Here is a 53079-nt window from a genome sequence, read left to right on the forward strand (position 1 = left end):
CGTCGTGCTGCCGGCGACCGGCATCACCTGGCAGAACCGCGGCGCCAGCTTCTCGCTCGATCCGCGCGCGCTCAATCCGCTCGAGCCCGGCCGCAAACCGTTCCATACGCTGAACCCGGCGCTCGCCCGCTTCGACGATGGCCGCATCATGAGCTACGGCACGATGGGCGGCGAGGGCCAGCCGCAGACGCAGGCCGCCCTGATGAGCCGGCATGCGCTGTTCGGCATGGATCTGGGCGAAGCGATCGACGCGCCGCGCTGGCTGCTCGGCCGCACCTGGGGCTCGGACCACACCAATCTGCGCGTGGAAAACCGGTTCGATCCCGACCTTCTGATCGCGCTGGAACGGGCCGGCCACGAAGTCGCCGTGCTGGACGAGGCCTATTCCGACACGATGGGTCATGCCGGCGCGCTGGTGCGGCGCAAGGATGGCCGGATCTTCGGCGCCAGCGATCCGCGTTCCGACGGCGCCGCCATCGCCGCCTGAGGGCCCCGGCGCGCTCTTTTTTGGCAAATACCTGAGAATGGCGCTATGAATCGCCTGCAAAGCGACGCCGCGATGGCGTCGCCCCGATATCCCATCCAGGAGTCGATAGACGCCCATGCTTCTCGCCAGCGATCCGGTCCATGCGTTCGTCGACTATCCCGCCGTTGAAGTACCGTCCTCCCCGACCGGGCCGCTCGTCGGCCTGACCATGGCGATCAAGGACCTCTATGACGTCGCCGGTTATCCGACCGGCGTCGGCCACCCGCTGAAGCGCGCCGAGAGTGGCGACAAAACGGTGACCGCGCCCGCCGTGCAGTTCCTGCTCGATGCCGGCGCCCGTTTCGTCGGCAAGGTCCATACCGACGAGTTCGCCTATTCGATGAATGGCGAGAACCACCATTACGGCACGCCGATCAACGTCCGCGCGCCCGGCCGCATTCCGGGCGGCTCGTCCTCCGGCTCGGCCACCGCCGTCTCCGGCGGCCTGGTCGATTTCGCGCTTGGCAGCGACACCGGCGGCTCGGTGCGCGCGCCGGCTTCCTATAACGGCCTGCTCGGCATCCGCCCGACGCATGGACGGATCGACATTTCCCGCGTCGCGCCGCTGGCCGAGACCTTCGACACGGTCGGCTGGTTCGCCCGCGATGCCGACACCTTCTCCCGCGTCGGCGCCGTGCTGCTGGGCGAGGACGAGAGCGACACGCCGCTGACCCGCTTCCTCGTCGGCGACGACATCCACGCCCTGCTGCTCGGCGAACTGGAAGAGGCCGCTGTCCGTTCGGCGACGCCGCGCATCGCCGCGCATCTGGAGCCGGCCGGCGCCGTCATCGTCGCGCCGGATGGGCTCGCCGCCTGGCGCATGATCTTCCGCACCATGCAGGCCTATGAAGCCTGGCAGGCGAATGGCGAATGGATCGAGAGCCGCCAGCCGAGCTTCGGCCCCGGCGTGCGCGAGCGCTTCGAATGGGCGAGCCACGTCACCCGCGAGGAATATGACGCCGCCGCCCTGCGCCGCGCCCAGGTCCGCGCGCGCGTGCGCGGCCTGCTCGGCGAAGACACCGTCCTCGCCATCCCGACCACGCCCGGCATCGCGCCGCGCATCGGCCTGGGCGGCGACGAGCTCGAATCCTATCGCAACCGCGCGCTTTCCATGCTCTGCACGGCCGGCCTCGCCGGCCTGCCGCAGATCAGCCTGCCGCTCGCCGACCATGAGGGATGCCCGCTCGGCGTCTCGCTGATCGCGCCGGCCGGACGCGACCGCGCCTTGATCGATCTCGCCGCCCGGATCATGGCAGGCTAGTCCGCTTCGCCGGCTCACGCCGCCTCGCGCGGGCCGGCTCCCCCTTCGCTCGAAATACCCTAGGCGGCATCATGGATACGCTCACCCGGATGAAGACCTTCGTCGAGGTCGTCGAGGCCGGCGGCTTTTCGGCCGCCGCGCGCAAGATGGGCCGCTCGAAGGCGCTGATCTCCAAATATGTCCGCGAACTCGAGGACGAGTTGGGCGCCCGCCTGCTCAACCGCACCACGCGCACCCTGTCGCTGACCGAGGTCGGCCAGGGCTATGCCCGTGACGCCACCGAGATCCTGCAGCGGATCGAGGACCTGCAATCCTCGGTCGGTGACGCCCATGCCGCGCCGCGCGGCCGCCTCAAGGTCTCGGCCCCGCGTACCTTCGGCGATGGCGAGCTCGGCCGCGCGATCATGGAGTTCGTGGTCAGCGAGCCGGAGATCTCGCTCGAGCTTCATCTGGAGGATCGCTTCGTCGATCTCGTCGACGAAGGCTTCGACGTCGCCATCCGCATCTCGACCCTGACCGACTCGAGCCTGATCGCCCGCCGCCTCGCCTCGTTCCGCATATCCGCCGTCGCAAGCCCCGCCGTGCTGGAACAGTATGGCCTGCCGGAGCGCCCGGAAGACCTTTCCGGCAAGCCTTGTGTGATCGATTCCAACGTCGCCTACCGCACCAACTGGCCGTTCCTGATCGATGGCGAGCGGGTGACCGTGCCGGTCAAGGGCCGCGTCGAGGTCGACAGCCCCAACGCCGCCCGCCTCGCGGCGCTGGCCGGCCTCGGCTTCGCCATCGTCCCGCATCTGGTGGTCAAGGACGACATCGAGGCCGGCCGGCTGCGCGTCGTGCTGGAGGCTTACGAGCCGGCCAGCGCCGCCATCCACGCCGTCTATCCGCACCGCCGCCATCTCTCCGGCAAGGTGCGCAGCTTCATCGACTTCCTGGTGAAGTGGTTCGACAAGAACGGCCCGCATGGCGGGAATTGCTAGGCGCGCTTCCGCCGCCGGCCGGGATCAAGAAACTGTGATGGCGGGGCCGTCGGCGGCACGCCCCCGCCGCCGGCTCGACACGATCTGGCCGCACTTGTCTGGCCCTTTCAGGCCGTTCGCCTTTCCGCAGAGACCCATCGCATGCTTCGATCCCTGATCGTCTTCGCCTTCGCCGCGCTCTTCGCGACCGCAGCCCAGGCGCATCCGCATGTCTTCGTCGATGCGAAGGAGGAGATCCTGTTCGACGCCGACGGCAAGATGTCGGCGATCCGCCATATCTGGCAGTTCGACCAGGCCTTCACCGCCTTCGCTATCCAGGGCCTCGATGCCAATGGCGACGGCAAGCTGTCGGACGATGAATTGCAGCCGCTCGCCAAGGTGAACGTCGAGTCGCTGAAGGACTACCACTACTTCACCCGGCTGAAGGTCAATGGCCGCCGCGCTCCGGTCGAGGCGCCTTCGGAATACTGGCTCGACTTCCACGACAGCCGGCTGACGCTGTTCTACACGCTGCCGCTGAAGACGCCGACCGCCGTCGGCGAGACCACGACGCTGGAAGTGTTCGACCCCGAATATTTCGTCGCCTTCAACTTCGTGAAGCATCACGCCATCACGCTCACCAACGCGCCGGCCAATTGCAAGGCGCATTACGCGCCGCCGCACGAGCTCGACGCCGACATCATGGCCAAGCTTGCCGCGATCCCGGCCGACCAGCGCGACCTGCCCGATGAACTCGCCGACGCGGCCTCGAGCCTCGCGGCCCAGATCACGATCCGCTGTTCATGAAGCCATCCCGCGCCTTTCGCTGGATCGGCGCCGTCGCCGCCAGCGCGATGCCGACTTTCGCCCTCGCCGCGCCGAGCCCGTTCGGCATCGCCACGCCCGATGGCGGCGGCACGGTCGCCTGGGCCGGCCCACTCGCCCCGCTGTTCCAGTGGATCGCGCGCCAGCAATCCGTGTTCTACCGCGACCTGACCGACGCGCTCGCCAACCTGTCGCAGAGCGGTCACGCGGCGCTCATCCTGGTCGCGCTGTCCTTCGCCTATGGCGTGTTCCACGCCGTCGGCCCCGGCCATGGCAAGGCGGTGATCGCCTCCTATCTGCTGGCCACCGGCGACCGGCTGAAGCGCGGCATCGTCATCTCCTTTGCCTCCGCCCTGGTGCAGGCGCTGACCGCCATCCTCGTTGTTTCCGTCGGCACGCTGATTCTCAACGTGACCGCGATGACCATGACGCGGGCGACCGACGCGCTGGAAATCGCCAGCTACGCGCTGATCGCGCTCTGCGGCATCTGGCTGCTCTGGATGAAACTGTCGGGACGCGGCCAGGAGTCCAATCCGAATGCGCCGGTCGTCGAGCATGATCCCGCGACCTGCAATCATCCCCATCACCGGCTCGGCCGCAATTTCGCCTTCGCGCCTCGGGTCGCTCCCGCCGGCCTTGCCAATGCGGGTTTTTCGGCCACCGGGCTCGCCAACAGTCGCGTCCCGCCCGGGGCGACCGGCCTCGCCTGCGATTGCGGCCATTCGCACGCGCCAGACCCGTCCCAGCTCGACCGCCCGCTGACCGTCGGTCGGGCCTGGACGGCGATCCTCGCCGTCGGAATCCGCCCCTGCTCGGGCGCCATCATCGTGCTGGTCTTCGCCGTGTCGCAAAAGCTCTATTGGGCCGGCATCCTGTCGGTGCTGCTGATGGCGCTCGGCACCGGCCTGACGGTCTCGGCGCTGGCAACGATGGCGGTAAAGGCCAAGGACCTGGCGCTGCGCTTCTCCGGCGGCGAGACGCGGACGCAACTGCGCGTCGTCAACGGCCTGCAGATCGCCGTCGCCAGCGGCATCCTGCTGTTCGGCCTGCTGATGCTCGGCGGCGCCCTGGCGGCGGGGTAGTTTCGCTTCCTTCACCTCTACCTGAGGGAGAGGTGAAGGAAGGGCCTTCTCCCTACTCCGCCGCCGCCAGGCGACCGCGCGAGGCCAGGCGCGCCCGCATCGCCTCGCCGAAGGCGCGGAACAGGCGGGCGGAGGGCGCGTCGGTCGCCACCCAATATTCCGGATGCCATTGGACGCCGACGGCGAAGCCCGGCGCGTCGCGAACGCTGACCGCCTCGATCGTGCCGTCCGCCGCCACCGCCTCGACGACCAGCCCTTCCGCCAACTCGCCGATCGCCTGCCGATGCAGCGAGTTCACCTCGATTTCGTCGCGCTCGACGATGCGTGCGAAACAGCCATCGGCCACGATCCGGACCGGGTGGCGGATCGCGAAGCGCTCGGCCTGAACCTCGGAGACCGGCGCACGGTGATCGTCACGGCCGGGAAGATCCTGCACTTCGGAGATCAGCGTGCCCCCCAGCGCGACGTTCAGTTCCTGCTGGCCGCGGCAGATGGCGAGCAAGGGCACGCCATGCCGGATCGCGGCGCGGATCAGCGGCAGCGTGGTGGAATCGCGGGCCGCGTCATAGGGCTCTGTACGGGGATCGGCGCTTTCGCCATAGAGCGAGGGATGGACATTGGAGCGGCTGCCGGTGACCAGCACACCGTCGACGCGCGCCAGCAGCGCCTCGATGTCGAGCGCGTCGCCGAGCGACGGCACGATCACCGGAATACCACCGGCACCGGTCAGGACCGCCTTCACATAGGTCTCCGAGGCGGCGTGCCAGCGATAGCCCTCGAACTCGCGCACATCGGCCGCAACGGCCACGAGAGGCGAGGCATTCTTTGGTTCCATCATGATACAGATCGCTTGCTGGGAGGCATTTCGCCCCTTTTACACCGGAAGATGACAAAAATAGCCGTCTTTTCGCCAACTCTGCCGGTTAAGGACCCAGCCCCCCGATAGAGGCATTCCCCCGGATGCCGGCTGCCTGGGCCGAGACGGCCGCCGAGAGGCTGGCGTCGCGACCGCATTGGCTGCCCCGAACCAACCAGGAGGTACGGATATGTCTCCGAACCGACCGGACCGACGCTCCTTCCTGCGCAACGCCGTCCTTGCGCCCGGCGTGGCCGTGGCAGGCGGTGCCGCCCCGGCGCTCGCCGCCCCTGCCATTGCATCGGTTCCCCCCGCCATATCCTGGCAGCTGCAATCGAGCTTTCCCGCCTCGCTCGAAACCATTCATGGCACTACCGAGGCGATGGCCCGCTCGATCGCGGCGCTGACCGGCGGCCGGTTCCGCATCGAGATCGCGGCGGCCGGCGACTATGCGCCAAGCCCCGAAACGCTAGACGCCGTGCGAAACGGGACGATCCAGGCCCACCAGACCTGCTCCTACTACTACATGGACCTCGACCCTGCCTTCGCGATAGGCACCGCCTTGCCCTTCGGCCTCAATGCCCGGATGCAGAACGCATGGATCACCGATGGCGGCGGCCAGCAACTGCTCGACGCCTTCTATGCCCAACACGACCTGGTCTCCTTCGTCGTGGGCAACACCGGCGCGCAGATGGGCGGCTGGTACCGCAGGGAAATCCGCAGCCTGCCGGAGATCGCCGGCCTGAAGATGCGGATCGCCGGCCTCGGCGGCACCGTACTCGCCCGACTTGGCGTGGAGCCGCAGCAGCTCGCGCCCGAGGCGATCTACTCCGCCCTCGCGGACGGCACGATCGACGCGGCCGAGTGGGGCGGACCGCATGAGGACGAGAAGTTCGGCTTCTACAAGGTCGCGCCCTATTACTACTATCCCGGCTGGTGGGAGGGCGGGCCGTCCATCCATCTCCTGGTGAACCGCCCCGCCTTCGAAGCGCTGCCGGAGAGCTACAGGGTGGCGCTTCGAACCGCCGCCGCGCAGGCCTCGCACGACATGCTCGCCCGCTTCGACGTGCGCAACAATACCGCCATCCGCAATCTGATCGACAAGGGCGTGCAATTGCGTCCCTTCCCGAGCGACCTGCTGGAGGCCGCCTACAAGGCGGCGTTCGAGCTCTATGGCGAACTGTCGGCCGATCACCCGAGCTTCAAGGCGATCTACGAGCCCTGGAAGATCTTCCGCGACCAGATCTACCAGACGTTCCGGGTTGCCGAGAATTCGTTCGACACCTTCGGCTTCGCGCAGCAAGCCAAGGGGCTCTGATCCGAAGGCGCCAACGCAAGTCCTTCACCCTGCCCTCTCCCGCAAACGGACCGGGCTGGGGTGAGGGGCCCTTTCTCAGGCCACGCCGATCCGCAGCAGGTCGTGCATGTGCAGCACGCCGACGGGCCGGTCGCCCTCGACCACGAACAGCACGGTGATCTTGGCGGCGTTCAGCCGGTCGATCGCCGCGCCCACCAGCATGTCCGGCTGGATCGTCTTCGGCGAGCGGGTCATCACCTGGTCGACGCTGCGCGCCAGCAGGTCCGGCCCGATATGGCGGCGCAGGTCGCCATCGGTGATCATGCCGATCAGCGCGCCGTCGCCATCGATCACGCCGAGGCAGCCGAGCCCCTTGGCGGTCATCGTGACGATCGCCTCCGTCATCGGCGCGCCGGAATGAGCCACCGGCATCGACGCGCCCTTATGCATCACGTCGCGGACGAAATGCAGGCTGGCGCCGAGCTTGCCGCCGGGATGGAACAGGCGGAAATCCTGCGCCGTGAAGCCGCGCGTCTCGAGCAGGGCGATGGCGAGCGCATCGCCCAGCGCCAGTTGCATCACCGCCGAGGTCGTCGGCGCGAGTCCATGCGGACAGGCCTCTTCCGCGCGCGGCAGCAGCAGGACGTGGCTCGCCTGGCGGCCCAGCGTGCTGTCGGCATTGGAGGTGACGGCGATCAGCGGCGTGCGGAAGCGGCTCGCATATTCGACCACGGCGCGCAGTTCCGCCGTCTCGCCCGACCAGGACAGCGCCAGAATGATGTCGTCGCGGCCAACCATGCCGAGGTCGCCATGGCTCGCCTCGGCGGCATGGACGAAGAAGGCCGGCGTGCCGGTGGAAGCCAGCGTCGCCGCGATCTTGACGCCGACATGGCCGCTCTTGCCGACGCCGGTGACGACGACGCGGCCCCCATGGGCGCGGATCATGTCGACGACGTCGGCGAAGGGCGCGGCCAGCGGCCCGGCGAAGGCGGCGGCCAGGGCATCGAGGCCGGCGCGCTCGCTTTCCAGCGTCCTGAGCGCCGAGGCGACCGACGGACCCGCCATATCCACGCTCGCCAGTTGTTCGCCTGTCTTGCCCGCCACCGGCATCGTTCACTCCGCATCCGTTTTCTGGCGGGCTTTTAGCATGCCCCGCCGGCCCGCGCCGCCGGAAAACGCTGTGCGGCGGCGAGGCGGCGACAACCTTCTCTTAACCAAGGCCGTTTACGGTTCGGAAACCATAGTGTCCGGCTCGCCGGTCGCTACCCGTTTTCGTCAGAAGGCCACGGCAAGCGGCAATGCAGATTCCAGTCCGGCTCATCCTGTCGGCGGCGCTCTTCACGGCGCTCGCATCGACGACGGTTGCCCGGGCCCAGGACGCGGCCCTGCCGGCCGATCTGCTCGACGACACCGACGCCTTCGGCAGCCTGCGCGGCAGCGACGGACAGGCCGCCGTCGACCTCACCCTGCCCACCGAGACGCCCGGCACGGGCAATAACGAGCCGCCGCCGACCGGCCGCGCCGTGCGCACCGAGCGCATCGCGCCCATCATCGCCGAGGAGGACGAGCCGGCCCGGCCGCGCAACCGCACCGCCGATGCGCTCGATGCCTCCAGCTACGATCCGCTTGGCATCCGCATGGGCAGCTTCACCGTGCTGCCCTCGATCGAACTGCGCGGCGGCTATACCTCGAACGCGGCGGGCTCCGCGACGGGGGGACCGTCCGGGCTGCTGACCCTGGTGCCGGACCTGATCGTCAAGTCGGACTGGAGCCGGCACGCGCTCGACTTCAAGTTCCACGGCACCTACGACTATTTCACCGACACCTCCGTCGCGCCGAAGCCGACCGTGGATGCCGAGGCCAATGCCCGCATCGACCTGCCGCGCGACTGGGCGCTGCGGCTGCGGGCCGCCTATAATTACGAGACGCAGTCGCTTTCCAACCTCGATTATCCGGCTGGCGTCGACAATCCGCCGGGGATCAACACCTATGCGGCCGGGGTGACGCTGGATGGCACGCTCGGCCGCACGGTCCTGCAGTTGCGCAGCAACATCGCCTATTCCGGCTATGAAGACGGCAAGGCCGGCGACGTCACCATCCCGCAGGGCTATCGCGACAACACGCTGGCGAGCGCCGCCGCCCGCGTCGGCTACGAGGTGACGCCGGTCCTCACGCCCTTCGTCGAGGCCGAGGTCTCCGACCGCAGCTTCCGCCAGAAGATCGATCCGAACGGCTTCAGCCGCGCCAGCCAGGGCGTGACGCTGCGCGGCGGCATCGCCTATTCTGCCGATCCGGTGCTCCGGGGCGAACTCGCCATCGGCTGGCATCGCGAGCGCTATGACGACAACGCGTTCAAGCCGCTCAACGCCATGACCATCGACGGCAATGTGCTGTGGGCGCCGACGGAGCTGACCAATTTCACGCTCCGTGCCGCGACCTATGTCGATCCGACGACGGATTCGAGCTCGGCCGGCTCGATTGTGTACGATGTCGGACTGAAGGCCCAGCATGCGCTGCGCCGCAACCTGACGCTCGAGGCCGACCTCGGCTACCAATACCAGGACTACCAGGGCATCAACGCCGCCGACATCACCTATGAAGCCGGCTTCGGGGTGACGTGGAAAATCAATCGCGCCGCCTGGCTTGTCGGGCGTTTCTCGCAGGAATACTACAAGAGTGCCCAGCCGGGCGGAGACTATCCGACCACCACCGTCACGGTCGGCCTGCGCCTGCAGCGTTGAGTTTCTGGCGATTTCGTTTGCCGTGTCATCAACCCGACACGTTGACCCGTTATGGGGAACCGCATGGCCTTCAATCACCGCAAAACGATCACCTTCCGCCTCGCCCAGACAGCGCGTGCCGCGCGTGGGCGTTCAGGTAGTCATCTCGCGCGGATCGGGCTCCATCCCGGCCAGGACAGCGTTCTGAAGACGCTTTCCGAGCAGGATGGCCTCTCGATGAGCCAGCTGGCGCAATCGCTGGCCGTGCAGCCGCCCACCGTCACCAAGATGGTGAGCCGCCTCGCCGCCCAGGGTTACGTGGAGCGCAAGGCCTCCAAGGGCGACGGTCGCCAGGCGCATGTCTATCTGACGCAGCAGGGCCGCGACGCCATCGTCGACATCGACAAGGGCTGGAAGCGGCTGGAAAAGGAAGCGCTCGCCGGTCTCGACGACAAGGACGTCAAGCGCCTGCGCAAGCTGCTGCGCCAGATCGAGCGCAACCTCTCGGCCATCCCCGAGGACGGCGAGGACGACGCAATCGACGAGCCGGAAGCCGAGCCGGAGACGGAATCAAAGCCGGACGCGACCGATATCGCGCCGGAGAACGCCGAAACGGTGGCTTGAGCCCGGCGGCGCAATCTGCTTGATTGGGCAAGGCCCGATCGCCGATAGCGCCTGCCCTTTCCCGGGCATCCTCCCCCGACCGACTTCCCGGAGCCCGGATGTCTTCCCCGTTGCCGACCGCCGATGCGGAGGCCACGCTGCGCTTGCGCGGCATCGCCATGTATTCCCTCGCCATGTTTCTGTTCGCCGGCACCGATGCCTGCGCCAAATATGCGGGCCAGTTCGTGCCGGTGATGGAGGTGGTCTGGCTGCGCTTCGTCGTCCAGATCGTGCTTGCGGTGCTGGTGTTCCAGCCATGGCGCGCCATCGCGCTCTACAAGACGCGCCGGCCGGGGATGCAGTTCCTGCGCGGCATGTTCCTGGCCGGCTCGACGGTCTTCAATTTCCTCGCCGTCCATGAACTTCAGCTCGACCAGACCATGTCGATCGGTTTCTCGGCGCCCTTCATCACGGCGGCGCTCGCGGGTCCGCTGCTCGGAGAATGGGCAGGGCCACGCCGCTGGGCGGCGATCCTGGTCGGCTTCGTGGGGGTGCTGGTGATCACCATGCCAGGCTTCGGATCGCTGAAGCCGGCGATGTTCCTGTCGCTCGCCGCCGCCTCGTCGAACGCGTTCTACATCCTCTCGACCCGGTTGCTCACCCGGACCGACAGCAGCGCCGGGCTGCTGCTCTATTCGGGCCTGATTCCCGCCCTGGTGCTGTCGCCCGTCGCCGTTCCCATGATCGTTGCGCCGCCGACGCTGCTGGTCGGGGTCTGCATGTTCCTGACCGGGGCCCTGGCCTTCGCCGGCCACTGGTGCCTGGTCCATGCCCACAAGCAGACCGCCGTGCCCGTGCTCGCGCCCTTCATGTACACGGGCCTGATCTGGATGATCCTGCTCGGTTATCTCGTCTTCAACGACGTACCGGCGCCGCGCACCCTCGTCGGCGCCAGCATCATCATCGCCAGCGGTCTCTACCTACTCTACCGCGAGCGGGTAAAGGCGCCGAAGCGGCAGGAGCCGGTCGACGTGCTCGACGGCTGAACGCCGCTTCTTGCCCGGCGCGGCAGAAAGGCCGCAGCCGCCCGCCCGAAAACGCGCTAAGACAGCGAACCGCATCGCCCGAACATCGCCTTTCCGCGCCCTTCCCGCGCGCGGCTGCAGACCGTCCTCTCCCCGGATACCCCATGGCCCTTCCCGCCAACCGACAGGCGCGCTTCTTCGTCGCCCTCGCCATCATGGTCGCGCTGCTGAACAGCACCGCCGCGTCGCCGCTCTATACGAGCTACCGGGTAATGTGGTCGCTGGACGCGTTCACCGTCGCCTTCATCTTCGCCATCTACGCCTTCGGCACGCTCGCCGCGCTGGTCGTGCTGGGACGGCTCTCCGATCGCCTGCCCGACCGGCGGCTGCTGATCATCGTCTCGCTCGGCATCGTGATCGCCGGCGCGCTGATCTTCGCCTCGGCCGGCAATCTGGCCACCCTGCTGATCGGAAGACTGCTGGCCGGCGCCGGCACTGGCGGCCTGACCGGGATCGCCAACGCCGCCCTGATCGAGCTCGACCCCAAGGCGGACGCGCGCGCCAATGCCGTGCTCGCCACGGCCGTCTTCACCGGCGGCTGCGCGCTTGGGCCGGTCATCAGCTCGGCCGCGCTCCATTTCGACGCCTGGCCGCTTCATCTGCCCTTCATCCTGATCGCCGCCCTGGCACTGATCGCCATCCTGGGCCTCGTCACCGCCTCCTGGCAGCCGGCGTCGCGCATCGTCGAGACGCGGCAGAGGGTCGCCGCGAACGTCGTCCCGACCGGCCGCTACGCCGCCTTTACAGTGGCGGCGGGGGCGCTGATCATCGCCTGGGCCGTCGGCTCGACCTTCGCCGGGCTCGGCGTCACCTTCGTGCATGAACTGCTGAAGGTGAACAGCCAGGCGGCATCCGGCGTCATCGTCGCCGCCTTCCAGCTCGTCGCCGGCATCAGCCAGCTCGCCAGCCAGCGGCTCGATTCCAACAAGGCCATGGTGCTCGGCACGACTCTGATCGCGCTGGCAATCCTCGCCTGCGCCTTCGCCATCTGGACCACGTCGCCGCTGCTGTTCGTGCTCGGCACGCTGGGCAGCGGCATCGGTTATGGCGCGGCCTTTGTCGGCGCCGCCGGCGTGGTCAACCGAATCGCCCCGCCCGACCGGCGGGCCACCTGGGTCTCGACCTTCTACATCACCGGCTATCTCGCCAACGCGCTGCCGGTGCTGGCGCTGGGCTTCCTCGGCGACCGCCTCGGCCTGTTCGGCGCCTTCCTGTGCCTCACGGTCTTCACCGTCGTCGGGACGATCGTGGTCAACAGCACCGCCCGCATCGTGCTGCGGCCGTCGCGGCGCGGACGCGCCTAGGGCCTTTCACCGTTACCCTGAAGCGGTGAAAGGCTCTAACTCCTTGTGAGATCGCGTTTTCTTCACGCGAACCGGTACTCACTTCGCTCGAAAACGCTCTAGCCGGTCAGTCGAGCTCCTGCACGCCGCCGCCCGAGACCGTCAGCACCTGGCCGCTGATCCACGCCGCCGCCGGCGAGCAGAGGAACAGCGCCGCATTGGCGATATCGGAGGGCTCGCCGAGCCGCCCGAGCGGCGTGTGCTTCAGCATCGCCGCCTCGATCTCCGGCGTCAGCACGCTCTTCAACGCATCAGTCTTGATCGCCCCCGGGGCGATGGCATTGACGCGGATGTTCTTCGGGCCGAGGTCGAAGGCGGCGTTGCGGGTCAGATGGTTGACCGCCGCCTTGGACGAACCGTAGGAGGCCATGCGCTGGTTCTTGTTCTCGCCCGACATGGACGAGATGTTGAGCACCGCGCCGCCGCCGGCCTGCTCCATATGCGGCGCGGCCAGCTGCATCAGGCGGAACAGCGCAAAGACGTTCAGCTCATACGCCCAGCGAAAATCCTTCATCGGCATGTCGAACGGCTTGGGTCCGCCGCCGCCGGCATTGTTGACGAGGATCGTCAGTTTGCCGAATTGCGACACCGCCTGCTCGACGGCGCGCGCCAGATGCGCCTCGGCGGTGACGTTGCATTCGATGCCGATCGCCCGGCCGCCCTTCGCGACAATCGCGTCGGCTACCTCGATCGCGCCTTCCGGCCTCAGGTCGGTGACCACGACCGCGGCGCCGGCTTCGGCGAAGGTCATCGCGATGGCACGGCCGATGCCCGCCGCGGCCCCCGTGACGATGGCGACATCCGCATCGAGATTGAGGAGCTGGCTGATCGTCATGACGGCACCCGACATTGATCCAGGGAACGCCCTTCACTCTGTCACGATCGACCAGCGCCGTCATCCGGCCGGCCGGTTCAGATCCCGGCATACCATTCGTAGCCGCGATCTTCCCAGAAACCGCCCTGGCCGCCATCGATCGCGGAGAAATCGGCCACCGCCTCGATGCGCATGACGTATTTCGCCATCTTGTAGCCGAGCTGGCGCTCGACCCGCAGCCGCAGCGGCGCGCCATGCGCGACCGGCAGGGTCCCGCCGTTCATCTCGTAGGCCAGGATGGTCTGGGCGTGCTCGGCATCCGGCAAGCCGAGGCTCTCGTAGTATTTGGCGCCGCCGGCCAGGGTCTGCTCCAGCGTGTCGGCGCAATAGAAGACGATGTAGCGCGCTTCCGGCTTCAGCCCGACCTGGTCGAGCAGCGCCTTCAGCGGCACGCCCTTCCACTTGCCGATGCAGCTCCAGCCCTCGACGCAGTCATGCCGGGTGATCTGGGTGCGCGACGGCATGGCGCGCAGATCCGCCAGCGACCATTCCATCGGCCGCTCGACCAGCCCGCCGACCTTCAGGCGCCAATCCTGGAAGCCATTGGCTGACAGCGCGAGATAGTCCTCGTCCTGCGGGTCGATGCTGCCATTCGGCTTGAAGTCGGGCGAGATGTCCGCCTCGCTATATTCGCGCGCCATGTCGTTGGGGCCGAGGATGGCGCGCTGGGTCGTGCGGGTCAGGCTTTCCGCCCGGAACAGCATGCGGCGGAACCAGTCGGCGCTGGAAAGCTGGTCGCAGCCGGCGAGCACCAGCGTCCCGCCAAGCACGAAGGCGCGCTTGAGGAAACCGCGGCGGTCGAAGCCCTTATCAACGCGCATCGGATTTCTCCTCGGGCTGGATGACGTAATTGCCGGTGATCATCGAGCGCAGATTGTTGAAGACGCCCGAGATCAGCACCATGGCGAGGTGGACGAGGATGAACAGCACCACCAGCGTGGCGCAGACGAAGTGGATCGTGCGCGCCGTCTGCCGGCCTCCGAGGATATCGACGAGCCAGGGAAAGGCTGCGTCGATGCCGGGCGACATGGCGAGGCCGGCCAGGACCAGCAGCGGCAGCACGACCAGCGCGATGCCGAAATAGGCGAGCTTCTGCAACACGTTGTAGTGACGCGCCTCGTCCCCTCTCGGGAATTTCAGCCGCATGTGCTCCCAGATCGACGCGCCGATATGGCGGAGCTGGTCGCGGTTTGGCACCAGTTCGCGCAGATGGCCGGACGCCAGGCTCCAGGCCAGGTAGACGAGGCCATTGGCGACGAACAGCCAGGCGAAGAAGAAGTGCCAGCGTCGTCCGGTGGCGAGATCCTGGAAGCTCGGCAGCGTCGCCCAGCTCGGGAAACCGCGCTCGACGGAGGCGCCATTTTCGCGCGACACGCCCAGCACGCCGGTGGTGGTGAAGTCATGGCCGAGGATGGTGGTGACGCCGACGGGGTTGTCGTCGGTATCGGGCGCCTGCCGCATCGCCAGCACCGGGCTGTCGAAATGCGAGCGCTGGCCCAGATAGAGGGCCGGATGGGCGTTGAAGATCTGCATCCCGCTCATCAGCAGCACGGTGATGCAGAGCACGTTGATCCAGTGGGTGACCCGGACCACGAGACGGTGGCGATAGATCAGCTGGCGTCGTGGGACGCCTTCTTCCGAGATCGCAGACATGGCCGGACTCCGCCGGCCCGGCACGCGGTCGAAACGGCCGCCCCTTTTCCGGGCCCAACCATTCTACGCTCTTTTCGCCCGCGAAGTTTCGCGAAGCATTCGCGGGTGTAGCCCCCGCCAAGTAATTCGCCCGGGAGGTCATTCCCAAAACACGACCATCATCCTGAGGTGCCCGGCGAAGCCGGGCCTCGAAGGAGGATCCAGGGAACGCCCGATTTAGATCGCGGGGCGGATTTTGCCTGAGTTCGTCTGCAAGCCGCAATGCCCCGCTGGAGCCTCCTTCGAGGCTTCGCTCGCGCGAAGCACCTCAGGATGATGGCGGAGCCGGTCGATGGGCCTGGAATACCCAGATGTTTGGCGAGCTGCCCCGCGGCCTAAAGCATCAAGGCAGGCGGAGACGGTGGGCTGCCTTCCGGCAGCCCGCGCCTTCACGAAGGAAAAAGGAGCCGATCACCCCTTCAGTTTCGTGCCGTTCTGCGCGGCGATGAAGTCGGCCAGCATCGGCACGAACTTCTCGGCCTGGCCGGAGGCGGCCATGGCGGCGAAATTGTTCTTCACCGCATCGCCCAGCGTGTTCACCGCGCCGGCCGAATCCGCCATCGACGCGAGATAGCGCAGATCCTTGTAGGCGTTGGAGATGGTGAAGGGATGGGCGTTCTCGTTGCCGTCGATGACGTAGTTCATGAAGGTGTCGTAGAAGCCGCAATGCATGCGGCCCTTGCTGATCACCGAATGGAACGTGTCCGGGGTGATGCCGACCTTCTGGCCGACGGCCAGCGCCTCGGAATAAAGCGCGGCATAGCCGAGCGAGAGGAAGTTGTTGATCAGCTTCATCTTGTGGCCGGCGCCGACCGGGCCGACATGCACGATCGTCGCCGCCCAGCAGGCGATCAGCGGCTGGATCGAGGCGAACACCTCGTCGCTGGCGCCGACCAGCGCCTGCAGCTTGCCGGCGGCGGCCCCGGCCGGCGTGCCGCCCAGCGGCGCATCGACCAGCGTCACGCCCTGCGCTTCCATGCGGCCCGAGAGGCGCAGCGTCGAGGTCGGCTCGGCGGTCGAGCAATCGATGACGATCAGCCCCTTGCGCGCGCCGGCCAGGATGCCGTCCTTGCCTTCGATAACCTGCTCGACATCGCGCGAGCCGGTCACGCAGAGAAAGATCACGTCGGCGCCGCGCGCCATGTCGGCAGGGGTCGCCACCTCATGCGCGCCGAGCGCCAGCAGTCGCTCGACCGCCTCGCGACGACGATTGGCCATGACCAGAAGCGGGTTGCCCTTGGTGACCAGGTTGGTCGCCATCCCCTCGCCCATGAATCCAAGCCCGATAAAGCCGACGGTGCGATTTGTCATGACGACAACCCCTCCCTGGGTGTTTGCATTTGATTTCATTCGCAGATTAGAGTGCGAAACCGGTTCAGGACAAGGCAAACCACCGCCAGTCCCGCGAGGAAACACCACCCGATCGGATCATTGGCACAGATGAGCCGGGATCGATCGCCGAAATCATGTTACCGATCACACGAATCCGGTGCCGGCGCTGCGCCAACCGGGTTCGCGCACAGCCAGCCGCAAGGAGCCCTCATGTCTCGGCCCGAACTTCTCATGCCCGGGCGCATGCAACAGAACGTCAACGATGCCCTCGACGCCAAGTTCACCGTGCATCGCCTCTATGACGCCAAGGACCCGGCCGCCCTGCTCGCCGAAGTCGCGCCCCGCATCCAGGCGGTCGCCGTGGGCGGCGCCGTCGACGCCGCGCTGATCGACAGGCTGCCGGCGCTCGAGATCGTGGCGAGCTTCGGCGTCGGCTATGACCTGGTCGATGCGAAGCACGCGGCCACCAAGGGCGTCATCGTCACCAACACGCCGGACGTGCTGACCGAGGAAGTCGCCGACACCGCGCTCGGCCTGCTGCTGATGACGGTGCGCGAGTTGTCCGCCTCGGAGCGCTATCTGCGCGCCGGCAAGTGGCCGACCGCCAATTACCCGCTCAGCGGCTCGCTGCGCGACCGCACGGTCGGCATTGTCGGCCTCGGCCGCATCGGCAAGGCCATCGCCCACCGCCTCGAAGCCTTCGGCGTCCCGGTCGTCTATCACAACCGCCGCCCGGCCGAGGACGTCTCCTACAAGTACTACGCCGATCTGACCGAGATGGCCGGGGCCGTCGACACGCTGCTGAGCGTCCTGCCCGGCGGCGCCTCGACCGAGAAGGTCATCAACCGCGCGGTGCTCGACGCGCTGGGCCCTCGCGGCGTGCTGATCAATATCGGCCGCGGCACCGTCGTCGACGAGGCGGAGCTGATCAAGGCGCTGCAGGAAAAGCGGATCGCCGCCGCCGGCCTCGACGTGTTCGAGAAGGAGCCGCAGGTTCCTGCCGAGTTGATCGCGCTCGAAAACGCCGTGCTGCTGCCGCATGTCGGCTCGGCCTCGGTCTTCACGCGCGACGCCATGGGCCAACGCGTCATCGACAACCTGACCGCCTGGCTCGACGGCAAGCCGCCGCTCAGCCCCGTCTCCGAGACGCCGTTCACCGGCTGGAAGAAGTAAGGCGCGGGCCTTTTGGAAGCCCCTCTCCCTCAGGGAGAGGGGCATCTTGCCTTGAGATATGGACTCGCAGGCCCCCTCCCCGAAAGCGCTCCGCGCTTTCGACCCTCCCTCAAGGGGAGGGTTCAGCCGCGGAGGATGCGTGGGGCGCCCGAGATCTTTGGCAGCCGGCAATCCCTCGATTGCCGGCTTTTTCTTTTCTGGAACCCTCCCCTTGAGGGAGGGTCAAAACCGGCAGAGCCGGTTTTGGGGAGGGGTCGCATCCCCGCCGCTTGCGCCAGACCATGGGAAGATTCAGCTTCTCAAAGCGAGAACCCGCCATCCGAAAGATAGACCTGGCCGGTCGTGTAGCGCGACTCGTCGGACGCCAGGTAGATCGCCAGCGAGGCGATTTCCTCGGCGGTGCCGAGGCGGCCCATCGGCTGGCGGTCGATGAACTGCTGGCGGATCTCCTCCACCGTCTTGCCCTGCTTTTCCGCCTGCTCGGCGATGCGACCGTCGAGCGAGGGCGACTGGATCGTGCCGGGCGCAATCGAGTTCACGCGGATGCCCTGGCGGATATAGTCGGCGGCGACCGCCTTGGTCAGGCCGACGACGGCGGCCTTCGAAGCACCATAGGCGTAGCGGTTCGGGATGCCGCGCACGGAGCTTGCGCCGGACGAGATGTTGATGATCGAGCCCTCGCCCTTCGCCAGCATGCCCGGCAGGAAGGCGCGAATGGTGCGGTGCATCGCCTTGGCGTTGATGTCGAAGGAGAGATCCCAGTCCTCGTCCGATGTGGTCAGAGCCGTGCCGTGATGCACGAAGCCGGCGCAGTTGAACAGGATGTCGACCGGCCCGACCTCTTTCGCCAGCGCATCGACCGCCTCGGTCGAGCGCACGTCGAGCGCATGCACCTCGGCGACACCGCCGGCCTTCAGATCCGCCATCCCCTCCGGCTTCAGGTCCGTGGCGATGACATAGGCGCCCTCCGCCGCGAAGGCGAGCGCCGTGGCGTGGCCAATGCCAGCTCCGGCCGCCGTCAGAAAGGCGCGCTTGCCCGTGAGACGTCCCGTCATGAAATTCCTCCCGTTTTCTTGTCGATTGTCTTGAACATGTGAACGATCGTGCGATCCTCGAGCACCTCCCGCCCTTCGATCGCGTATCCGTGCCGCTGGTACCAGGCGATGTTCTCGACGAGCTTTTCGCCGGTATAGAGTCGCAGCTTCCAGCGCCTGAGCTCGCGCGCCCGCGTCTCGGCGAATTCCAGCAGGCGGTTGCCGACGCCCTGACCCTGCGCCACTGGCGAGACCGCGATGCTCCAGACCAGCAGGTCCTTCGGCCGCTTCTCCAGCACCAGAAGCCCCCGAGGCGCCGTCACCCCGTCCAGCAGCCAGAATTCATGCGTGTCGAACAGGCGGGCATAGTCGGCGAGCAGCGGCAGTGGCTGGACGCCCAGCCGTTCGCGGTTGCGGGCATAGGCAGCCCTCTGCAGCGCCTCGATGGCGAGACGGTCGTCCGGGCCGCCGCGACGCGGCGGCCGGTTCACGGCGCGGTCTCCGCCCCGCCGGTATCGAGGCTCGCTCTCTGCCGCCCCTCGGCGTCGAAATTGGCAGGGTCGAGCCAGGCCTCGAAGCCCTGCTTCACGCGCGGCCATTCGCTGTCGAGCATCGAGAACCAGGCCGTGTCGCGGTTGCGGCCCTTGACGATCATGTGCTGGCGGAACGTGCCCTCATAGCGGAAACCATAGCGCCGGGCGGCGCGCTGCGACGGCGCGTTGAGATCGTTGCACTTCCACTCGTAGCGGCGATAGCCGAGATCGTCGAAGACATAGCGCGCCAGCAGATACATCGCCTCGGTGGCGCCGATCGTGCGCTGGAGACGCGGCGAATAGAGGATGTTGCCGACCTCGACGACCCGGTCGTTCGGCACGATCCGCATCAGCGCGGCATGGCCAACGGCGCGGCCCGACTTCCGGTCCAGGATGGCGAACAGCAGCGGATCGTCCTTGTTCGCCGCTTCCGCATAGTGCGCGGAAAAGCTCTCGAAATCGGTAAAGGGGCCCTGCCAGAGATAAGGCCAGAGCCCGTCATTCTCCGGCCCGCTCGAGGCATCGTATAGGTCGCGGCCATGGGTGGCGAGATCGAACGGCACGAGGTCGACGAAGCGACCTTCAAGCCGGACGCGGCCGGGTCTTTGCCCCGGCGGGATATCAAGCTCGATGCCCACGGGCAGCGTTGCAGTCGATGTCACGATTGGATCGCTCTGGCAAAGGGCGCGAAGGCGCGGTTCAGATCGGCGCCGGGCTCGGCCTGCGCCAGTTCGGTCAGGGTCCCGGCCCCCGCCACTTCGCGCGCCAGCCGCAGGAACCCGCCATAGGCGGCGCGGGCAAGCCCGGTCGCGAGCGAGATCCGCCGCGCGCCCTGGGCGGCGATCCCGGCGATCGATTGCGCCGGATCGAGCGCGATCACGTTGACCGGCTTGCCGCCGGCTGCCGAAAGCACGGCGGCGGTCGCGGCGGCGTCGAGCTTGCCCGGCACGAACAACACATCGGCACCGGCTTCCGCGAAGGCGGCAATGCGGCGGCAGGCCTCGTTCAGCGAATCGGGATAGCCGATCAGCAGCGCCTCGCTGCGCGCGGTCAACAGCACGTCCTGCCGCGACGCGTCGATGGCGGCGCGCGCCGCGCGGATGCGCTCGACCGCATGGTCGAAGCCATAGAGCGAACGGTCGGATGCCATGTCCTCGACGGAGAGACCGGCGACGCCGGTGTCGACGCAGAGGCTGACATTGGTGGCGACGCCTTCCGCGTCATCGGCGAAGGCATTGCCGAAATCGGCGTTCACGGGAAGATCGGTGGCCTCGACGATCTCCACCACATGCGCCAGCATCACATCGCGCGAAACCGCGCCGTCCGGCAGGCCGCGGCTGAAGGCGAAGCCGCCCGAAGTGGTGGCGAGCGCCTTGAAATCCAGCCCGGCCAGCAGACGCGCGCTGCCGATGTCCCAGGGGTTGGGAAGGACGAAACAACCCGACTCGTGCAGCCTGCGAAAGGCGGCGCGCCGCGCCGATATCGATGTCATCTTTGCCCCTCACCTTCCGACGCGTCGATCCTAGAGCGTTTTCGAGCGAAGTGGAAAGCGGTTTGCGCGGAGAAAGCGCGCTCCTGCAACGCCTTAGGCCTGGAGACCCGGCGTTGGGGGATATGGCTCAGCGCGACGTCTCGGGCGCCGCGATCCCGCGCCGCGCCATTTCCTCGAGCACGAGGCGGGGAATCGGCCGGCAGCCACAATGGGCGGTGTGGGCCAGATGCCATTCGACGCGCTGGTCGATCGTCGGGTTTTCCGGCATCGGATTGGCGTCGTGCCACGCCCGGTTCAGCTTGCTCATCGTTCCCCCCCTTGCGTCAGAAACGCGTCTCGACGTCCCAATCATCGCCCAGTTCCTCGCGGATGGCGGCGGCGATCGCATGGCCCTCGGCGCGCCAGACGATCTCGGCCTCCGGCGAGGCGAAGCGCGTCGCCGGAGGATTGGCCGGATCGAAGACAGCGTCGAACGCGTCGCCCCAGGCCTCGATCCGGTCGAGCAGATCGTCGGAGAGGTCCAGATCGTCCGGTTCGATGGCGAAGGCGGGCTTGTTGTCCGGCACGAGCCAGAAGTGCTCGGCGATGCCTTCCGGCGAAATCCTGAGTTGCGGCAAAGCAGCCTCCGCTTGCATGGGGAAGCGCTATTTAAGCGAAGATCGACCGGGATGGAATTGGGCCGGCTGGGCTGTTGCACAAATTGGGCCAAACGCCGTCGTCGCCCCTGCGAAGGCCTAGGCCCAGAACCACCGGCGGTGAAAGCGTCGCGGGAGTTGCAACATCGCCAGCGAAGTCCAATCAAGCCCCTCACCCCACCCTCTCCCGCAAGCGGGCGAGGGCTTTCCGCCAGCGCGCGCCCTCGACGCGGAGACGCTTGGAAAGGCTGGAACCGCCCCCTCTCCCGCCCGCGGGAGAGGGCTGGGGTGAGGGTCCCTTACTCCGCCGTCGCCCGGCGGCGGGGCGACTCTGCGCGGAAGTCCTTCACCTCTCCCTGAGGGAGAGGTCGACGGCCGCAGGCCGGCGGGTGAGGGTTTACGGCCTCACCGCAACTAGCTCTCCTGACTGGCGATCGATCCGGATGGTTCCCTAAACCCTGACCCGGAGCTTCGCTTCAACCTCCCCAGAGGGAGAGGTGAGGGACGCACCCGAAAACAACATGACCGGCCACGGGGCCGGTCATGAGCATCTATCGAAGCGATCCGGAAAGCCTTGGGCTTCCCAAGAAGGCTTAGTGGTTGTCGCGCGGGATACCGTAGGTCTGGTGAACCTTCTGGTACTTGACGGCGGGCTTCAGGACCATGCCATCGGCAAGCTGGTCGGTCATCGCGCGCTGGATTTCCTGCCACGGCGTCTGGCTCGGCGGCACATGGAAGCCGCCCTGGGCGTTGAGCGCCGCACGGCGTTCGGCCAGTTCCTCATCCGAGATCAGGATGTTGGCCGAACCCTTGTTGAGGTCGATGCGGACGCGGTCGTTCATCTTGAGCAGCGCCAGACCGCCGCCGGCGGCGGCTTCCGGCGAGGCGTTCAGGATCGACGGCGAACCCGACGTGCCGGACTGGCGACCGTCGCCGACGCAGGGCAGCGAGAGGATGCCGCGCTTGATGAGCGCTGCCGGCGGCTGCATGTTCACGACCTCGGCTGCACCCGGATAGCCGATCGGGCCGGTGCCGCGGATGAACAGGATGCAGTGCTCGTCGATCTCCAGCGCCGGATCGTCGAGGCGGTGGTGGTAGTCCTCCGGCCCCTCGAACACGATCGCGCGGCCTTCGAAAGCGTCGGGATCGCTCGGGTTCGACAGGTAGCGATCGCGGAATTCCTTCGAGATCACGCTGGTCTTCATGATGGCGCTGTCGAACAGATTGCCGCGCAGCACGATAAAGCCGGCATCGTGCACCAGCGCCGTGTCGAAGGTGCGGATGACGTCGGGCAGCTCGATCTCGGCCTTGCGGCAGTTGTCGCCCATCGTCTTGCCGTTGACGGTCATCGCATTCTCATGGATGAGGCCGTGCTTCATCAGCTCGGAGACGACGGCGGGGACGCCGCCGGCATGCTGGAAGTCTTCGCCGAGATACTTGCCGGCCGGCTGCAGGTTGACAAGCAGCGGCACCTTGTGGCCGACGGTCTGCCAGTCATCGACCGAGACCTCGACGCCGATATGGCGGGCGATGGCGTTGATGTGGATCGGCGCATTGGTCGAGCCACCGATCGCCGAATTGACGACGATGGCGTTCTCGATCGCTTCGCGGGTGATGATGTCGGAAGGCTTCAGGTCTTCCCAGACCATCTCGACGGCGCGCTTGCCGGTCTCATAGGCGATCTGCTGGCGCTCGCGATACGGCGCCGGAATGGCGGCCGAACCCGGGAGCTGCATGCCGAGCGCCTCGGCCAGCGAGTTCATCGTCGAGGCCGTGCCCATCGTGTTGCAATAGCCGGTCGAGGGCGCGGACGAGGCGACGATCTCCATGAACTCTTCATAGTTGATCTCGCCGGCGGCGAGCCGCTCGCGCTGCTTCCAGACGACGGTGCCCGAGCCGGTGCGCTCGCCCTTGTACCAGCCGTTCAGCATCGGGCCGACCGAAAGCGCGATCGCCGGGATGTTGACGGTGGCGGCAGCCATCAGGCAGGCCGGGGTGGTCTTGTCGCAGCCGATCGTCAGCACGACGCCGTCCAGCGGGTAGCCGTAGAGCAGCTCGACCAGGCCGAGATAGGCGAGGTTGCGGTCGAGTGCCGCACCCGGGCGCTTGCCGGTTTCCTGGATCGGATGGACGGGGAATTCCATGACGAGGCCGCCCGCCTCGCGCACGCCTTCGCGAACGCGCTCGGCCAGCACCAGGTGGTGGCGGTTGCACGGCGACAGGTCCGAACCGGTCTGGGCGATGCCGATGATCGGCTTGCCGGACTGCAGTTCCTTGCGCGTCAGGCCATAGTTCAGATAGCGCTCCATGTAGAGCGCGGTCATGCCGGGATTATCCGGATTATCGAACCAGGACTGCGAACGAAGCTTGAGCGGCGTGTTGGATGACATGGTAAGAGGCTCCCGGAAAATCGAGTTTGATTTTGGCGTGAGGATGCGCTGAAACATCATACGAAATCAAGGATCGTCTGATCCCGGCGCGCAACAAAATCAGCCGCCGCAAGGACATACCCAGGGAGGCTACATATGTTCCAGACAGTCGCCAATTTCGATCGCATCGGCGAGGAGAACGCCTTCGCGGTGCTCGCCCGCGCCACCGATCTCGCCCGCCAGGGCCGCGACATCATCAATCTCGGCATCGGCCAGCCCGACTTCAAAACGCCAGAGCATATCGTCGAGGCGGCGGTGAAGGCGCTGCGCGACGGCGAGCACGGCTATACGCCGGCGACCGGCATCCTCCCCTTGCGCGAGGCCGTCGCCGCCGATGTGTCGAAGCGCACCGGCGCGCCGGTCTCGCCCGACAATGTCGTGGTGGTGCCGGGCGGCAAGGTGACGATGTTCGCGGCGATCCTGATGTTCGGCGAACCCGGCGCCGATATCCTCTATCCCGATCCCGGCTTCCCGATCTACCGCTCGATGATCGAGTTCACCGGCGCCAATCCGGTCGCCGTGCCGATCCGCGAGGAGAACGGCTTCGCCTTCTCGGCCGAGGAGACGCTGGCGCTGATCACGCCGCAGACCCGCCTGATCATCCTGAATTCGCCCGCCAACCCGACCGGCGGCGTCACGCCGAAGTCCGAGATCGACAAGCTCGTCGCCGGCCTCGCCAAGTGGCCCAATGTCGCCATCCTGTCGGACGAGATCTACGGCCAGATGATCTATGACGGGCTGGAGCACACCTCGCTGCTCTCCTATCCCGAGATCCGCGACCGCGTCATCCTGCTCGACGGCTGGTCCAAGACCTATGCCATGACCGGCTGGCGCATGGGCTATTCGGTCTGGCCGTCGGCGCTGGTCGACAAGGTGCGCAAGCTCGCCGTGAATTGCTGGTCCTGCGTCAACGCGCCGGCGCAGTTCGCCGGCCTCGCCGCGCTGACCGGCCCCCAGGACGCAGTGCATGCAATGGTCGCGGAGTTTGACCGTCGCCGCGCCGTCGTGGTCGAGGAGATGAACAAGATCTCGGGCATCACCTGCGCCACGCCGAAGGGCGCGTTCTACGCGTTCCCGAACATCAAGGCGACCGGCTGGAAGGCCAAGCCGCTGGCCTCCGCGCTGCTGGAGCAGGCCGGTGTCGCCACGATCGGCGGCCCGGATTTCGGCATCCATGGCGAAGGCTATATCCGCCTCTCCTACGCCAATTCGACGGAGAATATCCGCAAGGCGATCGCCCGCATCGACGAATTCCTGCAGGCGAACATCAAGGCCGCATAAGCGGGCGGGGGATGGGGCGACAGGCCCCTTCCCTTCACCTCTCCCTGAGGGAGGGGTGAAGCTAGACGCCCTCTCCCGCATGCCATGCGGGAGAGGGTCTTTATGAGGCTCCGACCCTTACGCCGCAGCGCCGGCGACGGCCTGTTCGATCGAGGCCTTGAGGCCGGCATCGAGGCCCAGACGGGCGGCGAGCATGTCGAGATAGCCACGCTCGGCCGGATGGTCGGGATCGATCGCCAGCAGCGACGCGGCGTAGAGCTGGATCGCATGCTCCGGACCGGTCGCCGAATCGACCACCTTGTTGATGTCGAGCGGGCCGTTCATCTCGCGATCCAGAAAGTCGCGCTCCTCCGCCGTCAGCCCGCCCTCACTGAGCTTGCCAAGGATCTTCTGCCGCTCTTGCGCGTCGATCGTGCCATCCGCCTTGGCGGCGGCGATCATCGCGCTGACGATCGAGAGCGCCACCGCATCCGCGCCGCCTGGCGCATTGGCCGGATGGAAAGCCGAATCCGCCGGCGGCAGGGCGGCCGGGGTGCCGACCGGCGGCGTCGAGGCGGTCGTGCCGGGATTGTTGATCTTGTATTGCTGGAACGCCTTGTAGGCGAGCGTGCCGATCGCGGCGAGGCCGCCCAGGGTCAGCGCGTCGGCCTTGAGCTTGGGGCCCTTGCCGCCGAACAGCACCGCGGCGAGGCCGCCGGCCGCCGCCGTCGAAAGACCGGGATTCTGCTTGGCATATTCCGTGACCTTGCCGACCACGTCGCCGAGACCGCCGCGCGACCCGCCGGGGGCCGAGCCGCCGCCATTGCCGCCCATGATACCGCCGAGCAGGTCGCCGAGACCACCAGCGCCGGCTCCACCGGCCGCGCCACCGCCCGCGCCGCCGAGCATGCCGCCCAGAAGGTCACCGAGGCCGCCGGACCCCGCGCCGGGCGAGGCCGGCTGTCCGCCCCCGCTGCCGAGCGAACCGCTCATCCGGCTGAGATCACCGAGGCCGCCCTGTCCCTGGCCGCCGCCTTGCCCGGTCGTCGCGCCGAGTAGCTGGTCGAGAATGCTCTTGCCGTCGATCATCTCACTCTTCCCTATCCAAAAAGCCGCGCCAATGCGCTTCGAGGGAAGTAGTGAGCACCGGTTGCCACGACAAGGCAAGATCCCGCCTCGGCGGGCAAAATCATCGTCATGAAATCGATCGCGGAAAAGGAAAGGCCGCCCCTGCTCTGCGCAGACGCGGCCTTGCGAACCTATTGTGATTGCCGCGAAACAATCTTCTTTGCCGGCGAAGACTTCGGAGCGCCCTCCACGCAAGCGACAGAGGGAAGCGCCGGATCGCGAACTCAGGCGGCGCGCAGTTCGAAGGCTTCGCGCGCCAGGGTGGTGATACCAGCCCAGTCGCCCGCCGCGATCGCGCTTGCCGGTGCGACCCACGAGCCGCCGACGCACATGACGTTGGGCAGCGACAAATAGCTCAGCGCATTCTTCAGGCTGACGCCGCCGGTGGGGCAGAATATCAGGCCCGGCAGCGGCGACGACAGCGCCTTCAGGTAGGGCGCGCCGCCGGCCTGCTCGGCCGGGAAGAACTTGGCCGCGCCATAGCCTTCCTCCAGCAGGAACATCGCCTCGCCGGCCGTGGCGACGCCCGGCAGCAGCGGCACCGGCGAACCGGCCGCATGCGCGATCAGCTTCGGGCTGGCGCCGGGGCTGACGAGGAAGGTCGATCCGGCCGCGACGGCCTCGTCGAACTGCTTCGGGTTGAGGATCGTGCCGGCGCCGACATTGGCGCCTTCGACCTCGGCCTTGATCGCGCGGATGCAATCGAGGGCGGCCGGCGTGCGCAGCGTCACTTCGAGCGCCGTCAGGCCGCCGGCGACCAGCGCCCGCGCGAGCGGTACGGCGGTCTTGACGTCATCAATGATCAGCACCGGAACAACCGGCGCGGCTTTCACGATCGGGAGGAGAGCGGTGAGGTTCTGGGTCATGAGTGTGTTTCTAGCCAATGGGTCGGCGGAGCGGAAGAGCCATCGCGCGCTTTCCCATTCGGACACCGAAGAAAAGGCCCTCCCGCAAATTCCCGCATAAAATCCGCACCACCTTGTCGAAACCGCGCTTCCTCGTTCGTCAAGGCTTCATCGGCGGCGGAAAGCAGGCATCGCGCCCGCCCGCGACGCTCTGGAGGGATTCGCAGCATGAGCAGGTTCAACCGCTGGCTCGTCGTCTTCGCAGGCGCGCTGATGGGCTGTGTCGCCATCGGCACGATGTTCTCGCTCGCCGTCTTTCTCGATCCGATGTCGCTCGACACCGGCTGGTCACGGGCCGGCATTTCCAGCGCCATGACGCTTAACTTCCTGGTCATGGGCGTCGCCGGCATTGCATGGGGCACGGCCAGCGATCGCTTCGGACCCGGCATCGTCGTGCTGGCGGGCTCGCTGCTGCTCGGACTGGCGCTGGTGCTGGCCAGCCGGGCGACCTCGCTGCTCGCCTTCCAGCTGACCTACGGCATTCTCGTGGGCCTCGCCGCCAGCGCCTTCTTCGCGCCCGTCACCGCGGCGGTGACCGGCTGGTTCACCACCCATCGCAGCCTCGCCGTCTCGCTGGTCTCGGCCGGCATGGGCATGGCGCCGATGACGATCTCGCCCTTCGCGCGCTGGCTGATCACCGCCTATGACTGGCGCTTCGCCATGCTCGCCATCGGCATCGGCACCTGGGTGGTGCTGCTGCCCGCGACGCTGCTGTTGCGGCGGCCTCCGGCAGCGCTGGCCCTGGCCCAGGCCGGCGCGCCGGCCGGCGAACCCGGCGGCATGCAGATGCGCGACGTGCTGCGCTCGCCGCAGTTCTGGATCCTCGGGCTCACCTTCTTCGCCTGCTGCGCCGCCCATTCCGGCCCGATCTTCCACATGGTGAGCTATGCCATCGTCTGCGGCGTCTCGCCGATGGCCGCCGTCAGCATCTACAGCGTCGAGGGGCTGGCCGGGCTCGGCGGACGCATCCTGCTCGGCGTCGGCGCCGACCGGCTCGGCGTCAAGCCAGTTCTGGTGGCGGGCTTGCTGGTGCAGGCGATCGTCATCGCCGCCTACAGTGTCGTCGGCCAACTGGAGCAGTTCTACCTGCTCGCGATGATCTTCGGCGCGGCCTATGGCGGCGTGATGCCGCTCTATGCCGTGCTGGCGCATGATTATTTCGGCCAGAAGAACCTTGGCGCGGTGCTCGGGGCCGCGACGCTGCTGTCGAGCGTCGGCATGGCGCTCGGGCCCTGGATCGGCGGCTGGATCTTCGACACCTTCCAGAATTATGCGTGGCTGTTCATCGGCTCGTCGATCGTAGGCCTGGGCGCGGTGGCGATCGCCCTCGCCTTCCCGCCACTGCCACGCCGTCAGGTTCAGCCGGCCTGAAGCCCCTCGCCGCACCCCCTGTCGGTTGAATCCATCCCGGCCCATGCTTGAAAAGGCGGTGGCAGCGGAAAGACCGAGGTACCCTGGGGGGCGAGGCCACGGGAGGACCCGGTTTCCAACGCTCGTTCGATCGAGGCAGGACAGCCGCTCTGCCGCCCGCAAAACTCGATCGGCCAAGGACTGGACGGGCTTGCACAGCGCGGGTCGTTGCAGGCCCTTACAACTTTGGTCGTCGTCTCCCATATCTGCGCTGCCCCCTGGGGGTGGCGCGCTTGCCGCAAAGGCGCTATCGAAGGCGCCAATTTCCGTCCCGGAATTCGCTGCCGTTTTCCGCCAGAATAAAGACACCCGCCATGACAGAGCCGAAGACCGTCTATCCCGCCGCCGAGCCGTCGCCGTCCTTTCCGAAGATCGAGGAAGCGATCGGCGCCTGGTGGAAGGAGAACACGATTTTCGAACGCTCGATCGAGCAGCGCCGCGAACAGGGTGCGACGGAATTCGTCTTCTATGACGGCCCCCCCTTCGCCAACGGCCTTCCCCATTACGGCCATCTCGTCACCGGCTTCGTGAAGGACCTGGTGCCGCGCTATCAGACGATGCGCGGCAAGGTCGTCGATCGTCGTTTCGGCTGGGATTGCCATGGCCTGCCGGCCGAGTTGCAGTCGGAAAAGGAACTCGGCGTCTCCGGACGTCTGGAGATCCTGAAATACGGCATGGCTCGCTTCAACGAGCATTGCCGCACCTCGGTGCAGCAGTTCACGTCGGACTGGGAATATTACGTCACCCGTTCGGCGCGCTGGGTCGATTTCAAGAACGATTACAAGACGATGGATCTCTCCTTCATGGAGAGCACCATGTGGGCGTTCAAGCAGCTGCACGACAAGGGCCTGATCTATGAAGGCTATCGCGTCGTACCCTACAGCTGGGCCGCGCAGACGCCGCTGTCGAACTTCGAGACCCGGCTCGACAATTCCTACCGCATGCGCCAGGACCCGGCGCTGACGGTCGGCTTCCTGCTCGATCCGGTCGCCGGCGAGAGCGTGCCGACGCGCCTGCTCGCCTGGACGACCACGCCCTGGACCCTGCCGTCCAACATGGCGCTCGCGATCAAGGCCGATGCCGACTACGCCGTGCTGGAAAAGGATGGCCAGCGCGTCATCCTCGGCGCGCCGCTGGTTGCCAACTACGCCCATGAGCTGGCCGATTACACCGAAGTCGGGACCGTTTCCGGCGCCGATCTCGTCGGGCGCAGCTATCAGCCGCTGTTCCCCTTCTTCGCCGGCGAGCGCGAAGCGGGCGCCTTCCGCGTGCATGCCGCCGCCTTCATCGAGATGACCGACGGCACCGGCGTCGTCCACATCGCTCCCGCCTTCGGCGAGGACGACATGGCGCTGTCGCAGTCGAACGGCATCCCAGTCGTCGATCCGGTCGACTTCGCCGGCAATTTCACCGAGCTGACGCCGCCCTACCAGGGGATGAACGTCTTCGAGGCGAACAAGGACATCATCCGCGACGTCAAGGCCCAGGGCGCGGTCCTGCGCCACGAGACCTACGACCACAACTATCCGCATTGCTGGCGCACCGACCAGCCGCTTATCTACAAGGCGCTGCGCTCCTGGTATGTGAAGGTCTCGGCCTTCAAGGACCGCATGGTCGAGCTCAACCAGGGCATCGACTGGGTGCCGGGCCACATCAAGGACGGCCTGTTCGGCAAGTGGCTGGAGAATGCGCGCGACTGGAACATCGGCCGCAACCGCTTCTGGGGTTCGCCGATCCCGGTCTGGAAGTCGGACGATCCGAATTATCCGCGCCTCGACGTCTATGGTTCGATCGACGAGATCGAGCGTGATTTCGGCGTGCGTCCGCATGACCTGCATCGCCCCTATATCGACGATCTGACCCGCCCGAACCCGGACGATCCGACCGGCAAGTCGGTGATGCGCCGTGTCGAGGACGTGCTGGATTGCTGGTTCGAATCCGGTTCGATGCCGTTCGCGCAGGTGCATTACCCATTCGAAAACAAGGACTGGTTCGAGAGCCACTTCCCGGGCGATTTCATCGTGGAATATGTCGCGCAGACGCGCGGCTGGTTCTACACGCTGATGGTGATGTCGACGGCCCTGTTCGACAAGGCGCCGTTCCGCTCGGTGATCTGCCATGGCGTCGTGCTCGACGAGAACAAGCAGAAGCTGTCAAAGCGGCTGAAGAACTATCCGGACCCGATCGAGGTGTTCAACACCTACGGCGCCGACGCGCTGCGCTGGTATCTGGTGTCGTCTCCGCTGCTTTCCGGCGGCGATCTCGCCATGCCGAAGGACGGCCGCACGATCGCCGAGACCGTGCGCCAGGTCCTCCTGCCGATCTGGAACGCCTATTCGTTCTTCACGCTCTACGCCAATATCGACGGCATCAAGGGCCGGATGGTCACGACCGCCGAGGCCGAGCTCGACAGCTATATGCTGGCGAAAACTGCGGATCTGATCCGCGGCATCGACGCGGCGATGGAGAAGCTCGATCTCGCCGGCGCCACCAGCGCGTTCCCGCCCTTTATCGAGGCGCTCAACAACTGGTTCATCCGCCGGTCACGCGAGCGCTTCTGGAAGGGTGAGAAGGATGCCGACAAGCAGGCGGCCTACGACACGCTCTACACCGTGCTGGTCACGATGACGCGTGCGCTGGCGCCGTTCCTGCCGTTCCTGACCGAGCACATCCACCGCGCGCTGGTCAACGGCGAGAGCGTGCACCTCGCCGATTGGCCGGATGCTGCGGCGTTCGACTATGACGCGGCTCTGGTCGAGCGGATGGATCTGGCGCGCGCCGTGGCTTCCGCCGCGGCCTCGATCCGCACCGTCAAGAACCTGCGCACGCGCCAGCCACTCACCACGCTGACCGTCGCCCACCCGACGGACGTCGACCAGTTGATCAAGGTCCAGGACCTGCTCAAGGACGAGGCGAACGTCAAGAACGTCGTATTCTCGACGACTCCGTCGGATTATGGTCATCCGATCCTGACGCCGAACCTGCCGGTTGTCGGCAAGCGGCTGGGCGCGGCGCTGCGCAATGTCATTGCGGCCGCGAAGGCCGGCGAGTGGAAGCTCGGCGCCGACGAGGCTGTCGAGGTTGGCGGCGTGGTGCTGGCCAAGGGCGAGTACTTCCTCAAGTTCCAGGCCAATGACGGCGTCGATGCGGCGCCGTTCGACGGCTCGGCCGGCGTTGTCGTGCTCGATACGCATGTCGACGAGGCGCTGGAGCGCGAGGGCATCGCACGCGACTTCATCCGCCTGGTGCAGGTGGCGCGCAAGGAAGCCGGCTTCCAGATCGCCGACCGCATCCATATCGAGGTGAAGATCGCCAATGGCCTCGGCGACGTGCTCGTCGACCATGCCGAGACGATCCGGGCCGAAACGCTGGCCGAGACGCTGCGCCCGACCGACGACCAGCCGGAAGGCTTCGTCTCGGAGACGAGCCTTCTGGAGCAGCCGATCGCGATCGGCGTCCGCGTCGCTCGCTAAGCTGCGGATCTAACGAATGTTATCGCCCGGCCGACCTCGGCCGGGCGAAGTCTTTTCCGGCCCTTTGCCGCATGATTGGGGATTGCCATGACGCCCTTGTCCATTCTCGAACTCGTACGCGTGACGGAAGAGACGGATGCGAGGGGCGCGCTCGACAATGCCCGCGACCTCGCCGCCCATGCGGAGCGCTGGGGCTATAACCGCATCTGGGTGGCCGAGCATCACAACATGGCGGGCATCGCCAGTGCGGCGACCTCGATCGTACTCGCCCATATCGCGGCCGGCACCCAGACGATCCGCGTCGGCGCCGGCGGCATCATGCTGCCGAACCATGCGCCCTACATCATCGCCGAGCAGTTCGGCACGCTGGCGCGGCTGTTTCCCGGCCGCATCGATCTAGGCCTCGGCCGGGCGCCCGGCACCGACCAGATGACGCTGCGCGCGCTGCGCCGCTCGCCTGGCAATGCCGAGAATTTTCCCCAGGACGTGTTGGAATTGCAGGCGTTTCTGGCGCCGGCCGGACCGGACCAGCGCATTGTCGCCGTGCCGGCGGCGGGCACCGAGGTGCCGCTCTGGATCCTCGGATCGAGCAATTTCGGCGCGATGCTGGCCGCCGAACTCGGCCTTCCCTATGCCTTCGCCTCGCATTTCGCGCCCGACCTGCTGCTGCCGGCGCTGGAGATCTACAAGAGCCGCTTCAAGCCGTCGGAACAGCTCGACCGGCCCTATGCGATGGTCGGCGTCAATGTGATCGCGGCCGAGACGGATGCCGAGGCGACCCGGCTGGCGACGACGCAGCAGATGTCGTTCGCGGATATCTTCAAGGGTGCGCGCGGGCTTTCCAAGCCGCCGATCGACGACATCGAGACCTATTGGGGGCCGATGGAACGGGCGCAGGCGAAGCAGATGCTGGCCCGCTCGATCGTCGGATCGCCGGCGACGGTCCGCGCCGGCCTCGACGCGCTGGTCAAGGAGACGGGCGCCGACGAACTGATCCTGGTTTCGGATGTCTACGAGCATTCGGCGCGGCTGCGCTCGGTCGAACTGATCGCCGAGAGCTGGGGGATCGGCGCCCGTTAACAGCGCCGATCCTGTTAGCGATCCGGTAACGATGCGTTACCGCACCGTCTGCATCAGCGGGTAGGAGCGGCGCACCGTCTCGGCGATCACGGCGGCGACGCCGGCCTTGATCAGGTCGCCCGGCACGAAGATCATCGAGCCCTTGGTCGCGTCCCAGAGCGACAGCTTGGCCACCATGGCGAGCCACGGGATGCCGATCAGGTAGACGACCACCACGCCGCCGATCACGGAGAACACGAAAAACCAGATCGCGTTCATCCGGCGCCAGTTCACCTCGGTCAGCCAGCCGGTGACGAAGGCGGCGATCGGCCAGGACAGGATGAAGCCGGCCGTCGGGCCGAAGAACACCGACAGGCCGCCATTGCCGCCGGCGAGCAGCGGCAGGCCGAGCGCGACCAACAACACGAACAGCAGGATGGCGAGGCCGCCGCGCTTGGCGCCAATCAAGCTGCCCGCCAGCATGACGCCGAGCGTCTGCGCCGTGATCGGCACCGGCAGGAAACCGATCTGGATCGCCGGCACCAGATTGATCGCCGCCATCAGGGCCGCGAACAGCGCGATATAGACGATGTCGCGGGTCGATACGTCCTTGGTCATCGGATTGGGTCCCCTATCCCGATTGAATGGCTTTTATCTCTCATAGCCGCGCGCCTCGATGGCGTCGGCGAGTTCGTCGGCGGATTTCAGCGTTCGGATCACGAGCGGCACGATCAGCGCCAGCGGATTGGCGGCGAGCCCCCGCGCGGCCTGCGCCTCGCGGATATGGCGGAATTCCTCCGCGATCAGCGGCACGAAGCGGATGGCGAGCGCGATGGCGAGCCCGACCTTCTCCGGATTGACGCCGACCGGCCTCAGCGGCTGGAGCCCCCATTCGACCAGTTCCGCCATTTCCGAGATCCGCGTCGACAGCGTCACGGCGCTGGCGAGCAGGATCAGCGTCGCGAAGCGGGTCACGGCCAGCAGACCGTCCGCGACGGAACCAAACAGCAGATGGAAGGCGAGGACGAGCCCGAGCAGGATCGCAGGGCCGCGCAATTGCGCCATCAGCCGGCGGAACGGCGCGCCGGTCGAGAGATAGACAGCGAAGGCGACCGGCACGCTCCAGAACGCGAACCAGACCGAAGGCGTGAGGAACAGCGCCAGCGAGGCGACCAGCAGGCCCGTGACCTTGGTGCCGGCGGAGAGCCGGTGCAGCGGTGAATGGCCGGGGTGATAGAGCCCAATGGTCATCGCATCCGCTCGCGATAGAAGGGCAGCACCTCGGACGGCAGGCCGTCGGCGGCGACGCGGCCATCCTCGATCATCAGCACGCGCTCGAAACCGGCGATCAGGTCGAGATCGTGGCTGACCACCAGGGCCGGATGCGGCAGCGCGTCGATGGCCGCCGCCACCCGGTTGCGGTTGCGGAGATCGAGCAGGGTCGTCGGCTCGTCGAACACGACGATTTCAGGGTCGGTGACCAGCACGGCCGAGAGCGCCACCAGCTGCTTTTCGCCACCCGAAAGAAGATGCACCGGCCGTTCGCGCAGATGGCCGAGATTGTAGCAGGCGAGCGCCGCGTCGATCCGACCCGCGATCTCGGCCTTCGGCACTTTCCGCGCCTTGAGGCCGAAGGCGAGGTCCTCGCCGACGATCGGCATGACGATCTGGTGGTCGGGGTTCTGGAACACGAAGCCGACCTTGCGGCGGATCGCCTTGACGTCCTTCCGCGTATCGACGCCGTCGACCAGCACGCGGCCGGTCCTCGGCAGGACCAGGCCGTTCAGCAAGCGCGCGAAGGTGCTCTTGCCGGAACCATTGGCGCCGACGATGCCGATGCGTCGCTCGCGCAGGGCGAGGTCGATCTCGACCAGGACAGGCCTGTCGTCGAAATCATGGCTGACGCCTTCCAGCACGATCATGGCCCGTTCGGCGCCCCTGCTTTGCGGATTGTGCATTGCCGCATGCGATAGAGGCTGTCATGCGCCGGGTCAATTGTCGCAGGCGGTTCGGCTAGAAGGCCTCGTCGCCGACTTGCCAGGGCTTCCCGCGGGGTGCCGACCGGACGCCTTGGGAGTGCAGCACGACTTCCGCCGCTGCGCGCGCATCCTCGCCGGCATCGTGATGGTTGAACCGAAGCCCCAGATGCGCCTTGAGGCTGGCAAGGCCATGCCCGCCATTGCCCTTCAGTTCGGGCCAGGCAGCGCGCGCCACCTGGACGCTGTTGTGCCATTGCCAGGCGGGAGCCACGAGGTCGATATCGGCGCAGGCGGCAGCGACGGCGCTACGGTCGAAGCCGGAATGCTGGTAGACCGTGTGGCCCCGCAGCGCCCCCTCCAGCACCGGCAGCACATCCGCGAAGGTTGGCGCGCCTTCGACCCTCTCGGCCGTAATGCCGTGCAGGCCACTCCAGAGCCAGATTCGGGTCTGCGGATTGACCAGGGTCACCCAGGTCTCGATGCTGTTGTCCGGGCGGACGCAGGCCACGCCGATCTGGCAGATGCTGCCTCGGTGATTGTTGGCGGTTTCGACATCAAGCGCGAAGAAGCGGAACGGACCTTGCGGGAAGGGCGTCACCCGCGCGGAGGATATGGCGGCCGCTGCGAACCAGCTTTCTTCGATAGAGGGCAAGGAAACGCTCCGAAATCGCGGGGACGGCGGCTCAGCCGGTGTCCGAATGCGATAGACTCCGCCCTGCGCCGGGTCAATCGGCGCGAGGACGCATGCGAGATCGCAGGCGATCGGTTCTTTCCATAGAAAGAAATGCACCCTATATTTCCTTTGGAAAGGAAATGGCGATGCTGAAGCTTCAACCTGCCGCCCGGCCCGAAGCCGGTCCGGTCATCACCAAGGCGGCGCTTCGCGCCGCCGACCAGTTGCGCCTGACCGCGCGGGTGCTGGCGGCGACGATCGGCGTCAGCGAGGCGACGGTATCGCGAATGCGGCGTGACGAGTTCCGGCTCGAACCCGGCACCAAGCCGTTCGAACTCGCCGTCCTGTTCATCCGACTGTTCCGCTCGCTCGACGCGATCGTCGGCGGCGATGGCGCCGTCGCCAGAGCCTGGCTGGACAATCCCAATCTCGTCCTCGACGCCCGGCCGATCGAGAAGCTGCAAACCGTGAGCGGGCTGGTCGATGTCATCGCCTATCTGGACGCGCGTCGCGCTCTCGTCTGAGTTCCGCAGCTTCGCCGGACCGTGCTGGCGCCTGGTCGAGGCGCAGCATCGGATCTCGACGCTCAAGCTGACCGATACGCTGGCCGAGCAGGCTCTGCTGGAGGACCTGATCGAGGCGGCCAAGCCAGCGATCCCGCCGGAGTGCCGCCATCTCGATTTCCTGCTGGCGACGCCGTTCCGCTACGGCTCGATCTATCCCTATGGCTCGCGCTTTCGCCGCGCGGGGCGGACGCTCGGCGTCTATTACGCCGCCGAGGATCCGAAAACGGCGGTGGCGGAAATGGCGTTCTACCGGCTGCTGTTCTTCGCGGAGTCGCCGGCCACCCCCTGGCCGAAGGATGCGGCCGAATACACGGCCTTTTCCGCCGAGGTGGCGACCGGGCGCTTGCTGGACCTCACCGCGCCGCCGCTGTCCGACGACGCGGTGATCTGGACCGACCGCACCGACTATGCGGGCTGCCAGGCCTTCGCCGAGGCCGCCCGCGCGGCCGATGCCGAGATGATCCGCTACCGATCGGTGCGCGATCCCGCGGGCGGCGGCAATCTGGCGGTCCTGATGTGCCGCGCCTTTGCGCGCCCCCTTCCCGGCGACCGCCAGACCTGGCGCATCCGGCTGAGCGCCAGCGGCGTGCAGGCGCTCTGCGAGTTTCCGCGCCAGGCGCTGGAGTTCCCGCCCGATGCCTTTGTCGCCGATCCCCGCATCGCCGGCCTGAACTGGGATCGGGGCGGTGTTGCGGGCCGTGGCCGATCCTGATGCCCGGCCTGCATGCCGGGATGCGGATCCAGACGCCCTGGCGCGCCGCTAGCCGGCCTTGGAATAGATCCGGTTGACGTGCCCCATCTTGCGGCCCGGCCGGCTCTCGGCCTTGCCATAGAGATGCAGCCGGGCGCCCGGCTCGGCGGCGAGGGTCGCCCAGTCGTCGGCCTCGGCGCCGATCAGATTGGTCATCACCGCGTTGGAGTGACGCTCGGTCGAGCCCAGCGGCCAGCCGGCAATGGCGCGGATGTGGTTTTCGAACTGCGAGACGATGCAGCCATCCTGCGTCCAGTGGCCGGAATTGTGCACGCGCGGCGCGATCTCGTTGACGAGCAGCCGCTCGCTGCCTCCCTCCTCGACGACGAACATCTCGACCGCCAGCAGACCGACATAATCAAGCGCGCCCGCCACCCTGGCCGCGATTTCCCGAGCAGCCTCTGTGGTTGCGGCCGAAAGCTGCGCGGGAACCGTCGAGGTCGCGAGAATGTGGTTGCGGTGAACGTTCTCGACGATGTCGTAGACCGACGTCTCGCCGTTGCGGCCGCGCACGACCAGCGCCGAGACCTCCCGGACGAAGGTGACGAAGCCTTCCAGGACCGCCGGCCGGCGACCGATCGACTCCCAGGCCGCCGCCGCGTCGTCGCCGGCGCGGATCGCCACCTGGCCCTTGCCGTCATAGCCGAAGCGGCGCGTCTTCAGGATCGACGGCCGGCCGAGCGCCTCCAGGGCCGCCTCCAGGGATGCGAGGTCCTCGACCTGCGCGAAGGGCGCCACCGGAATGCCGAGGCTCTGCATCAGCTCCTTTTCGGAGAGGCGGTCCTGCGACACCGCCAGCGCATGCGGGCTCGGCAGGACATCGACCTGTTCGGCCAGGAAGGATGCGGTATCGGCCGGCACGTTCTCGAACTCATAGGTGACGACGTCGACCGAGCCGGCGAAGGCCGCGAGCGCCGCCTGGTTCTCGTAGGCCGCCGTGGTCCGCGCCGCGACGACGTCGAAAGCCGGGCTTTCGCCGTCCGGGCAATAGACATGGCAGCGGAAGCCGAGCTCGGCCGCGGCGGTGGCCAGCATCCGGCCCAGTTGCCCACCCCCGAGAATGCCGATGGTCGAGCCGGGCGGCAGCATCTTGCTAGACGTCATCCGAAGGGCTCTCCGCAACCCGCGCGGCCTGGGCTGCGCGCCAATCATCGAGACGCGCCGCAAGCGCCGCGTCGTTGAGGGCGAGGATCGCGACGGCGAGCAGCGCCGCGTTGATCGCGCCGGCCTTGCCGATCGCCAGCGTGCCGACGGGAATCCCGCCCGGCATCTGCACGATCGAGAGCAGGCTGTCCTGGCCGGAAAGCGCCTTGGATTCGACGGGCACGCCCAGCACCGGCAGCGGCGTCATCGCGGCGCACATGCCCGGCAGATGCGCCGCGCCGCCGGCGCCGGCGATCACCACCTTGAAGCCCTTGTCGCGCGCCGTCTTGGAGAATTCGATCAGCCGGTCCGGCGTGCGGTGCGCCGAGATGATCCGGTCCTGGTGCGCGACACCGAGCGCATCCAGCGTCTCGGCCGCGTGCCGCATCGTCTGCCAATCGGATTGGCTGCCCATGATGATGGCGATTGGCGCCGTAGTCTCTGCCAAGCTCTCGTCTCCGACATTGCGGGAAGGCGCGGATTATAGAGAGGGATGCCCTCGCCGCAAGGCGCGGAAACAGCCTTACCCGTCGTTAACCAGAATTGAACCAAGCGCGGGCAAAATCGCCCCATGTCCAGCGCACCCGCCCTCAAGCCGCAAAACCTCGTCGTCCCCGGATATGATCCGAGGCCGGCCGCCCGTCGTCGCGAGACCGAGGATGCGAGTGGATCCGCGGACCTCCCGGTCGAGCAGCGGTCGCTGGTCATGCGGCTTTCGGAAGAAGTGGCGGCGCTGCGCCGCGCGCTCGACGCCAGCCAGCACCGCATCGCCGCGCTGGAAGTGGAAGCCGCCGAAGAGCCGATTTCCGGACTGCTCAACCGCCGCGCCTTCATCCGCGAGATCGAGCGGGCGATCGCTTTCCAGACGCGCTATCCGATGACCTGCGGCATCGGGTTGATCGATGTCGACGGCATGGACGCGATCCGCGACGCCCAGGGGCAGAGCGGCCTGAACCGCGCGCTGCGCCTGATCGGCGAAACGCTGCGCGCCGGCATCCGCTCCTGCGACGTGACGGCCCGGACCGGCAACGAGCAGTTCGCGGTCGTGCTGTGGAACTCCACCACGGCGGATTGCGGCCACCGCGTGCTCGGCCTGCAGCGCGCCATCGCCGGCCTGGCAGACGTTCTCGACGGGCAGGCCAGCCTGGCCACGCGCTCGGCGGTGGTGATGATCGAGCCGGGCGCGACCGCCGACCAGGTGATCGCAACGGCCGACCGGCTTCTGCTCGAGGCGATGGCCTGCGATCAGGCGATGATGTCCGGCAAGAGCTGATCCTCCAGCGCGACGATCCGGTCCTTCAGGGCCAGCTTGCGCTTCTTGAGGCGCTGGATCCGCAACGGATCGATCTTGCCGGTTTCCGACATGACGGAAATGGCCGCGTCGAGATCGCTGTGCTCCTGCCGCAACCGCGCCAGCTCGAACCGGATTTCCCGCTCTTCTTCCTCGGTCATACGCCCCAACCTCGCCGAGTTCCGCCCGGCCCCTGACGGCGCCGAAGCGCGACGATACATGCTCCGCCGGGCCGGCGCGAGCACTGTATCTCGCCGTCCCCTCTTGAACCGGACGCCCCCAAGGCACAGATCCAAAGTGAGCCGGTTTACAAGCGAACCGGAGATGACCGGCTCGTGACAGATCCCGGTTCACAGCAACCCCCGTCTATGGCACGATCCGCGTGCCGTCATCGATCAACGAAGGGAGGCAGTTTTAATGTCCATCGAATCGCATCTTGCCGAGCTGGAGCGTCGCCACGAGGCGCTCTCCAGGGAGATCGACCAGGTCACCAACCATCCGAGCGCCGATACGCTCGAGCTGGCGGCCATGAAGAGGCGCAAGCTGCAGCTGAAGGACGAGATCGCCCGACTGAAGGTAGAGAACACCGTTCACTGATTGATGACGAAAGGGTCATGCGAAGCGCCGCGTCCAACGCGGCGCTTTTGCTTTGGGGTAGTCTATTCGGCCGGAACGGCGCGCGGCGGCGACCCGATCGGCGCCTCGGTCTCCAGCCGCTGGCGCGGCTTCGGCGGGGTCCCGGTCCAGTCCAGATACCAGGCGAGCGCGAACAGCACGCTCAGCCCGACGCCGATAAGCACCGTGTCGAGCACCATGCCCGTGGCGGTGAAGGTCGGGTCGTTGGGCAGGCCGAAGACGCTCTCGCGGATGATGTGGCCGGTCACGCTGAGGATGGTCCCCGTCCAGAACACCGGCAGGGTGTGGCGCCCGAGCCGAACGATCCAGTTGCCCTGGTCGAGCCAGCGCGCCAGCATGGCCGGCAGCGGGCTGTAGAGCACGACATAGGCGATCGCCAGCACATGCAGCACGCGGAAAAATCCGACCCAGCTCTTGTTGAAGCCGGAGAGCCAGACCCATTCCGGCAGGGTCGGGAAATAATCCCAGAGATGGGCGAAGACCAGGATGGCCGAGGCCACGAGATAGGCGATCGACAGCCCGTAGAGCGGCCGTGACAGCCGCAGCCTGTCGCCCCGCCGCAGCATGACGCCGCCGACGAAGCCGAGCACGAACAGCAACTGCCAGGTGAACGGGTTGAAATACCAGCCGCCTCCGCCGGGAAAGCTCGGCAAGGTGATGCGCCAGATATTGGCGATCGCCCAGAGCGCCACGCTCGCCGCCAGCGCCAAGGACAGGCGAATGCGCGCCAGAAGCATGATCGCCGGCAGCATCGCCATCATGACCATGTACATCGGCAGGATGTTGAAATTGCCGGTCTGGTAGGTGAGCATGCCGATGCCGGCCAGGGCCCGCACCGGCTGCTCGACGATCCAGTGCCGCTCATCCGGGATCATCAGGCCGGGCTGCTCCAGCCAGAGCGAGGCGCCGGCATAGATCGCGAAACCGCAGGCGATCGAGGCCAGATGCGCGACATAGAGCGTGCCGATACGCTTGCTGATGCGGCCGGCCGCCTGCCCCGACTGGCCCGAGACGAAGCGCGGATAATAGGCGAGCGCGGCCGAGATGCCGGCGAGAAGCACGAAAATCTCGGCCGCGTCCGAGAGGCCGAAGTTCCGATGCGTGAAGTTCGAATATAAATTGCCCGGGATGTGGTTCACGAAAATCGAGATGAGCGCCAAACCCCGGAAAAAATCGATCCGATAGTCACGCGGCATGGAAATCGACAACGATCGATGCACCGGGAGGCCTCAATTTACAGAAACGGACAAGTATCGGCTTCGCCTAGCGGGCGAACAAGGCAAGCTTGCGGCAATCGATGCCGGATTCAAGACGCCAGAAGAGACAGCGTTCCGTCCCAGGTCAGTTTGAGCCCGATCAGCAGCACGAACAGATAGGAAAGGCCGTAGAAGACGGTCTGGTCGATCACCCGCACGATCCAGATGCCGAGAACCGTCGTCAGCGCGGCGAGCGGGAACAGCACCGCCGCCGTCTCCAGATTGGCGGTGTCGAACTGGCCGAGGAAGAAATAGGGAATGAGCTTCACCGCATTGGTGACGGCGAAGAAGATCACCGAGGTGCCGACGAACACCTGCTTGTCGAGCCGGAGCGGCAGCGCATACATCTGGAACGGCGGCGCCCCGGCGTGGCTGACGAAGGAAGTGAAGCCGGCGAGCAGGCCCCAGAACGAGCCCTTGGCGCCGTTGGGCTGCGCCGGCAGCACCCGCAGCCGGTCGCCGAACCAGTAGTTCAGGGCGAACAGGATCGAGATCACGCCCACCAGGAGGCGGACGAAATCCTCCTTCACATAGGCCGCCGTCGCCCAGCCGACCGCGATGCCCGCGATCGACGCCGGCAGCATGACGGCAAGCGTCGGCCGATCGAAGATGCGCCGGTAGAAGTAGAGGCTGATCGCATCCATCACGAGCAGGATCGGCAGCATGATGCCGGCCGCCTGAACCGGCGAGATCACCAGGGCCAGGATGGGAACCGCGAGCATGCCCATCGCGCCGCCAAATCCGCCCTTGGACAAGCCTGCGACGGCCACGGCCGGGATCGCAGCCGCGTAAAATGTGAATTCGGTGAACATGGGCGTCGCTTGGCGAGGAGTATGGCAGGTTGGAACGATTTACCCTCGTTCGCCGCCAAAATCCAGTATACCTCCTATTTTACAGCCGCTCCCGGCCACAGACTCACATTGCGTAATATACGCGAGCTTATTATATATTGACCTATGAATACGCTGCCTTCTGAAAAGCATCTCGGCTTTCTGATCAACGACGTCGCGCGTCTGGTTCGCCGTGCCTTCGATCAGAAGGGGCAAAGCTGCAACCTGACCCGCGCCCAGTGGCAGGTGATGGCCTATCTGTTCCACAATGAGGGATCGAACCAGGCCTCCGTTGCCGACGCGCTGGATGTCGAGCCGATCACCCTGTCGCGTCACATCGACCGGCTGGAGGCGATGGGCTACGTCGCGCGCGTTCCCGATCCGTCGGACCGCCGGGCGCGCCGCCTGCACCTGACCGAAAGCGTGCGCCCGCTGCTCGACCAGATGAAGATCATCGGCAACGAGGTGATCGCCACGGCGCTTGAAGGCATCTCCGAACAAGAGTCCGAGATTCTGATCGATCTGCTGAGCCGGATTCGCAGCAACATGACCACCCGGGGCGTCGAATCGTGCTGCGACGAGTCCGTGAAGGATGCCGCGGCGAAACAGCCAGAGAAAGTTTTGACATGAGCGCCGAAGCCGGAGACCGCGGGACACCCGAGGCCCAGCCGCCGGCAAGCGAGGCCGCGCCGCGCAAGTCGCGCCGCGGACGCTTTTTCCTCATGCTGGCGCTGCCGGTGCTGCTGGCCGTCGGCGGCGGCTATCTGTGGCTGACGGGCGGGCGCTATGCCTCGACCGACAACGCCTATCTCGAACAGAACCGCGTGACCATCACGGCCGATCAGTCCGGCCGGATCGTCGAGGTCGCGGTGCACGAGAACGATCGCGTCAAGAAGGGCGCCCTGCTCTTCCGCATCGATCCCGAGCCCTATCAGCTGGCGCTGCGCCAGGCGGAGGCGGCGGTCGCCGTCGCCAGGCTGCAGGTCGAGCAGTTGCGCTCCAGCTACCAGCAGGCCCTTTCCGAGCAGCAATCCGGCGAGGACAGCCTCGCCTACCGGCAGAAGACATTTCAGCGCCAGCAGGACCTTCTGGCGCGCGGCGTGACGTCAAACGCCGATTTCGACACCGCCCAGAACAACGTTCGCATCGCCGAGCAGATCGTCGCCCAGGCGCGCGAGAAGGTGTCCGGCGCCCTGACCGCGCTGGGTGGCGATCCCAACGTTCCGACCGACCAGCATCCGACCGTGATGCAGGCGCAGGCCGCGCAGGAAGCAGCCGCGCTGGCGCTGAAGCAGACCACCGTGTTTGCACCGAGCGACGGCGTCGTTTCGCAGACCGACCGCCTCCGCGTGGGCCAGTATGTGACCAATCCGGCCATGGCGCCGACCGCGCTGCTCAGCCTGGTCGAGACGGCCACCACCTATGTCGAGGCCAATTTCAAGGAAACCGACCTGACCCACATGAAGGTGGGACAGACGGCGCGGGTTACCTTCGACACCTATCCCGACCGGCCGTTCACGGCGCATGTGGAATCGATCGACGCCGGAACCGGTTCGGCCTTCTCGCTGCTGCCGGCGCAGAACGCCTCCGGCAACTGGGTCAAGGTCGTGCAGCGCGTGCCGGTCCGGCTGCGCCTGGATGGCGAGGTCGACTTCTCGACCCTGCGCACCGGCCTCAGCGCCTCGGTGGAAGTCGATACCGAATACAAGCGGACCCTCCCAGGCTTCAGCCATGCGATCGCCGCCAATTCCACGCCTCCAGCGGAAGCCGCGGCAGCCAACTAGGACGCCGCGCACCGGAAAGTCGCCAGAATGAGCGCGCCAGCGGTTCAGCATCGTGGCTTCATCACCGTATCGATCATGCTTGCCACGATCATGCAGGTGCTCGACACGACGATCGCCAATGTCGCCCTGCCCTCGATGCAGGGTTCGCTGGGCGCGGCGCAGGATACCATCACCTGGGTCCTGACCTCCTATATCGTCGCCGCCGCCATCGCCACGCCGATCACCGGCTGGCTCGCCGACCAGATCGGCATCAAGCGTCTGTTCATGACCTGCGTCGCCGGCTTCACCCTCGCCTCGATGCTGTGCGGCCTCGCCGGCAGCCTGACGCAGATGGTCGGGTTCCGCATCCTACAGGGCCTGTTCGGCGCCGCGCTTGTGCCGCTGTCGCAATCCGTGCTGCTCAACATCAATCCGAAGGAGAAGCACGGCCAGGCCATGGCGATGTGGGGCGCCGGCATCATGGTCGGCCCGATCATCGGCCCGACGCTGGGAGGCTGGCTGACCGACGCCTTCAACTGGCGCTGGGTGTTCTTCATCAACCTGCCGGTCGGCATCATCGCCTTTCTCGGCATCGGCGCCTTCCTGCCGGAAGGGCCGCTGCGCGCCCGCAGGTTCGACTTTTTCGGCTTCGCCTTCCTCAGCCTCGGCATTGGCGCGCTGCAGATGATGCTCGATCGCGGCGAACAGCTCGACTGGTTCTCCTCGCCCGAAATCCTGATCGAAATGGCGCTGATGGCGATCGGCTTCTGGATCTTCACCATTCACATGGCGACGGCCAAGAACACCTTCATCGATCCGCACATCTTCAAGGACCGGAACTTCGTCACCGGCCTCGTCTTCATCTTCATCATCGGCATCATCCTGCTGGCGACGATGGCGCTGCTGCCGCCCATGCTGCAGAACCTCTATGGCTATCCCGTCATCACCACGGGCATGATCCTGGCGCCGCGCGGCGTCGGCACCATGGTGGCGATGCTGGTGGTCGGCCGGCTGATGGGCAAGGTCGACCCGCGCATCCTGATCCTCGTCGGGCTGGGCGCCACCACCTGGTCGCTCTACGAAATGACCACCTGGGCTCCGGAAATGGACTCCTGGCCGTTCATGACCACCGGCATCGTGCAGGGGTTCGGCCTCGGCTTCGTCTTCGTGCCGCTCTCGACGATCGCCTTCGCGACCCTGCCGGCGCGTTGGCGCACCGACGCCGCCAGCCTGTTCAGCCTCGTGCGCAATCTCGGCTCGTCGATCGGCGTCTCGCTGGTGGCGACCCTGCTTTCGCAGAACACGCAGATCGGCCACGAGGTGCTGGCCGGCCATGTGACGCCGTTCAATCCCGCCATGCCGGCCGACGCCGCCGCCGGCAATCTCGAGGCGCTGGCTCGGATCAACGGCGTCATCACCCGCGACGCCGCCTTCATCGCCTATATCGACGATTTCAAGCTGATGATGTTCGTGACGCTGGCGACGATCCCGCTACTGGCCTTCATGCGCTACAAGCCGCAGAAGGGTCCGGCCCAGCACGTCGCGCTCGAATGAGGCAGCGCGCCGGCGGAACCCGTCCGCCAGCGCGCCCGTCTTTCAGTGCGCTTCGATAAAGCTCAGCGTCGCGCCCACCATCTCGTCCAGCGTTGCCGGACCGGTGAAGGCGTCGAAGCCATGGTCGGTATCGAGCACCATCAGCCCTTCCTCACCCGTGTGATAGTCCAGGAAGAGCTGGCCAGCGGCCGGCTGCGGCGTCACGACGGTGTCCTTGGTGCCTACTATGACCAACAGCGGCCCGCCATACTGCGCGATCGCCGCGACGGGATCGGTCGCGAACAGCGACCGGAAGAACGGCACCTTGAGCGACGTCTTCGCGCCCCACGGCAGGGTGCCCTCGATCACCTCGTTCGGATCCGTGGCCGCCATCGCCTTGTTGACGGTCTCCTGCCCCAGCACGACGCCGAAGCTGAAGGCCGGATTGGCGACCGGCGCCCAGAGCGTGGCGCTATCGACCGGGCGCACGGAAGCAAGATGCGACGCCACCAGTCCGCCGAGACTCCAGCCAACGACGTGGATCCTGGCGGGATCGATATCATCCTGCTTCTTCAGCCAGTCAAAGGCCGCCACGGCATCGGCGATCTGGCTGAAGGTGGTCGTATCCTCCCACTTGCCCGAACTGTCGCCCGAACCGACGAAATCGATCCGCAGGCTGGCCAGGCCGCGCTCGGCCAGCAGGCGCGCGGTTCGCGAATAGACGCCCTCCTGGGTGCCGGCGACCTCGAGTTCGTCGCGCTTGCCGGTGAAGCCGTGCAGCAGCAGCACGACGGGCGGCTTCTCGACGCCCTTCGGCAGCGCCAGCGTGCCGACGATGGTCTCGTCGCCGCGCGCGATCCGTACCGTGCTTTCCGTCGTCTCGCCGGCCGGCCGGGCGAGCGCGACCCTGGAGGCATCGCGCATCTTCGCGGTCACGTTATCGGCCGCCGCCGGCGCGACGATCGCAGCCAGCATGACGGAGGCAAGCAGCCATTTTCTCAGCATCAATTTTCCCCTGGAAGCACGACGTCGTCGTCAACGATCTCAAATCAGCGCCGTCCCTGGCCCCAAGAGGCCCCCGCATAACGGCCTGCCGCCCCACTATCGATTCTTTCGGCATCGATCCGCAAGCCGTTCAGCCGCCGAGGATCCACCCCGCGCCGGCCGCCAGTAGCACCACCAGCCAGGCCGGCAGACGCAGGAAAACCAGCAACGCATAGCCAAGCACGGCAAAGGCGAGATCGCGCGCGCCGTGGATCGCGGTGACGAAGACGGGGTCGTACAGCGCAGCTGCCAGGAGCCCGACAACCGCCGCGTTGACGCCGGTGAGCGCGCGGCGAACGGCCTCGACCCGCCGCAACCGCCGCCAGAACGGCAGGACGCCGACCACCAGCAGCAGGGCCGGCGCGAAGATGGCCAGGACGGCAACGGCGCCGCCGACCGCTGGCGTCGGCGCTCCCGCTGCTACCCCGAGATAGGCCGACAGGCTGAACAGCGGCCCCGGCATCGCCTGGGCCGCGCCATAGCCCGCCACGAAGATCGGCTCCTGCACCAGCCCGGTGGCGACGACGGAATCCTTCAGCAGCGGCAGCACGACATGCCCGCCGCCAAAGACGAGCGCCCCGGCCCGGTAAAGCCCGCTGGCCAGAACAGCCGTCTGCGAATGGGTCGTCGCTGCCAGGATGGGGAGGCCGACCAGCAGCATGACGAAGAGGGCGAGCGCCGCGATGCCGATGCGCCGGGATATCGTCGCGCCGGGGCGCAGATCGGGCACACGGATGGCCGGCCGGCTGAAGCAATAGCCCACGAGGCCGCCGCCGAGCAGGATGGCGATCTGGGCGAAGCTCCCCGGCACGAGGAGCGCCAGCGCGGTCGCGGCCAGCGCCACGCCGCCGAGCAGCCTTCCGGTGGCAAGCGACAGCGCCATCCCCCGGACCGCCTCGGCCACCACCGCGACCGCCACGATCGCCAGCCCCGACAGCACGCCGGCATCGATCAGCCCCCCGCTGGCGCCGAGGCCATAGGCGATCAGCGCCATGAGGACGGCGGACGGCAGGGTGAAACCGACAAAGGCCGCCAGCGCGCCGGCCAGACCGGCCTTCTCCAGGCCGATCGCCATGCCGATCTGGCTGGAGGCGGGCCCGGGCAGAAACTGGCAGAGCGCCACCAGGTCGGCGAAATCAGCCTCGTCCAGCCAGCCGAGCCGCTTGACGAAGCGATCGCGGAAATAGCCGATATGCGCGACCGGGCCGCCAAACGAGGTCAGGCCGAGGCGCAGGAACTCGCGGAAGACCCACGCGACCGTCGGAGTCCCCTTGGGTCCGGGGGGATCAGGCGGATCGATCGCGGAGCGGGTCATCCGGGCAGGATGGCACCCCTGCATGACACCCACAAGAAAACGGCGCCCGAAGGCGCCGCTTTCCAGACTTCATCTCGCCGGCATCAATGCGCCGGAGCGGGGGTCGCTGCTGGCGCGGGAACCGCCGGCTGCTCCTCGTCCTCGTCGCGCTTCGCATGCGCGCTGGAGAGGTAGGTGTAGAACATCGGCACCACGAACAGCGTGAACACCGTGCCGATCGACATGCCGGTCGCGATGACCAGGCCCATCGAGAAGCGGGCCTTGGCGCCGGCGCCTTCCGCGAACAGCAGCGGCAGCACGCCGAACACCATGGCGGCCGTCGTCATCAGGATCGGCCGGAGACGCACGCGCGCGGCCTCGACGATCGCATCATGCCGGTTGAGCCCGCGTTCCTCGCGCTGCTGGTTGGCAAACTCCACCATCAGGATGCCGTGTTTCGTGATCAACCCGACAAGGGTGATCAGGCCCACCTGCGAGTAGATGTTCAGCGACGCCGCGCCCAGATTGAGCGGGATCAGCGCGCCAAAGATCGAAAGCGGCACCGACATCATGATGATCAGCGGATCGCGGAAGCTCTCGAACTGCGCCGCCAGCACCAGATAGATGACGACGATGGCCAGTCCGAACACGATCAGCAGCGAGTTGCCAGTCTCGAGCTCCGTACGCGACTGTCCGGCGTATTCGATGAAGTAGCCGGACGGCAGCACCTCGCTCGCGATCTGCTGCAGCGTGGCGAGGCCATCGCCCGACGTCACCGTCGGCCGCGGCAGCGCCGCCAGCGTCGCCGAATTGAGCTGGTTGAACTGCTCGATCGCCGGCGCCGAACCTTCCGTGTTGATCGAAACCACCGAGGAAAGCGGGACCATGTCGCCGGCCTGCGAGCGGACGAAGAAGGTCCCCAGGCTTTCCGGATTCAGACGGTACCTCTCGGGGACCTGGGTGATGATGTCATAGGCGCGGGCTTCCCGATCGAATTTCGAGATGCCGTTCTCACCCACCAGCAGGGTCAGCGTGTTGCCGATCTCGGCAACCGAGACGCCGAGTGCCGCGGCCCGGTTGCGGTCGATCACCACATTCACCTTCGGCGTATCGAAGGAGAGCGAGTTCTGCACGACGATGAACTTGCCCGACGCCATGGCGCGGTTCTTGATCTCCTCCGCCACCGCGTAGACGCGATCCGCCGGCTCGGTCGACTGGATGACGAACTGGATCGGCAACCCGCCGCCCGTTCCCGGCAGCGACGGGACCGCGAACACGAAGGCCTGAACGCCCGCCACCTTGTCGAGGCGCGCCTGCACCTCCGCCTGCACCTCGGGCTGGCCGCGCGTGCGCTCCGCCCAGGGCTTCAGCACCAGTCCGGAGAAGGCCGAATTGGCCGAACCGGAACCGGCGATCGAGAACAGGGCCTGCCGCTCGGGAATATCGGCGGTCTTCTGGGCGATCTCGTCGACATAGAGCTGCGTGTAGTCGATCGTCGCATATTGCGGCGCCGTGATCAGCGTGAACATGGCGCCCTCGTCTTCCTCCGGCGCCAGTTCGGACGCCGTGTTGAGGAACAGGAACACCATGGTGCCGAGAATGGCGGCGACCATCAGCAGCGTGATCGGCCGGACCTTCAGCGAACCGATCAGCCGGCGGGCATACCAGTGGCTGAAGCTCTCGAAGACACGGTCGATGAAATGCTGGATGCGGCCGCCGCCTGGCTTCAGGATACGGGCGGACATCATCGGCGATACCGTCAAGGCGACGAAACCCGACAGGATCACCGCGCCGGCGAGCGTCAGCGAGAACTCGCGGAACAATGCGCCGGTCACGCCCTGGGTGAAGGCCATCGGCGCATACACCGCCGCCAGCGTGATCGTCATGGTGATCACCGCGCCGGTGATCTCCTGCATGCCGACGATCGCCGCCTTCATCGGTTTCAGCCCCTCCTCGATGTGGCGGTGGATGTTCTCCACCACCACGATCGCGTCATCGACCACGAGGCCGATGGCCAGAACCATGGCGAGCAGGGTCAGCGTGTTGAGCGAATAGCCGAGCGCCCAGAGGATGAAACAGACGCCGATCAGCGATAGCGGGATCGTCACGATCGGAATGATCACCGACCGGAACGACCCAAGGAACAGGAAGATCACGACCACGACGATGGCCGACGCTTCCAGGATCGTCCGGATAACCTCCTCGATCGAGGCGCTGATCGCCTCGGTCGAATCGTAGACCAGCTCGATATGCATGCCTTCCGGCAGCGAATCCGCAATCAGCGGGAGCTCGCGGCGAACGCCGGAGGCGACGTCGAGCGGGTTGGCCGAGGGCGTCTGGAAGATGCCGAGGAACACGCCTTCCTTGCCGTTGAAGCGGACTTCCGTATCCGTGGAAGCGGCCGCGAGTTCGATCGTGGCGACGTCGCGAAGGCGAACGATGTCCGCGCCATTGGCACGGATCGGCAGCGCGCCGAACGTCTCGGGATCCTGAAGCGTCGTCTTCGCCTCGATCGAATAGGCGTAGAACTCGTTCTTGGTCTTGCCCGGCGCCGACAGGAAGTTGGAGCCCTTGATCGCGGTCAGCACCTCGGTTGCGGTCACGTTGCGCGAGGCGAGCGCGACCGGATCGATCCAGACCCGCATGGCGAATTCCTGCGCGCCGAGGATTTCCGCATTGGCGACACCGTCGACGGTGGCGAAACGCGGCTGGATCACGCGGATCAGGTAATCCGTGAGCTGCTGCGCGTTCATCGTGTCGCTGCGCGCCGCGAGATACATCAGCGCGAACTGGAAGCCCGTGCCCTTCTGGATCACCGGGTCCTCTGCCTCGTCCGGAAGCTTGCCGCGCACCTGCTGGACCTTGGCGATGACTTCCGTCAGCGCCTTGTCCGGGTTGGTGTTCAGCCGCATGTAGACGGAAACCGTCGACACGCCGAGCGAGCTCTTGGACGTGACGTAATCCACGCCCTCAGCCGAGGAAACGGACTTGGCGATGGTGGAGGTGATGAAGCCCTGGATGACGTCGGCGCTGGCGCCCGGATAGACGGTGGTGACGGTCACGACCGTCTCATCCACCTTGGGATATTGGCGGATCGACATCGACAGGATGCCCTGCGCGCCCAAGAGCAGCATCAGCAGGCTGACGACCGTCGCGAGGACAGGACGGCGGATAAAGAGTTCGGAGAAGCTCATGACTTGGAAGCCTCCGGGTTCACCGTGGCGCCCTTGACCGGCTGGACCGAATTATCGACCGCAACCGGGCTGCCGCTCGAAAGCTTGTTCTGGCCCGACGTCACGATCCGCATGCCCGGCTTCACGCCATCCAGGATCTCGATCACGTCGCCGGATCGACGGCCAACCTTGACGAAGATCTGCTTGGCGATGAGGTTTGGCGCGGCCGCATCCGCGGGCTTGCCATCTGCGGGCTTGGTCTCCGCCGCCTTGCTCTCTCCGGCCTTGCCCTCTCCGGCCTTGGCATCGGCCGTCGCCGGCGCGTCCTGCACGGCATAGACATAGGCGCCGTAGAGACTGATGGTCACGGCGGTCTGCGGCAAGGCGATCACGTCGGTTTCGACGGGAAGGTCGACGCGCACGCGAATGAACTGGCCCGGACGCAGCGTGCCGTCCGGATTGTCGAGCAGCGCCTGCACGCTCACCAGCCGCGAGGCCGCGTCGATCTTCGGATCGATACCGGTGATCGTGCCGCTGAAGTTCAGGTCGTCCTCTTTCAGGCCGAAGCGGACCGGCTGGCCGATCTTGAGCGAGCCGAGCTCCTGCTCCGGCACGCTGAAATTGACCTTGATCCGGTCGAGATTCTGCAGCGTCGCCACCACGGTCGCCGGCTGCACATACTGGCCGACATCGATCTTCGGAATACCGATGGTGCCGGCGAAGGGCGCCTTGATCGCCTTCTCGTCCAGGGTCGCCTCGAGCTGGGTCAGCGCGCCCTTGGCCTTGTCGAGGTTGTTCTGGGCGTCCTGCAGCGAGGCGACCGTGCTGACATTGCGCTGCAAGAGCGCCTGCGCGCGGCTCAGCGCATCCTGGCTGACGGCGACCGCGGTGTTCGCGCTGACCAGGCCGGCGCGCTCGACCGCGTCGTCGATCTGCACGAGCAGCTGGCCCTGCTGGACCTTGTCGTTCGCCTTGAACAGGATCTTCTCGACGATGCCGCCGGTCTGCACGGCGACATCGACGCCCTCGGCAGCCGCCGCGGTACCGACCGCCTCGATGCCGGGCGTCCACTGGGCGGGCTCGACCGTGATCGCCGAAATCGTGACGACGGGTGCCTTCATTCCGGCAAAAAATTGCTCAATCATCTTGTCGCGGAAGAAATTGAACCAGATCAGGCCGCCACAGATCGCCACGACGACGACGAGCAGGATCGTAGCAAGGATAAACCGCTTCATGATTGGCAATCCGGTGAGCGCGCGGCCGATGGAAAGACGGCAGGCGCATTGCAAAAATACAAAGATCGCGGAAACGCGCCACGCGGGCTTGCTTCCTCGATCATGAAGCGGAAATTAGTGTACCTGGAGTACAGGACTGTCAACGTGCACCCAGGCCGGTGAGGCCGTTCGCTCTAAGCTCGTGCTAACTCCGCAACACACGTCGATTGGATCCGGGCGATCCGAAGCGCTTCCGCCTGGCGACGCGCGGGCATCCCAGAGAAGGGCGTTCTGCGACGTTGCCGGGGAGGCCGGCCCGAGCCGCCGCCATGCACGGCGGTGGCTCCCGGCGTAGCACGAAGCCACACTCCCCCCGGGAGAGAACGGCGTCCCTTGCGGCGGTCGCGGGGCCCCCGACCATCGGCCAGGATGGGTCTGGAAGGGCTCCCAAAGCGGGCCTGTCCCGCGTCCCGCCCAAAGCCCTGTCGAACGCTGGAACTCCGGCATCCGTTCGATCGGATCAAGGTCCGGTTCGACCAAGGCGGCGCGGCACGGGTCTTCAGGCGCCAGGAGGGTGAAAAGCTCGCCAGGTTCCTCGGCTCGGCGGGCTGCTGGACGGATCGCGCGCGTCGGCATGGCGCCATTCGGCGAACCGGAGGCGGAACAGAGGGGGAGGTTCCGGCCACCTTGCCGTGGCAGCCCGGATCTCTGTCGCCCTCCCCCCATCGGCGGTGCCTCGGGTCCGGCCAGCCACCGATGCGCTGGGTCGTCACCCCTTTGTCTTTGTCTTTGGTTGGGACGATTGTCGGGGATCGGTTGCGCTTGGCGGCGCTTTTGCGCGGCTGACTGGCATCTGGCCGGCTTGCGCTTGGCTGGGCCTTACCCGCGCCCCCGCGCCTGGGCCTCGCTCCCCGCCCCGCGCTCCGCCTTCGCGCCGGCCTATGGCC

General features: G+C 66.8%; 50 protein-coding genes (1 of these 50 cut by a window edge). 22 read left to right on the top strand and 28 right to left on the bottom strand.

Annotation, left to right across the window (positions count from 1 at the left end; all coding sequences use genetic code 11):
* The 5 genes from OSH10_RS04200 to OSH10_RS04220 form a co-directional block, all read left to right on the top strand.
* Window positions 1–487, top strand: partial view of a gamma-glutamyltransferase family protein gene (locus tag OSH10_RS04200; protein ID WP_407660657.1) — the 3' portion only. Its footprint begins 1103 nt before the window's first position; 487 of the gene's 1590 nt are visible here — the last part of the coding sequence; the start codon falls outside the window, past its left edge; it ends in the stop codon at window positions 485–487.
* Window positions 488–602: 115 nt separating this feature from the next.
* Window positions 603–1787, top strand: coding sequence for an amidase (locus OSH10_RS04205; protein ID WP_266330290.1), 1185 nt, complete (start codon window positions 603–605; stop codon window positions 1785–1787).
* 71 nt (window positions 1788–1858) lie between these two features.
* Window positions 1859–2767, top strand: a complete 909-nt coding sequence (locus OSH10_RS04210; RefSeq protein ID WP_266330291.1) for a LysR family transcriptional regulator — start codon at window positions 1859–1861, stop codon at window positions 2765–2767.
* 141 nt (window positions 2768–2908) lie between these two features.
* Window positions 2909–3553: a DUF1007 family protein gene (locus tag OSH10_RS04215; protein WP_266330292.1), complete on the top strand. Its 645-nt coding sequence runs from the start codon at window positions 2909–2911 to the stop codon at window positions 3551–3553.
* On the top strand, window positions 3550–4653 hold the full coding sequence (locus OSH10_RS04220) for a nickel/cobalt transporter (RefSeq protein WP_266330293.1): 1104 nt from the start codon (window positions 3550–3552) through the stop codon (window positions 4651–4653). Before OSH10_RS04215 ends, OSH10_RS04220 begins: the two co-directional genes overlap by 4 nt.
* Before the next feature lie 52 nt (window positions 4654–4705).
* On the opposite strand, the gene OSH10_RS04225 is transcribed toward OSH10_RS04220, so the two are convergent.
* Complete coding sequence (locus tag OSH10_RS04225) at window positions 4706–5491, bottom strand: gamma-glutamyl-gamma-aminobutyrate hydrolase family protein (RefSeq protein WP_407660658.1); 786 nt, start codon at window positions 5489–5491, stop codon at window positions 4706–4708.
* A gap of 208 nt (window positions 5492–5699) precedes the next feature.
* Between OSH10_RS04225 and OSH10_RS04230 the strand changes: the two genes are divergently transcribed.
* Window positions 5700–6827, top strand: a complete 1128-nt coding sequence (locus OSH10_RS04230) for a TRAP transporter substrate-binding protein (protein ID WP_266330294.1) — start codon at window positions 5700–5702, stop codon at window positions 6825–6827.
* A gap of 75 nt (window positions 6828–6902) precedes the next feature.
* On the opposite strand, the gene OSH10_RS04235 is transcribed toward OSH10_RS04230, so the two are convergent.
* On the bottom strand, window positions 6903–7916 hold the full coding sequence (locus OSH10_RS04235; protein ID WP_266330295.1) for a KpsF/GutQ family sugar-phosphate isomerase: 1014 nt from the start codon (window positions 7914–7916) through the stop codon (window positions 6903–6905).
* Window positions 7917–8104: 188 nt separating this feature from the next.
* On the opposite strand from OSH10_RS04235, the gene OSH10_RS04240 reads away from it, so the two are divergent.
* The 4 genes from OSH10_RS04240 to OSH10_RS04255 all read left to right on the top strand — a co-directional run bounded on the left by OSH10_RS04240 (window position 8105) and on the right by OSH10_RS04255 (window position 12518).
* Window positions 8105–9547, top strand: coding sequence for an outer membrane beta-barrel protein (locus OSH10_RS04240; protein ID WP_266330296.1), 1443 nt, complete (start codon window positions 8105–8107; stop codon window positions 9545–9547).
* 63 nt (window positions 9548–9610) lie between these two features.
* The gene (locus tag OSH10_RS04245) at window positions 9611–10150 is read left to right on the top strand and encodes a MarR family winged helix-turn-helix transcriptional regulator (protein WP_266330297.1); all 540 of its coding nucleotides are present in this window, start codon (window positions 9611–9613) and stop codon (window positions 10148–10150) included.
* Between the two features lie 98 nt (window positions 10151–10248).
* Complete coding sequence (locus tag OSH10_RS04250) at window positions 10249–11175, top strand: DMT family transporter (RefSeq protein ID WP_266330298.1); 927 nt, start codon at window positions 10249–10251, stop codon at window positions 11173–11175.
* A gap of 143 nt (window positions 11176–11318) precedes the next feature.
* The gene (locus OSH10_RS04255) at window positions 11319–12518 is read left to right on the top strand and encodes an MFS transporter (RefSeq protein ID WP_266330299.1); all 1200 of its coding nucleotides are present in this window, start codon (window positions 11319–11321) and stop codon (window positions 12516–12518) included.
* A gap of 106 nt (window positions 12519–12624) precedes the next feature.
* Here OSH10_RS04255 and hdhA read toward each other — a convergent pair whose 3' ends face one another.
* The 4 genes from hdhA to OSH10_RS04275 form a co-directional block, all read right to left on the bottom strand.
* The gene (hdhA, locus tag OSH10_RS04260; protein WP_266330300.1) at window positions 12625–13392 is read right to left on the bottom strand and encodes a 7-alpha-hydroxysteroid dehydrogenase; all 768 of its coding nucleotides are present in this window, start codon (window positions 13390–13392) and stop codon (window positions 12625–12627) included.
* 77 nt (window positions 13393–13469) lie between these two features.
* Window positions 13470–14252, bottom strand: coding sequence for a molybdopterin-binding protein (locus tag OSH10_RS04265; protein ID WP_266330301.1), 783 nt, complete (start codon window positions 14250–14252; stop codon window positions 13470–13472).
* On the bottom strand, window positions 14242–15084 hold the full coding sequence (locus OSH10_RS04270) for a cytochrome b/b6 domain-containing protein (protein WP_266330303.1): 843 nt from the start codon (window positions 15082–15084) through the stop codon (window positions 14242–14244). The genes OSH10_RS04265 and OSH10_RS04270 overlap by 11 nt, the downstream gene beginning before the upstream one ends.
* 450 nt (window positions 15085–15534) lie before the next feature.
* Window positions 15535–16434: an NAD(P)-dependent oxidoreductase gene (locus tag OSH10_RS04275; RefSeq protein ID WP_266330304.1), complete on the bottom strand. Its 900-nt coding sequence runs from the start codon at window positions 16432–16434 to the stop codon at window positions 15535–15537.
* A gap of 231 nt (window positions 16435–16665) precedes the next feature.
* Here OSH10_RS04275 and OSH10_RS04280 point away from each other — a divergent pair, with 231 nt between their 5' ends.
* The gene (locus OSH10_RS04280) at window positions 16666–17628 is read left to right on the top strand and encodes a 2-hydroxyacid dehydrogenase (RefSeq protein ID WP_266330305.1); all 963 of its coding nucleotides are present in this window, start codon (window positions 16666–16668) and stop codon (window positions 17626–17628) included.
* 299 nt (window positions 17629–17927) lie between these two features.
* Here the strand turns inward: OSH10_RS04280 and OSH10_RS04285 are convergent, their stop codons facing one another.
* From OSH10_RS04285 to OSH10_RS04315, 7 genes are all read right to left on the bottom strand, one after another.
* Window positions 17928–18683, bottom strand: coding sequence for an SDR family oxidoreductase (locus OSH10_RS04285; RefSeq protein ID WP_266330306.1), 756 nt, complete (start codon window positions 18681–18683; stop codon window positions 17928–17930).
* The gene (locus OSH10_RS04290; RefSeq protein WP_266330308.1) at window positions 18680–19153 is read right to left on the bottom strand and encodes a GNAT family N-acetyltransferase; all 474 of its coding nucleotides are present in this window, start codon (window positions 19151–19153) and stop codon (window positions 18680–18682) included. Before OSH10_RS04290 ends, OSH10_RS04285 begins: the two co-directional genes overlap by 4 nt.
* A complete protein-coding gene (locus OSH10_RS04295) occupies window positions 19150–19857 on the bottom strand; it encodes a GNAT family N-acetyltransferase (protein ID WP_266330309.1) in 708 nt (235 codons plus the stop codon). The genes OSH10_RS04290 and OSH10_RS04295 overlap by 4 nt, the downstream gene beginning before the upstream one ends.
* Window positions 19854–20687 (bottom strand): isocitrate lyase/PEP mutase family protein, encoded by an 834-nt coding sequence (locus OSH10_RS04300; protein ID WP_266330310.1) that lies wholly within the window; start codon window positions 20685–20687, stop codon window positions 19854–19856. The genes OSH10_RS04295 and OSH10_RS04300 overlap by 4 nt, the downstream gene beginning before the upstream one ends.
* 127 nt (window positions 20688–20814) lie before the next feature.
* The gene (locus OSH10_RS04305; RefSeq protein WP_266330311.1) at window positions 20815–20994 is read right to left on the bottom strand and encodes a hypothetical protein; all 180 of its coding nucleotides are present in this window, start codon (window positions 20992–20994) and stop codon (window positions 20815–20817) included.
* Window positions 20995–21010: 16 nt separating this feature from the next.
* Window positions 21011–21304 (bottom strand): hypothetical protein, encoded by a 294-nt coding sequence (locus OSH10_RS04310; protein WP_266330312.1) that lies wholly within the window; start codon window positions 21302–21304, stop codon window positions 21011–21013.
* Window positions 21305–21915: 611 nt separating this feature from the next.
* Complete coding sequence (locus OSH10_RS04315; protein ID WP_266330313.1) at window positions 21916–23712, bottom strand: IlvD/Edd family dehydratase; 1797 nt, start codon at window positions 23710–23712, stop codon at window positions 21916–21918.
* A 135-nt stretch (window positions 23713–23847) separates the two neighbouring features.
* Here OSH10_RS04315 and OSH10_RS04320 point away from each other — a divergent pair, with 135 nt between their 5' ends.
* Window positions 23848–25032 carry a pyridoxal phosphate-dependent aminotransferase gene (locus OSH10_RS04320; RefSeq protein ID WP_266330314.1) on the top strand — a complete coding sequence of 395 codons (1185 nt, stop codon included), beginning with the start codon at window positions 23848–23850 and terminating at the stop codon, window positions 25030–25032.
* Between the two features lie 117 nt (window positions 25033–25149).
* Here OSH10_RS04320 and OSH10_RS04325 read toward each other — a convergent pair whose 3' ends face one another.
* Both OSH10_RS04325 and OSH10_RS04330 read right to left on the bottom strand, forming a co-directional pair.
* Window positions 25150–26100, bottom strand: a complete 951-nt coding sequence (locus OSH10_RS04325; protein WP_266330315.1) for a tellurite resistance TerB family protein — start codon at window positions 26098–26100, stop codon at window positions 25150–25152.
* Window positions 26101–26363: 263 nt separating this feature from the next.
* Complete coding sequence (locus OSH10_RS04330) at window positions 26364–27005, bottom strand: 2-dehydro-3-deoxy-phosphogluconate aldolase (protein ID WP_266330316.1); 642 nt, start codon at window positions 27003–27005, stop codon at window positions 26364–26366.
* A 207-nt stretch (window positions 27006–27212) separates the two neighbouring features.
* On the opposite strand from OSH10_RS04330, the gene OSH10_RS04335 reads away from it, so the two are divergent.
* The 3 genes from OSH10_RS04335 (at window position 27213) to OSH10_RS04345 (ending at window position 33007) form a co-directional block, all read left to right on the top strand.
* Window positions 27213–28415: an MFS transporter gene (locus OSH10_RS04335; RefSeq protein ID WP_266330318.1), complete on the top strand. Its 1203-nt coding sequence runs from the start codon at window positions 27213–27215 to the stop codon at window positions 28413–28415.
* A 353-nt stretch (window positions 28416–28768) separates the two neighbouring features.
* Window positions 28769–31927: an isoleucine--tRNA ligase gene (ileS, locus tag OSH10_RS04340; protein ID WP_266330319.1), complete on the top strand. Its 3159-nt coding sequence runs from the start codon at window positions 28769–28771 to the stop codon at window positions 31925–31927.
* A gap of 87 nt (window positions 31928–32014) precedes the next feature.
* On the top strand, window positions 32015–33007 hold the full coding sequence (locus OSH10_RS04345; RefSeq protein ID WP_266330320.1) for an LLM class flavin-dependent oxidoreductase: 993 nt from the start codon (window positions 32015–32017) through the stop codon (window positions 33005–33007).
* Between the two features lie 36 nt (window positions 33008–33043).
* Here OSH10_RS04345 and OSH10_RS04350 read toward each other — a convergent pair whose 3' ends face one another.
* From OSH10_RS04350 to OSH10_RS04365, 4 genes are all read right to left on the bottom strand, one after another.
* Window positions 33044–33604: a biotin transporter BioY gene (locus OSH10_RS04350; RefSeq protein WP_266330321.1), complete on the bottom strand. Its 561-nt coding sequence runs from the start codon at window positions 33602–33604 to the stop codon at window positions 33044–33046.
* 33 nt (window positions 33605–33637) lie between these two features.
* Window positions 33638–34237 carry an energy-coupling factor transporter transmembrane component T family protein gene (locus OSH10_RS04355; RefSeq protein ID WP_266330322.1) on the bottom strand — a complete coding sequence of 200 codons (600 nt, stop codon included), beginning with the start codon at window positions 34235–34237 and terminating at the stop codon, window positions 33638–33640.
* Window positions 34234–34908, bottom strand: coding sequence for an energy-coupling factor ABC transporter ATP-binding protein (locus tag OSH10_RS04360; protein ID WP_266330323.1), 675 nt, complete (start codon window positions 34906–34908; stop codon window positions 34234–34236). The genes OSH10_RS04355 and OSH10_RS04360 overlap by 4 nt, the downstream gene beginning before the upstream one ends.
* Before the next feature lie 91 nt (window positions 34909–34999).
* Window positions 35000–35617 carry a 3'-5' exonuclease gene (locus OSH10_RS04365; RefSeq protein WP_266330324.1) on the bottom strand — a complete coding sequence of 206 codons (618 nt, stop codon included), beginning with the start codon at window positions 35615–35617 and terminating at the stop codon, window positions 35000–35002.
* A 167-nt stretch (window positions 35618–35784) separates the two neighbouring features.
* Between OSH10_RS04365 and OSH10_RS04370 the strand changes: the two genes are divergently transcribed.
* Window positions 35785–36162 (top strand): antitoxin Xre/MbcA/ParS toxin-binding domain-containing protein, encoded by a 378-nt coding sequence (locus OSH10_RS04370; protein ID WP_407660659.1) that lies wholly within the window; start codon window positions 35785–35787, stop codon window positions 36160–36162.
* Window positions 36122–36916, top strand: coding sequence for an RES family NAD+ phosphorylase (locus OSH10_RS04375; RefSeq protein WP_266330326.1), 795 nt, complete (start codon window positions 36122–36124; stop codon window positions 36914–36916). Before OSH10_RS04370 ends, OSH10_RS04375 begins: the two co-directional genes overlap by 41 nt.
* A 48-nt stretch (window positions 36917–36964) precedes the next feature.
* On the opposite strand, the gene OSH10_RS04380 is transcribed toward OSH10_RS04375, so the two are convergent.
* Together OSH10_RS04380 and purE are read right to left on the bottom strand one after the other, a co-directional pair.
* On the bottom strand, window positions 36965–38059 hold the full coding sequence (locus OSH10_RS04380; RefSeq protein ID WP_266330328.1) for a 5-(carboxyamino)imidazole ribonucleotide synthase: 1095 nt from the start codon (window positions 38057–38059) through the stop codon (window positions 36965–36967).
* Window positions 38049–38513, bottom strand: a complete 465-nt coding sequence (purE, locus tag OSH10_RS04385; RefSeq protein ID WP_266330399.1) for a 5-(carboxyamino)imidazole ribonucleotide mutase — start codon at window positions 38511–38513, stop codon at window positions 38049–38051. The genes OSH10_RS04380 and purE overlap by 11 nt, the downstream gene beginning before the upstream one ends.
* 156 nt (window positions 38514–38669) lie before the next feature.
* Between purE and OSH10_RS04390 the strand changes: the two genes are divergently transcribed.
* Window positions 38670–39371 (top strand): GGDEF domain-containing protein, encoded by a 702-nt coding sequence (locus OSH10_RS04390; protein WP_266330329.1) that lies wholly within the window; start codon window positions 38670–38672, stop codon window positions 39369–39371.
* On the opposite strand, the gene OSH10_RS04395 is transcribed toward OSH10_RS04390, so the two are convergent.
* Entirely contained in the window at window positions 39344–39550 is a 207-nt protein-coding gene (locus OSH10_RS04395; protein WP_266330330.1) for a YdcH family protein, read from the bottom strand. The genes OSH10_RS04390 and OSH10_RS04395 overlap by 28 nt on opposite strands.
* A 256-nt stretch (window positions 39551–39806) precedes the next feature.
* On the opposite strand from OSH10_RS04395, the gene OSH10_RS04400 reads away from it, so the two are divergent.
* Window positions 39807–39986 (top strand): YdcH family protein, encoded by a 180-nt coding sequence (locus OSH10_RS04400; protein WP_266330331.1) that lies wholly within the window; start codon window positions 39807–39809, stop codon window positions 39984–39986.
* 62 nt (window positions 39987–40048) lie between these two features.
* Here OSH10_RS04400 and OSH10_RS04405 read toward each other — a convergent pair whose 3' ends face one another.
* Both OSH10_RS04405 and OSH10_RS04410 read right to left on the bottom strand, forming a co-directional pair.
* Window positions 40049–41221 carry an OpgC family protein gene (locus OSH10_RS04405; RefSeq protein ID WP_266330332.1) on the bottom strand — a complete coding sequence of 391 codons (1173 nt, stop codon included), beginning with the start codon at window positions 41219–41221 and terminating at the stop codon, window positions 40049–40051.
* A gap of 110 nt (window positions 41222–41331) precedes the next feature.
* Complete coding sequence (locus OSH10_RS04410; protein ID WP_266330333.1) at window positions 41332–42093, bottom strand: sulfite exporter TauE/SafE family protein; 762 nt, start codon at window positions 42091–42093, stop codon at window positions 41332–41334.
* 144 nt (window positions 42094–42237) lie between these two features.
* Here OSH10_RS04410 and OSH10_RS04415 point away from each other — a divergent pair, with 144 nt between their 5' ends.
* From OSH10_RS04415 to OSH10_RS04425, 3 genes are read left to right on the top strand one after another with little or no spacing between them, the layout of a single operon-like run.
* A complete protein-coding gene (locus OSH10_RS04415; protein ID WP_266330334.1) occupies window positions 42238–42741 on the top strand; it encodes a MarR family winged helix-turn-helix transcriptional regulator in 504 nt (167 codons plus the stop codon).
* The gene (locus OSH10_RS04420) at window positions 42738–43895 is read left to right on the top strand and encodes an HlyD family secretion protein (protein ID WP_266330335.1); all 1158 of its coding nucleotides are present in this window, start codon (window positions 42738–42740) and stop codon (window positions 43893–43895) included. Before OSH10_RS04415 ends, OSH10_RS04420 begins: the two co-directional genes overlap by 4 nt.
* 27 nt (window positions 43896–43922) lie before the next feature.
* Window positions 43923–45428 (top strand): DHA2 family efflux MFS transporter permease subunit, encoded by a 1506-nt coding sequence (locus OSH10_RS04425; RefSeq protein ID WP_266330336.1) that lies wholly within the window; start codon window positions 43923–43925, stop codon window positions 45426–45428.
* Window positions 45429–45470: 42 nt separating this feature from the next.
* Here OSH10_RS04425 and OSH10_RS04430 read toward each other — a convergent pair whose 3' ends face one another.
* The 4 genes from OSH10_RS04430 to OSH10_RS04445 form a co-directional block, all read right to left on the bottom strand.
* Window positions 45471–46412: an alpha/beta hydrolase family protein gene (locus OSH10_RS04430; protein WP_266330337.1), complete on the bottom strand. Its 942-nt coding sequence runs from the start codon at window positions 46410–46412 to the stop codon at window positions 45471–45473.
* A 130-nt stretch (window positions 46413–46542) separates the two neighbouring features.
* Entirely contained in the window at window positions 46543–47766 is a 1224-nt protein-coding gene (gene chrA, locus OSH10_RS04435) for a chromate efflux transporter (RefSeq protein WP_266330338.1), read from the bottom strand.
* Between the two features lie 83 nt (window positions 47767–47849).
* Window positions 47850–50939 (bottom strand): efflux RND transporter permease subunit, encoded by a 3090-nt coding sequence (locus tag OSH10_RS04440; RefSeq protein WP_266330339.1) that lies wholly within the window; start codon window positions 50937–50939, stop codon window positions 47850–47852.
* Entirely contained in the window at window positions 50936–52156 is a 1221-nt protein-coding gene (locus tag OSH10_RS04445; protein WP_266330400.1) for an efflux RND transporter periplasmic adaptor subunit, read from the bottom strand. The genes OSH10_RS04440 and OSH10_RS04445 overlap by 4 nt, the downstream gene beginning before the upstream one ends.
* Between the last annotated feature and the right edge of the window lie 923 nt (window positions 52157–53079).

Origin of the sequence: Kaistia defluvii (assembly GCF_026343955.1) — a bacterium.
In the GTDB taxonomy this organism is placed as follows: domain Bacteria; phylum Pseudomonadota; class Alphaproteobacteria; order Rhizobiales; family Kaistiaceae; genus Kaistia; species Kaistia defluvii.

Bases quoted from the DNA above. Each gene is read 5' to 3' on its own strand.
- OSH10_RS04205 (WP_266330290.1), top strand. From the start codon at position 603: ATGCTTCTCGCCAGCGATCCGGTCCATGCGTTCGTCGACTATCCCGCC.
- OSH10_RS04210 (WP_266330291.1), top strand. From the start codon at position 1,859: ATGGATACGCTCACCCGGATGAAGACCTTCGTCGAGGTCGTCGAGGCC.
- OSH10_RS04215 (WP_266330292.1), top strand. From the start codon at position 2,909: ATGCTTCGATCCCTGATCGTCTTCGCCTTCGCCGCGCTCTTCGCGACC.
- OSH10_RS04220 (WP_266330293.1), top strand. From the start codon at position 3,550: ATGAAGCCATCCCGCGCCTTTCGCTGGATCGGCGCCGTCGCCGCCAGC.
- OSH10_RS04225 (WP_407660658.1), bottom strand. From the start codon at position 5,491: ATGATGGAACCAAAGAATGCCTCGCCTCTCGTGGCCGTTGCGGCCGAT.
- OSH10_RS04230 (WP_266330294.1), top strand. From the start codon at position 5,700: ATGTCTCCGAACCGACCGGACCGACGCTCCTTCCTGCGCAACGCCGTC.
- OSH10_RS04235 (WP_266330295.1), bottom strand. From the start codon at position 7,916: ATGCCGGTGGCGGGCAAGACAGGCGAACAACTGGCGAGCGTGGATATG.
- OSH10_RS04240 (WP_266330296.1), top strand. From the start codon at position 8,105: ATGCAGATTCCAGTCCGGCTCATCCTGTCGGCGGCGCTCTTCACGGCG.
- OSH10_RS04245 (WP_266330297.1), top strand. From the start codon at position 9,611: ATGGCCTTCAATCACCGCAAAACGATCACCTTCCGCCTCGCCCAGACA.
- OSH10_RS04250 (WP_266330298.1), top strand. From the start codon at position 10,249: ATGTCTTCCCCGTTGCCGACCGCCGATGCGGAGGCCACGCTGCGCTTG.
- OSH10_RS04255 (WP_266330299.1), top strand. From the start codon at position 11,319: ATGGCCCTTCCCGCCAACCGACAGGCGCGCTTCTTCGTCGCCCTCGCC.
- hdhA (WP_266330300.1), bottom strand. From the start codon at position 13,392: ATGACGATCAGCCAGCTCCTCAATCTCGATGCGGATGTCGCCATCGTC.
- OSH10_RS04265 (WP_266330301.1), bottom strand. From the start codon at position 14,252: ATGCGCGTTGATAAGGGCTTCGACCGCCGCGGTTTCCTCAAGCGCGCC.
- OSH10_RS04270 (WP_266330303.1), bottom strand. From the start codon at position 15,084: ATGTCTGCGATCTCGGAAGAAGGCGTCCCACGACGCCAGCTGATCTAT.
- OSH10_RS04275 (WP_266330304.1), bottom strand. From the start codon at position 16,434: ATGACAAATCGCACCGTCGGCTTTATCGGGCTTGGATTCATGGGCGAG.
- OSH10_RS04280 (WP_266330305.1), top strand. From the start codon at position 16,666: ATGTCTCGGCCCGAACTTCTCATGCCCGGGCGCATGCAACAGAACGTC.
- OSH10_RS04285 (WP_266330306.1), bottom strand. From the start codon at position 18,683: ATGACGGGACGTCTCACGGGCAAGCGCGCCTTTCTGACGGCGGCCGGA.
- OSH10_RS04300 (WP_266330310.1), bottom strand. From the start codon at position 20,687: ATGACATCGATATCGGCGCGGCGCGCCGCCTTTCGCAGGCTGCACGAG.
- OSH10_RS04305 (WP_266330311.1), bottom strand. From the start codon at position 20,994: ATGAGCAAGCTGAACCGGGCGTGGCACGACGCCAATCCGATGCCGGAA.
- OSH10_RS04315 (WP_266330313.1), bottom strand. From the start codon at position 23,712: ATGTCATCCAACACGCCGCTCAAGCTTCGTTCGCAGTCCTGGTTCGAT.
- OSH10_RS04320 (WP_266330314.1), top strand. From the start codon at position 23,848: ATGTTCCAGACAGTCGCCAATTTCGATCGCATCGGCGAGGAGAACGCC.
- OSH10_RS04325 (WP_266330315.1), bottom strand. From the start codon at position 26,100: ATGATCGACGGCAAGAGCATTCTCGACCAGCTACTCGGCGCGACGACC.
- OSH10_RS04330 (WP_266330316.1), bottom strand. From the start codon at position 27,005: ATGACCCAGAACCTCACCGCTCTCCTCCCGATCGTGAAAGCCGCGCCG.
- OSH10_RS04335 (WP_266330318.1), top strand. From the start codon at position 27,213: ATGAGCAGGTTCAACCGCTGGCTCGTCGTCTTCGCAGGCGCGCTGATG.
- ileS (WP_266330319.1), top strand. From the start codon at position 28,769: ATGACAGAGCCGAAGACCGTCTATCCCGCCGCCGAGCCGTCGCCGTCC.
- OSH10_RS04345 (WP_266330320.1), top strand. From the start codon at position 32,015: ATGACGCCCTTGTCCATTCTCGAACTCGTACGCGTGACGGAAGAGACG.
- OSH10_RS04350 (WP_266330321.1), bottom strand. From the start codon at position 33,604: ATGACCAAGGACGTATCGACCCGCGACATCGTCTATATCGCGCTGTTC.
- OSH10_RS04355 (WP_266330322.1), bottom strand. From the start codon at position 34,237: ATGACCATTGGGCTCTATCACCCCGGCCATTCACCGCTGCACCGGCTC.
- OSH10_RS04360 (WP_266330323.1), bottom strand. From the start codon at position 34,908: ATGATCGTGCTGGAAGGCGTCAGCCATGATTTCGACGACAGGCCTGTC.
- OSH10_RS04370 (WP_407660659.1), top strand. From the start codon at position 35,785: ATGCTGAAGCTTCAACCTGCCGCCCGGCCCGAAGCCGGTCCGGTCATC.
- OSH10_RS04375 (WP_266330326.1), top strand. From the start codon at position 36,122: ATGTCATCGCCTATCTGGACGCGCGTCGCGCTCTCGTCTGAGTTCCGC.
- OSH10_RS04380 (WP_266330328.1), bottom strand. From the start codon at position 38,059: ATGACGTCTAGCAAGATGCTGCCGCCCGGCTCGACCATCGGCATTCTC.
- purE (WP_266330399.1), bottom strand. From the start codon at position 38,513: ATGGGCAGCCAATCCGATTGGCAGACGATGCGGCACGCGGCCGAGACG.
- OSH10_RS04390 (WP_266330329.1), top strand. From the start codon at position 38,670: ATGTCCAGCGCACCCGCCCTCAAGCCGCAAAACCTCGTCGTCCCCGGA.
- OSH10_RS04395 (WP_266330330.1), bottom strand. From the start codon at position 39,550: ATGACCGAGGAAGAAGAGCGGGAAATCCGGTTCGAGCTGGCGCGGTTG.
- OSH10_RS04400 (WP_266330331.1), top strand. From the start codon at position 39,807: ATGTCCATCGAATCGCATCTTGCCGAGCTGGAGCGTCGCCACGAGGCG.
- OSH10_RS04405 (WP_266330332.1), bottom strand. From the start codon at position 41,221: ATGCCGCGTGACTATCGGATCGATTTTTTCCGGGGTTTGGCGCTCATC.
- OSH10_RS04410 (WP_266330333.1), bottom strand. From the start codon at position 42,093: ATGTTCACCGAATTCACATTTTACGCGGCTGCGATCCCGGCCGTGGCC.
- OSH10_RS04415 (WP_266330334.1), top strand. From the start codon at position 42,238: ATGAATACGCTGCCTTCTGAAAAGCATCTCGGCTTTCTGATCAACGAC.
- OSH10_RS04420 (WP_266330335.1), top strand. From the start codon at position 42,738: ATGAGCGCCGAAGCCGGAGACCGCGGGACACCCGAGGCCCAGCCGCCG.
- OSH10_RS04425 (WP_266330336.1), top strand. From the start codon at position 43,923: ATGAGCGCGCCAGCGGTTCAGCATCGTGGCTTCATCACCGTATCGATC.
- OSH10_RS04430 (WP_266330337.1), bottom strand. From the start codon at position 46,412: ATGCTGAGAAAATGGCTGCTTGCCTCCGTCATGCTGGCTGCGATCGTC.
- chrA (WP_266330338.1), bottom strand. From the start codon at position 47,766: ATGACCCGCTCCGCGATCGATCCGCCTGATCCCCCCGGACCCAAGGGG.
- OSH10_RS04440 (WP_266330339.1), bottom strand. From the start codon at position 50,939: ATGAGCTTCTCCGAACTCTTTATCCGCCGTCCTGTCCTCGCGACGGTC.